We start from the raw sequence: 45,278 nt of genomic DNA, 5'->3' as shown, positions 1-45,278 counted from the left end.
ATACTCATTGTTTATAAAATCTACCGCATAGGCAGGTAAAGGTTGCATGCTTGTCCATAAAACAATGGCGACAATCATGCTAACCCATATTCGAATTTTCTTATTCATTCTGTTACTCTTTCTCCTTCGCATAAATTAACCCATTAAGGATTATATATGATTTCTCCCTTTTTTAAAATTATTATTTATATTATTTATTGTTAATTTAGATATAATCATGTAGATTTATAAAAGAGTTATAAAGATGTATATAGGAGATGGAAAAATTGTTTATTCGTTTATCGAAAGGATTACGCATAGTACTACTTGCTACTTTATTAACAGCACTATGTTTCCCAATGGGTACATTTGCCCAAGAAAATAGCTCTCTCATTCGCCCCACAGATAAAGCTTCATATACGCCTTCTTTGCCACAGCCCATAACTTCGAATTGGAAAGAAGGTTTGAAAAATCTGAGTAAGAAGCAAAATTCTAGAAAGAAACGTTCTACTGAGTCTGCTACAGATCAAAAGCCTTACACCAATCCTGTTTCTTACAATGCGTACCTACATACGGGAGAAATCCATTATTATATGTTTGAAACAACGAGTGAAGGAACGATTAACCTAACTTCTTCAGGAGAACGAAAAGCACCGAGTGCTTTTATTTCTACTTTGGATAGTAATCCAAAGACATATAAAACAGGAGATACACTCCCTGCAGGAAGTTATGCATTAGTAGTGGAAAAGGGAGAAATGCTCTACTCTATTACACTATCCCAGCTATCCTTTAGCGAAAAGCCGGATACAAACCTTCCGGAGATCAAGCTTACCAAACCAGCAATCGAAAGTCCGATTCATGAATCCTATCGACTTGCCGTGCAAGATGTACGCTTTTCGTTTGAAGGCACATCAACGAATACCACTTCATTAACCCTGAAGGAACAAGGCAAAAGCGGTTCCGTCCGTAACCTTCCTGTTGGCAATGCCTTTCAAGAAAGCTATAGCATTCAGAAAAACACACCTGCTTATAGCAACTATGAGTTCCAAGCATCTAGCCAAAGTGGGAATTCGATCACTCGTGTAGTCGAAATCGTTCGCCCAAGTCTCCTCAGAACCAATGGCTCTGATCAATATGACACAGCAATTAAAACCAGCCAAGCCTTACATCCAGATGGAGTCAAGTCAGTCATTATTACCGGACAAGATGACTATTACGATATAAAAGGCGGAGCGGTCCTATCCCACTTCGACAATGCTCCCATCTTGCTAACTCCTACTGGAAAAAATGGTTTACTGCCAGATCGAGTAAAGCAAGAGATCATTCGATTAAAGCCCGAAACAGCCTATATTCTAGGGGGTTCGGATAGAATGTCTACTCATGTGGAAAAAGCCATCCAAGATTTAGGAATTAAACCTGTTCGCATAGCTGGAGCTTATCCTGCCCAAACAAATGCGAAAATTGCTGAGTATTTCACTAACAAAATGAATGAATTAGGTACAAAACCAGATACTGCTCTTATCACCAGTAGCAATTTCGGTCCTGTAGGTACACAAGCAATGAATATATCGATTCAAAAAGGGATGCCTCTTCTCTATGCAAAAGACACAGGGCTCCACGACGACGTGAAAGACTTTCTCAAAAAATATCCACAGTATAAGAAGTTTGTGATTGTGGATGACCCTACGATTGTTGTTACAAACACAGAAAAAGAACTACGCGATCTCGCTCCTGGCAATACGGTAGAGAGAATTGGAGATGGGAAAACCCTCACACGTTATGAGTCTGGAGTTGAGTTAGCGAAAAAGTTCCAAACCGATGCTAGAACGATCGTCCTAGCAAACGGGGAGAATGACCCTGCTCAGCCACTTGGCACCATTCATATCGATGCAGTCTTAGGAGCACCACTTGCTGCCAAACATAAAGGCACATTGCTTCTCACTCCAAAAGACTCCTTCTCAACCAGTGTACTGCAGTACCTAGATGAACAACGGGGCCGTGATAAAAAGGTAGATCAGTTGTTTATCCAAGGGGGCAATGTAGTCGTTACGGAATCCTTAGTAGATAGATTACTGAAATACCTACAATAAGTATTACTAATCATTTCTTAACGCAATCACATATGACCTTATAGAAAAGAACTGCATCCGCGTCAGGTTGCAGTTCTTTTCTATTTCACATCTAGCAATAAGAGAATCATGGAGTAGGAGGCAACCTCTCTATCCTAACCTCACCATTATCTTCCGTTATAGTGACTACCATCTCAATAAATCTGCTTCACAATCAAACTCTCCACTCTTCTCGCCAACTGACCCGACTCATACTCAGCCTGAGTCACAACAAAGCGGGTCATCCGTTGATCTAAATCTAGCGCCTCTTCCATCGAAGTCATCAAATCCACAGCTTTACGGTCCACTTTTAAAATAATATCGACTTCGTGGTCGTGTGGGGTAAATACGACAACGATCTGATCGACTACATCTTGAAAACGCAACAGTGGATTAAAGCGATACTCCTGCACAAAGGGTTGTTGTGTGTAATAATGCTCAAAGTCGGCTGTGACGCCTCTTAATTCAAATCCAATCTCTTCGATTAGTTGAATCATTTGGTGCACGAGCGGGTGAGGTGTGATCTCGATCCCGTCCACGTCACCGGGATCTTTTGCCATCCGGATGTCGAGACCCGTTTTCAGATAAACAGGGCAACCGCTTGTCGTCACAGGGACATCATAAGGGAGTTGAAACTCGAATGGAATCTCTTTGGACTCACTCGGACCAATCACAAATGGCTCCGTGATCCGGAACTCGTCAAGCACATACTCTGCACTATTGCCTTCGTGATGGTACTGGACTACTAAGTAAAGATAGATATCATCTACTTTCTGCTCTACTTGTCCTCCCTGTATGTAAACAGCTCCGTTAATGAAGTCTCCCTGGCGATAGCTTGATTTCTCTAGGCGTGTATCTACCTTAGTTGCTCCGATGCCCATACTTGCTAATGTTTTTCCAAAAATCGACATAATCTATTTCTCCCTCCTATTTCTGTTACCTAGCATTTTGCGAATCTTATGTAGTGGGTCTTCTGGTACGGCTTGTCCATTCATTTGCAGAGTGGACTCTGGATTTTTATGCTCCCAGTATAACTGGCTGGTTAGCACTTTAGCTGTACGAATCATCTCGATTTCCATATGTAAGCCAATTTCGTCGTAGGTAAAAATGACAAGAAAATCGTCCACATACCCATGAAACGAGCCAATCGGTTTAAATTGAAACATTTGATAAAAAGGATGTGGTTTCACCTCAGCATCGTATTCATTGCTAATCTTATAAAGTAAAAATCCAGCCTCTTCAATTTCTCGTAAGATTTTTTGAATGATCGGCGAAGGAAAGATATGAATGCGATCCGAATCTGTTGGAGCTACGCCCAGCTTAACATCTAACATTGTTTTTAGGTAAATAGGGTAACGTCCCTCTGACATCGGAATCTCCGCCGGAATTCGAAATTGGAATGGAACTCGTTTCTTCTTTTCTGCTTCAATCATCACAGCATCGGAAAGTGGAAACTTTTTAAATATATGCGATACTTTCTTTCCACCTTTGTTATATTGGACAACTAAAGCTAGTTCAATTTTTGAGATATCTTGATCTGTATTTCCACCTCGTATGACCACTTCTCCCTTTAATATATCTCCGGGAAAAAAGCGGTTATCTGCTAAAATGGTATCCACACTAGCAGAGCCAAATCCGGCACTGGTGATCCACTTACGAAGCATCTTTGACTCTCTCCTTTATCATCAAAAAACAATTCATATGTCAATGGAATTATAACACAGCCTGCGACTTCCGTTTTCTTCTGTTTCTCGTTACAATGACAAGGAGAAGGAGAGAATATTTATGAATAAAAGAATAACGTCTACTACATTATACGAACAGGCACTTGATGTGATTGTAGGAGGAGTGAATAGCCCCTCTCGCTCTTTTAAAGCAGTAGGTGGCGGTGCTCCTGTCTTCATGAAGAAAGCAGAAGGTGCTTATTTTTACGATGAAGATGGCAATCGATATATTGATTATCTAGCGGCTTTTGGCCCTGTTATCTTAGGACATGCCCATCCAGCTGTCACACAAGCCATTCAGGAAACAGCTATCGATGGGATCCTATATGGCGCACCTACTTCCAAAGAAGTTGAATTTGCTACTATGCTTCGGGACGCGATCCCTTCCATGGAACAGATTCGCTTTGTAAATAGCGGAACAGAAGCCGTGATGACCACCATTCGCCTAACAAGGGCTTATACGGGGCGCAATAAAATCCTAAAATTTGCGGGATGTTATCATGGACACTCTGATCTGGTCCTCGTTGCCGCTGGTTCTGGCCCGTCCACACTCGGAATCCCAGATAGTGCTGGAATTCCAACTAGTATCTCGCAAGAAGTGATTACGGTGCCTTACAACGATATCCCCGCTCTGAAAGGAGCTCTTGCTAAATGGGGCGATCAGATTGCAGGCGTGTTAGTAGAACCGCTCGTTGGAAACTTTGGGATCGTACCTCCCGCCCCTCAGTTCTTAGAACAGGTAAATGAGCTTGTCCATCAAGCCGGCGGTTTAGTCATCTATGATGAAGTCATCACCGCATTCCGCTTTCACTACGGAGGAATCCAGAATTTATATGGAGTGGAGCCTGATCTAACCGCACTCGGAAAAATCATTGGCGGGGGACTTCCAATCGGAGCCTACGGTGGTCGTAGAGACATCATGGATAAAGTCGCCCCTATGGGTCCTATGTACCAGGCGGGAACGATGGCAGGTAACCCCCTCTCCATCTCCGCGGGAATTGCTTGTATTCGTGAATTAAGCAAAGAAGGCACCTATCAGCAACTAGATGAAATGGGCGCTCGGCTAGAAGAAGGGATTCGTTCTTCTGCTGATAAACATGGGGTGCAAATCATGCTAAATCGATTTGGCGGAGCACTTACCGTATACTTTACAGATCAAGAAGTATTCGATTACGACACAGCCCAAACTTCAGATAGCGAGCAGTTCGGAAAATTCTTCCGTCTCATGCTGGAACAAGGGATTTATCTAGCTGCTTCCAAATACGAGGCTTGGTTCCTAACTACAGCTCATACGGATCAAGATATTGCAGAAACCTTGAAAGCTGTCGATATCTCATTCTCAAAAATGGAGTCACACAAATGAGTCATTCAATTTATGAAGCAATCGGAGGGGCACCTACCATCCGCCAGATTGTAGAAGCCTTCTATCCGAGGGTCAAAGCACATCCTCTACTCGATCCGATTTTCCCAGAAGACCTAACCGAAACCATTGAAAACCAATATATGTTTCTTACTCAATTCTTTGGCGGTCCTGGCTTATATACGGAGAAAAAAGGACACCCCATGCTACGCGCACGGCATATGCCATTTGAAATTACTCCCGAGCGAGCAGAAGCATGGCTTGCTTGTATGAACGAGACCCTAGACGAAGTAGGGATCCACGGCCCCGTTCGCGAACAAATGTGGTCACGACTTGCCATGTCTGCCTATCACATGGTAAATTCATAAATCGGATAACTAAACCATGCAAGCCGTAAAATTCATCAAAAAACGCTATTCTTCCTGATATCTCTTCAGAAAGAATAGCGTTTTTCACTTTAGAGAAAAATTTGACAGTCATACAGAACCTGTTAATCTGTGAGCTTGATGGCTCTCAAAATGACAGTATCATAATTTCCAACCCCGGCTGAAAAGAATGTAATCGGATTTTGCAATACTCTTAATCCAATCGCTTCACCAGCGTTTACTCTTTGGAACGTAGTAGCTGTAGTTGTAGTATCTTGCCTGATTTCTGTATTCCTACCTACAGGGTTCGGTGCTAATACACCATTAATTTGCAACTGAACGAGAGAGTTTGCGATCATTGTTCCTGACACAACTGTATAGTCAATTGCATAAACCCCACCTTGCAATACTCCAAGACCCGTTGTCCCAACTAGCGTAAATTGTCCGGGCGGGATTGAATTAACTGCAAGAAATGGAAGGAAATCATTGGCAGCAACTGTCCCTGCGGTGTTGTCTCTTACTGCTCCACCCACTATATTGGCAACATTTACTCCGGTAGGTCCAGTTGGACCCGTTAGCCCTATATCTCCTGTAGACCCGGTTGCTCCAGTTACTCCATCAGTTCCAGTTGCACCCGTGGCTCCTGTGGCTCCGGTTACTCCATCGGTTCCGGTTGCTCCTGTAGCTCCGGTTACTCCATCGATTCCGGTTGCTCCTGTGGCTCCGGTTACTCCATCGGTTCCGGTTGCTCCTGTAGCTCCGGTTACTCCATCGGTTCCGGTTGCTCCTGTAGCTCCGGTCACTCCATCGATTCCCGTTGCACCCGTGGCTCCGGTTACTCCATCGGTTCCAGTGGCTCCTGTGGCTCCGGTTACTCCATCGGTTCCAGTGGCTCCTGTGGCTCCGGTTACTCCATCGGTTCCAGTTGCACCCGTGGCTCCGGTTACTCCATCGGTTCCAGTTGCACCCGTGGCTCCGGTTACTCCATCGGTTCCGGTTGCTCCTGTGGCTCCGGTTACTCCATCAATTCCGGTTGCCCCTGTGGTCCCGGTTACTCCGGCTACTCCATCGGCTCCGGTTGCCCCTGTAGGTCCAGTGGCTCCTGCCAGTCCTGTAAGTCCTGTAAGACCAAGTTCATCAATGATTGCTTTAATGATTTTCCCAATAGTCCCAGAAGCTCCCGTGGGCACATCTAATCTCACATTTGCTGAACCAGGTGTTACCGAAATCTCTAACGCATTAGATAGAAAATTGAGTGTATCTCCGAAACCAAGTGGAGCACTTCCGCTTGCTCCTGAATTCCCTAGAACCGTAAATAAGAAATCACCTGTAACAAAAGTTCCCGTCGGACCTTGGGGACCTTGAGGTCCTTGAGGCCCAGTGGCCCCAGTGACTCCAATCGCTCCCACCGGTCCTTGAGGTCCCTGAGGTCCAGTGGCTCCCGCTGGCCCTGGAGGTCCTCCTGATGACCCTGTGGTTCCCGCCGGTCCTTGAGGTCCTGTTGGTCCCCTCGTAACATCTGTTCCTAATACATTTTCCAGCTTCTCATTTAAAATCCACTCTTTCTTCCCTATTACATTGATCGTGTCTCGAACACTTTCATTAATCGTAAGTAAGTCACTAATCGTGGGTTGAAAGGTGGTTGATACTCCGGGGAGAGTCCCTAGAACGTACTGTAGCTTTTCTCCCTCGGCATTAATAATATGACTTAAGCCTAGCTCTTCTAATGCAATCGATGATAGTAGTAAATTTACTGCATCTTCTCTAGTAATGGATATGTTAGGTGAAATATTAGGTATATTCGCTTGGGACATATTCCTATCTCCTTGCTATATAGGATTAGTTAGACATCAATATAAACTATGCATGAACAACACGTCCGCCACACACACATTCCAACTCACCCATAAATAGAAAGCCCCTTTTCTAAAACAGTTACTTTTTTTCCTGTTTTGTATCATGTCTCACGGAGTCTGTTTTTGCCGTTTGGCTACTTGCTCGAAGCAAACTTCCCACATCTTCACATGCCAAACGAAAACACGAAAAAAGCCTTCTCCTCTCAATCGAAAGGAAAAGGCTTTTTCATCAACTATAGCACCTACGGCATGAAAACAAGTCCCGTTACCGATATAACCGCTACCATTACTCCAAAAGCAATAAAGAGAATGTAGTAGAAGGACCCCTTTTGATCCAAATGCATAAAGGTAAACAATTGCAAAAGAACCTGAATCACCGCAAAGCCGAGCATCAAAGGTAGTACCCAAACCACTGGTACAACATCTCTTAGTACAAGCACGAAAGCTGCGACGGTAAGCAAGATCATCGCGCCAAATGAAACGATATGCTTCATTTTGCTCTCAGGTTTGTGCTCAGGTGGTTGGGTATTAGAAGTATTTTGATCCGCCATCATTATCCCACCATTCCGAGAAGATATACCAACGTAAAGATAAACACCCATACAACGTCGATAAAGTGCCAATACAAGCTACTTACAAAGAGTTTAGGGGCTGTTTCTGTATTAATCCCCCATTTCCAAGCTTGGTACATAATCGTCGAAATCCAAATGATCCCAAAGGTTACGTGCGCACCGTGCGTTCCAACTAAAGCGTAGAAGGAAGAACCAAAGGCACTACTCATAAAGGTATGACCCTCATGGATATAGTGAATAAATTCGTAGATCTCAAGGACTAGGAAGGAGAGACCGAGCAATACGGTTACTCCTAACCAGAAAAGCATTCCTTTTTTATCTAGCTTATTCATTGCCATCATGGCGAAAACACTGGTTAAGCTACTAAATAACAAGATCGCTGTTGCCACCGCAACAAGGACCGGATCAAACAAATCAGCTCCGCTTGGACCATTTACGGTTTGATTACGAAGCGCTAGATACGTACCAAACAAACAAGCAAACAATACGGTTTCAGCACCGAGGAACATCCAGAAGCCCATTACTTTATTTTTACCTTCAAAAGTAGCTGTTTCTAGATGCACACCCGGTTTGATTTCAACTGAATCATGAGCCATTAGCTTTTCGCCTCCTTATCTAGGAGTTCTTTCGGTTTTACATAGAATCCATGATCACGGTCGAAGGAACGCATGAACATCGTTACGCCAAACGCGAGTAGCCCCATGACACCGATTTGCCAACTACGAGCGATTAAGCCCCAACCACCCACAAAGAGGGCAATCGACATCAAGAACGGAATATGAGAGCCAGATGGCATATGAATCTTACCTAGAGGCTCAGCAGGAGTCATTTCCTTATTCCCAGCTTGTTTTTCAAGCCAGAACGCATCTACACCGCGAACTTCTGGTAGTTGTGCAAAGTTATAGAAAGGAACTGGAGTTTGGGTAGCCCACTCCAACGAACGACCATCCCAAGGATCTGCAGCAGCAATCTTTTTGGAACGGAACGATTGAATCATATTCCAAGCAAAGATAATGGTTCCGATTCCCATGAGGATCGCACCAAATGTACTCACTTGGTTAATATACTCAAGCCCTACATTAGGCTCATAGGTAAACACACGACGTGGCATACCGAAGAGTCCCAAGAAATGTTGCGGGAAGAATGTTAGATGGAATCCAATAAAGAAGAGCCAGAAATGCCAGTTTCCTAGTCTCTCACTTAACATCTTACCAAACATTTTTGGCCACCAGTAGTATGCACCAGCGAGAAGAGCAAATACTGTACCACCAATTAACACATAGTGGAAGTGAGCTACTACGAAGTAGCTATCTTGATACTGGAAGTCAGCTGGAGGAGCAGCAAGCATAATCCCCGTCATACCACCAATAACGAATGTTGGAATAAAGCCAATTGCCCACTTCATGGCAACTGGGAAGGTTAGTTCCCCGCCCCACATAGTAAACAACCAGTTAAACACTTTAATACCCGTTGGAATCGCAATGAGCATCGTAGCGATAGCAAAAATGGAGTTCGATACAGGTCCAAGTCCTACTGTAAACATATGGTGAACCCATACCATGAAGCCTAAGAACCCAATTAATGATGTTGCGAACACCATTGAGTTGTAACCGAACAATTTCTTTTTAGAGAATGTCGAGAAAATATCAGACATAATCCCAAACGCAGGGAGAACTACGATATATACCTCTGGATGACCAAAGATCCAGAACAAATGCTCCCAAAGTACCGCGCTACCACCCATTACATGATCGAAGAAGTTCGCTCCGAAAAGTCGATCCATCATCAATAAGAGTAGAGCAATCGTAAGTGGAGGCATTGCAAAGATAATCAACACAGAAGTAATCAGTGATGTCCATGTAAACATTGGCATACGAAGCAGGCTCATACCCTTCGTACGCATATTTAAGATGGTGACGAGGAAGTTAATCCCACTCATCGTCGTTCCGGCACCCGCTATCTGTAAACCGAGTACATAATAATCGACCCCGGGCCCGGGACTATATTCATTCAAAGCTAACTGTACATAAGAAGTCCAACCAGCATCAGGAGCTCCACCGAATATCCATCCCATATTCGTCAAAAGCGCTCCGAAGAAGAACAACCAGAAACCCAAAGAGTTTAGAAACGGAAACGCAACGTCACGTGCACCTATTTGCAATGGCATCACTACGTTGATCAAACCAAAAATCAGTGGCATAGCCGCAAAGAAGATCATCGTTGTACCGTGCATCGTAAGTAATTCGTTAAATGTACGTCCTACAAAAGCATCATTTCCAGGAACCAATAATTGGTAGCGCATAAAGAGCGCCTCCAAACCTCCTACTACAAAGTAAAAGATCCCCGCCATAAAATACATGACACCAATTTTTTTATGGTCCACCGAGGTAAGCCAATCCCAGGCTGTTGTCTTACGCGCACGTTGGATAAGGGTATTATTATATCCCCCTGTAAAAATCGCCGCAAAGAATAGCCCAAACACAATCATGATAAGCAGTGTTCCCAAGGTAGTCCCTCCTTTGTTACCTCACAAGATAGGAGTCTTATTTGCGATTCATTAAGTATTGCGTTAGAGCATCAAGTTCTTGATCATTCAAGAAGTCAAATTTCTCCATCTTCGTACCTGGCTTAATCGATTTCGGATCTTTTAGCCAAGCTTTTAGGTTCTTTTCATCATATTTAAGAACACCCGCAATCGACTGACGGTTACCAAACTTCGTCAAATCTGGACCTTGTCTTTTTGGATCCATACCAGCATGACATTTGATACAAGAGCTATTAAAGATCTCTTCACCTTGTTTTTCTTTCGCTGTCACAACAGGTGCTGGAGGAGCAGACATCTTCGCAAGCCATTTATCAAAATCAGCTTGTTCTTCTGCTACCACTTTAAAGTCCATCAAAGCATGACTCGCTCCACAAAGTTCCGCACACTTCCCATGGTATAATCCTGCTTTTTTCGCATCAAGTGTAAGCTCGTTGACACGTCCAGGGATTACGTCCATCTTACCACCAAGGGCTGGAACCCAGAATGCATGAAGTACATCAGTACCTGTAATTTTGAAGTGAACTTTCTTTCCAACAGGTATATGTAGTTCTTGAGCTGTTTTAAATCCTTGTTTCGGATATTTAAATTCCCACCAATACTGATGACCCACAACCTCAACCACCAACACATCGTCGCCTTTTGGCACTTCAGCAAGATCGAAGGTATACTTCACAGTCGGAATTGCGAGCGCTACCAATGCCGCAATCGGAAGAACGGTCCAGATAATTTCCAACACAGTATTATGATCCTTGTACTTGGAACGATCTAGGGTTACCCCCTCACGCTTTCGAAACTTCACTAAAACATAGATAAAAATAGCCATTACAATAGCAAAAACCACTAGCATGATCGCAATACTAAAATAGATTAAGTCTAAGCTTTTTTCACCCGCTGTTCCTTTTGGATCAAGTACATTGAGTGCATCACTTGGTAGTATTTTACTTGAATCACAGCCCGCTAGTACAAGCATCGCTAGGGCAAGTACAGCTAGTATTCGCCATAAACCTTTTCGGCTCACTACATTCAACCTCACTTTCTGAAGACAGTTCCTCTCATAAATTCAGTATAACCACGAATCCTGAAAAGAACTGATTGAATAAATGCAGGGCAATCAGCCCTACTGGTTCACATCTAATAGAAGGATGTAATTCCCTTGTCAATCACCATGACTAAGAGTATGCCCATGAGATAGATGAGCGAGTAGATAAACATCATCTTAGCCCAAGCGATATCATCCTTGGCATAAAAGCCTTTAATAGAAAGGATGATGTAGACAACCCCTAATATGGTTGCTGCCGTTAAATACACCCAACCACTCGCTCCAGTAAAGAACAATAAGAGGGATGAAGGCAACAACAAGAGCGCAAAGAGTAGCATTTGGATCTTGGTCTCAGCAAACCCTTTTATCACTGGTAACATCGGAATCCCAGCAGCGCGGTATTCTTCAACTCGACGCATCGCCAGCGCAAAAAAGTGAGGTGGTTGCCACATGAACAAGACCAAGAAAAGAGCCCAAGCGGTTAAATCGATCCGCTCGGTAACAGCTACCCAACCGATCATTGGCGGCACAGCGCCTGAAACTCCACCTACTACAGTATTCCACACACTTGTACGCTTCAGCCACATTGTATAAATCATCACATATACAAAGAAACCAACAAAGCCCAAGAATGCTGAAGCGGCATTGACCAATACGCCAAGCACGATAAATCCTGCCAAACTTAAAAATATGCCATACCATAACGCAACCATCGGCTTAATTCGACCTTCAGGGACTGCCCTAGTCTCTGTGCGATTCATTTTTGGATCGATATCTCGATCATAAAAATTATTTAACACACAGCCTCCAGCAATCACCAATGCCGTTCCGAGGAGAGTCCATAGTAGGTTTAAAAAATCAAAATGCTGAAAACCAGAAGCCAGCCAAAAGCCCGTAAATGTAGCGAGCAAATTTGACTTATTAATACCTGGCTTCGTCACTTCATAGTAATCACGCCACGTTGATTTACCTACATCCATGAGAGACTGGGAAGCTAATACTCTCTCAGCAGATCTTGACATAACAAACCTCCCTCCTTGTTTACGTCCAACCAAGAAGCTGGTTGTTAACATCCTTTTTCAAGCAAATACTTTTATTCACAATCCCTGATTTACGCTTGATACCAACATCATTTTAGTTGATGATGGATGTTCGTGCAAGGGCAGAAAGATTTCCAGATAAGATAGAAAGGATTTGTTTTCTCCTGCATTTTCGTATAATAACATTCACTTGCTTCGAAGTTCCCTTAATTCGCATGGTATTCCATCCATAAACGAACCTTGTTACATAGTATGTGAATATTTTATGTCAAAATTTCATGGAATCAAAATTTGTTTTTGAATCAAGTGGCGCATCCAAGTTTTGTACGTGAAAAAGTTCACTATAAAGCCCCTCGTGTAATAAGAGTTGTTCATGTGTTCCTTTTTCCACGACTTTCCCCTGATCGATGACGACAATCTGATCCGCATGGGTAATCGTAGACAATCGATGAGCGACTACGATCGTGGTTCGGTTCTTAGCAAGTCTCTCCAGTGATTCCTGAACCAACGCCTCAGACTGCAAATCAAGAGCTGACGTAGCCTCATCCAGGATGATAATTCGAGGATCTTTCAGAAACACCCTAGCAATCGCTAATCGTTGCTTCTGTCCACCTGATAACTTTACACCTCGCTCTCCGATTTCCGTTTGATAGCCTTGAGGAAGTTGCATGATAAAATCATGGGCATTTGCGGCTTTTGCGGCCTCTATCATCTCATCCTCTGAAGCCTCAATTTTCCCCATCCGTATGTTTTCTTCAATCGTCCCACTAAAGAGGAAGTTATCTTGAAGAACGAATCCGATCTGTTTTCGCAAGCTCTCTTGCGTGTAATCACGCACGTCCCGACCATCTACTTTTATGCTACCTTTCGTCACATCAAAAAAACGAGGAATTAACGAAACGACAGAAGATTTACCCCCACCAGATGGTCCAACTAAGGCAATCATCTGACCTGCTTCCATCTCTAAGTCTATATTTTTTAAAACAGGCTCCCGTTCTTCCCCATAGGAAAATTCAACCCCATCAAAGTCAATCTTCCCTTGTATCTCTTTCACTACATATGCATCCGGACGATCCACTATGTCGTAAGACTCATCTAGAAACTCAAATACACGATCCATAGAAGCATGTGCTTGCGTGAGAGTGGTAGAGGAGTTTACTAGCCGACGCACGGGTGAATAGATCAAGCCTAGATAGCCATAAAAGGCTGTCATTGCCCCCAGCGTAAGCTCCCCTTGGATTACCTGATAAGCAGACACTGCAATCACAATAATAGGTGCTAAATCGGTAATCGTATTGACAGAAGCAAATGTTTTCGCTGTCCATCTCGTATGAGTCAACGCTTTATTGAGAAAATGACGATTCCGCTTTTGAAACTGGACTTGCTCATGTTCCTCCAGATGAAAAGCACGGATCACAGGAATCCCTTGAATCCGCTCATGGAGATGCCCTTGTAACTCGCTCAATGCTTGCGATCTCTCACGTGTGTACTTTCGTAAGTTCTGATAAAAATACTTCACACTAAAGCCATACAACGGAAAAATCGAAAGCGAGATCAAGGTCATCCACGGATCAATCCAGAGCATCATTCCTACCGCAATAAACAAGGTGGCAAAATCTAACCACACATTCATGATCCCCGTAATCACAAACTCTTTTGTCTGTTCGACATCGTTAATCACGCGTGAAATCACTTGCCCTACTTTTTGATTATTGTAATAACGTAGGGATAATCGCTGGATATGATCATACATCTGATTCCGCACATCAAATAAAATACGATTAGCGGTCCATTGCGCGAAATATTGCCTGTAATACTCCGCAGGAATGCGTACAACTGTAAATAAGAGTACAGCTCCCACCGTAATCCACCATAATTGCCGAATCTGTTCTTGCCTAACCATCCCAGATAGCAGTACATGGTCAACCACGTACTTTAACATAAGAGGCAATAACAACGGGATACCAAACTTAATGATTCCAATCCCCATTGTACCTATAATCTGCTTCCGATAGGGCTTTACAAATTGGAGATATCTGCGAACACTTCCCATATTTTCATCTCCTACATACCATCGAATCAGGTGATCCTAGTATATCAAAAACAGAGTACCTACACACAAAAAGACCGAGAACAATCAATGCTCTCGGCCTTACTTTCTTATTAGCGTGAAATTAATGACGCGCTTTTTCCAACGCTGGTAACAACTTCGCGTTTAGAATTTTGATGTAAGTACCTTTCATTCCTAAGGAACGAGACTCTACTACACCAGCAGACTCTAATTTACGAAGTGCGTTTACAATCACAGAACGGGTAATTCCCACACGATCCGCAATCTTACTTGCTACTAGTAGACCTTCTAAGCCATCTAGTTCGTTAAAGATGTGTTCTGCTGCTTCTAGCTCTGAGAAAGAAAGGGAGCTAATCGCGAGTTGAACCACTGCACGACTACGAGCTTCATCTTCCACTTTACCAGCACGTTCGCGAAGTACTTCCATTCCTACTACAGTCGCACCATACTCAGCCAAAATGAGATCATCATCTACAAAGGATTCATTAACCCGAGAAAGAACGAGAGTACCTAAACGATCTCCGCCACCGATGATTGGAACCAATGTGGTAAGACCTTCACGGAACATTTCTTTCATTTCGTAAGGGTATGCAGTGTAAGGGCTATCTACACCAATGTTTGGCATCGTATGATCTACTTCCATAAGAAGACGAGCATAGTCTGCTGGGAATTCGCGATTAGTCTGATATTTTTGCATACGCTCATTTTCAAAGTCATGGTTCGTAGCGAGACCCATCATTTTTCCTTCTGGATTTACTACATAGATGTTAGAAGAAATCACGTCGCAAAGCGCTTGTGCTACTTCATCAAAATCTACTAAGTGGTGACCTACATTTTTTTGTAAGATCTTTGAAATTCTACGTGTTTTGTCAAGCAAGTTCATGAATAAATGCCTCCTATTTTTTGCAAACCTATCATTTAAATGGACCTAATCTGCCAAAACATCAATTCTGACAAAAGAGGATTTTTTTCAACAGGATTTGATTTTCGAAAGATTGAAATGTACTTTACCTATTATGCTCTTTTTTTCCACATAGGCAAATTAATTTTTGTGAACAATCTTTGACTTTTAACCACATTTGCAATAGTTTTTAAAAATTGGTCAAAGATGAGCACTTAAGGATGGTCGCCATAAAATCCATTCCACTTTTCCCTCGATCAACTTCACAGAAACCTGTCCTACGGTGTCGTATCTGCTGTCTCGAGAAGCAAACCGGTGCCGATTATCTCCCATCACAAAAATTGTTCCTTTTTGCACTACGATCGGGCCGTAATCTCCATCTTCAATCCTAGTATCGATATAGGGTTCTGTTACAACCTGTCCATTTCGCAGAAGCTTTCCGTCTTTTATTTCAATCCGGTCAGCTGGTACCCCGATCACTCGTTTTACGAGATATCGATTTGCATCGGAGGGATCTTGAAACGTGACAACATCCCCTCGTTGCGGTGTGTGAAACAAGAATGAAAATTTGTTAACTAACAAACGATCTCCATCGTGTAAAGTCGGTTGCATGGATGTTCCGTTTACGATTGACATCGCAAGTATAAATTGGTTGACTCCAATAGCGATTGATACGCCAAACATTGCCAAGACAATCCACTTTGTTACACGATGTTGAACGAGACTGACTACATTCACTCCATCATCCCTCTCCTTTGATCAGGGAACGATACTGCCTGAACCAATATGGGGCAATTTCTGGAGCAAATGGAGCTGATCGGGTATGGATCAGATCTGTGATTTTATGTACAGCTTGTTCAATCTGTAACAGTACCTGCGAGGGGTACGCGTATCGAACTTGATTTATCTCGTACTCATCCTGATCTACAATTTGAAATCTTAAATCAGAATAGGTAATAACATCAAGGTCATAATCAATATACGTTATGACATTTTTCGTACGATCCAATATCACAGGTGAGGCGATGTTGGTGTAATAGTATCGGAGCTTATCCGAATTCCTGTACACGCAAACCGTATTAAACCATTCGTCCTTGGGAAAAATCGTAATGGCGATGCCCGCGAAGACTGCTTCGGTGCCATCCGGCTGAATGACTTCCACATCTTCGTTCGCAATCACTAATTGACGAGCATCTTCATGAAGGACAAGAGAGGTTTTCCAGATTCGGTGCAAAACATCTCGGTGCTTGTAACTTTCTACCCGCACCATGTTGCCTCGATTCTGTAAGATTTCCATTCACCTCCAGAAAAGCGTTCCTATTTCCTTTATTGCCAAAATCTGAAAGATATAAAACAAACGTTTCAGAATTTATTTTCGTGATCTGCTTTTTTGGAGTAAATGAAAATCTTTAATTCTGTTATCCTTTACCTTAACGATGTGATTATGATATATATTTTTATTCCTATTTACAATGATGTAAATATTTCCATGTAAGAAAAAATTGAGCTCTCTAACATCGAGAGCTCAAGTCACTAGCGGGTTTGCCTAACTCTTGTGAACGTTCTGTGGCTTTGAAAATTGCCTCACAAATCGCTTCCTCAAAATGAAATTTCTTCAAAGTTGTTAACCCTGCAAAAGTTGTCCCACCCTCAGAGGTAACTTCCTCGCGTAGACGAGAAGGTTCTTTTCCCGTATGAAGTAGCATCTCAGCAGCGCCAATGCAAGTTTGAATGAGTAACTGACGAGCGATATCTGCTTCAAGCCCTACGTAGACCCCTGCTTTTTGCATTGCTTCCACCATGTAGTAGAAATAAGCTGGCCCACTCCCTGCAAGTCCGGTTACAGCATCCATCTGTGGCTCCTGAACCTCTATCACGATTCCAATTGCTTCGAGAATCGTTTTAGCGGTGGAAATGTCATGTTCCTTCACATGCCTTCCAGAGCAGATCGCGGTTGCCGATCGACCTACTGCCGCTGAGGTGTTTGGCATCGTTCGTACAACGGCTACTTTTTGCGGACAAGCTGCTTCGATTTGATCTGTACTCACACCCGCGATTACGGAAAGGATCAGTTGGTTCTTCCGAAACTTAGGACCCCAATCCTGTAAGACTTGACCAGCAAATTTTGGCTTGATCGCGAGTACGATGACATCCGACTCTAAAATAGCTTGTTCATCATGAGAATGACGAGATAATTGATAGCGGTCTTCTAACTCTTGTAGCCTAACATGGTTCGAGCGATTCACCACGGCTATGTTACGCGGCTGGATCACTTTCCCCCTCGTCAATCCTGTAATCATGGCCTCTGCAATCGAACCCGCGCCGATAAATCCAACACGAAGATTCTCATATATGTCTGTCACGTTCTTTCCTCCTTATAAATAAAAAAACAAACTAAAAACAAACTAAAAACAAACTAAAAACAAATAAAAAGTATATAAAAAACAAATAAAAACCCATTCATCCATTAAGGACGAAAAGGCTTTCTTCCGCGGTGCCACCTTATTTAAACTCACTAACCATGAATTTATCTCTATTTATGCAGGTAAGTATATAAAAATGCAACCATCTCATTCCTCACTGCATAACACTGAGATAACGGTCAGCTCCGATCTGATTTCTATCATCAGCCACTACAAGGGCGGGTTCAAGCATGTTCTAGGTAGAATCTCTCAGCCGATGGATTCCACTCTCTATACTAGATTCGATAGCTTTACTATTCCTTGTCACAGCGTTTTCTTTATTTTTGTATTGTATTTCTATATTATGTAAATTAAAACCTAAAGTCAACACTTACGGAGATGGCAATTGATTCCGCTGAAATTGACGGTAGTGTTCCGCTAACTCCACTGCCGCTACTGCACATACATTGCCAGCTAGCTCTCCCGAAATCTCCTTTGCCGTACTCGTTAAGATTGCTTTTAGATCATTGGGGGTGAGATTGGGGTTCTCCTCCAAAAGCAACGCACAGATTCCCGCCACATAAGGAGTTGCCATTGAAGTACCTGACAGTCGTAAATAATGGTCATCAACACATCTATCTAGAAATTGTAACTCTAACTCAGAGCCTGGAACGTTTAATGAGATAATATCCGTACCTGGTGCATAGAGATCAGGCTTCATCCATCCATCCTTTGTAGGGCCACGACTCGAAAACATAGCTACCTCATGATAGGCAGCACCTACTGTTAAAATAAGCGGATCATGCCCTGGACTACTGATCGTCCCTGGCTTCGGACCATCATTACCTGCTGCTGTACAAACCATTATCCCATTATGCCAAGCAATTCTGGAAGCCTGTGCGAGAGGATCTTTTCGATAGGATTGAATAGCAGGAGCACCTAGTGAAAGGGATAAGATATCTAGTTGATATTCCTTCTGATTCATCACACACCATTCAATACCGCGAACGACGGTTGAAAGCTTACCTCCACCGTGTTGGTCGAGTACTTTCACTCCGACAATCTTAGCCTCTGGAGCGGCACCCATGTATATCCCCTGCGAGCTAAATCCATTTCCAGCTGCACTCCCTGCACAGTGGGTCCCATGACCATGATCATCATAGTAATCCGTCTTCCCTTGAACTAAGTCTATAAATCCCACAATTCGCGACACAGGATTTATGAGATCTGGGTGTGGAAACAATCCCGTATCTAAAATGGCAATGGTAATGCCTGTCCCCATTAAATTGCGCTCTAACTGAAGTTGCCTCACTCCAGTCGATTTCGCAGATAAATCTAATGAAGCATACACCCGTCGATCGAGATATAAGTGTTCTACCTGATGATGGACCACTAATTCTTCTAAGAGTTCCGCTGAAAATTCCCCATAGATCGAATCAATCAAAGGGATTTCTCCGAGCACACTCCCCCCGCGACTGGCACACCAATCCGCTAACGCGTATGTATCAACCGATTCCTCTTTATCTAACTGTATGATTATTGGATAAGAGACTGATATAGACTCCTTATCTAATTGCTTCTTACGGCTTAGTTGCACACGCAAATCAGGATCAAGTCGATGCGCGTATTTCTCATACCATTCTCTTTTTCTCAACTGCATCCAAGTCTCCTCACTTTCCTATCTGCATTTAATTAGATTTTTATCTAATGATTACCTGCAAAAAGGAGGAAGTGACTTTATGCATTTTGAAATTTCAGTAGGTCTCCTGTATACCAAGTCACAATCGGAAAGAGAATCGACCAAATCCAGATTGATAGATTCGGAACTCCGACATGACAAAGCAAGCTACTTAGTAAGATTCCCGTCCATAAAGCAAAATGTAGGACACGAACCGACCCTTGAAAGCGTGAATCTGTAAATAAAACGAGACAATATAGGAGTCCGCCAATCGAGAGAACAGACGGAATCACATACGTTAATAGGTGAACCAAGCTTTGCTCTAATTGACTAAGTGCATAAAAAAGACCAACATTCCCTTGCGTTTCCCCTGTAGCATGAGCAAGTGGCACAATGATTCCTTGAGCAAACAAATATAAGATCACAAGGCAAATGCCCGATAGATGAATAAACCAAGCAATCTGTCCCATCCACTTCCACTTCGGAGATACTAATTTCACATTCCATGTACATGCCATAAATAAGCCGATTACTACTAATACCCCGCTACTTACATACCAGAAGAAAAAAGACGAGCTTCTCTCTACAATAAACTGGGCAGTCGTAGCATAATCATTTTTTGTTTGTTGGAGCAATAACCACATCGAAATAGCACCGACTACAGAAAGCATCCCTGAAATACGAAAAATCAAAATTAATCCATTTCTTTTCATCTGGCCTCTCTCCTAGATTATCTATTGTATTCTTCATCTTTTCTTCTAGAAGAGCGATATATACCCATAATGAAAAAAAAGGATGTGCCTAGGCACTATCAAGCCCACACACATCCCAACAGGATCAAATATCTAATTTTATATTTTAACTATGGAGTTTGGATTTCTTATTCGGGATTATCTTCATCCGACTTTGCTCCACTGTCTTTACTTTGGCTAAACTTTTCTGGAGGCAGCGGTTGGTTCTTTCCTCTTTCTGCTCCTGGGGCCGTGTACGTATTGATTTGAATCGACCCACCGCTGATCGTAATTCGGATCACCATCGGCTTACTGTAATTATTTTTAAAACGGAAATCAGGACCACCCCATGAAACAGTTGCATCTCTGCCTGGTGGCACGTATGGAACTTCTTTACTGTGAGATTGTCTTCGGGTAATCATTACCCTTGCCTTATCTACACTATTAAACAACGTACTCGAAACCTGACAGATTCCCCCACCAATATCCTCCGAGACTTCTCCTTTGACAATGACACCCGCTTTTTTATAGCCACGAGCCACTGTACGCTCTCCAACTACTTTATTAAATGAAAACTCGTCTCCAGGAAGTAATATGATGCCATCAATTGTTTCGGATGCTTTCTTGATATTATTCGTTCGATTTTCATTCCCGGGATCAAATGTCGTCTTAAAGGTTCCTATTAATCTACCACTCGCTTTGTTAAGATCAGCAGTGGTAACTTGTGGTTCAACGGTTATAAATGGAAGCTCTTTCGTTTGATTCACCAAAGACTTGATATCAGTAAGCCACTCTTGGACTGTTTTAACATCGACCACTGAACCCGCCTTTTCAGGTGTGACGGGATCCCCTACTTTTTTCTGAGAGGCATTTTTCATAGGTACATCTACTTGCTTCTTCACATCATCTAGCCATGCTGTGAGCTTCTTCTGATCAATCTTAGCAACGTCTGTCCCATCATAACCAATGGTAAGCAAATCGAGTTCAAAATTTTTCCCTTTTGCTGTTAAGGTTATTTTCTGAGGCGGTGCTTTCACTTTCTCTTCGTTGGCACGAGGATTATTACTTGCATCTTGCGTAGCCCATAGATAGACAGCCCCTACTACAAATAGAAACGCTAAGGCACTAACAAACCACTTTTTCGTCTTTTTAGCGCTCCTCTTTTCGGGATCGAGATTTTTAGTCGATTGATCTTCTTCTTTTTTCGAACCAACCGGCTCTTCCCCATTCATCAAATGAGTACTTTGATGTAGATTTTTTAAAAAAGAATCTTCATCTTCCTCGGACTCCTTGGATTCTTCCGACTCAGAAGCTGACTCGCCAGCATCATGCTTTGCTTGCTTGATCTCTTCTATCTTCTGTTCCGTTTCTTCTGAGATAGCAAATATCTCTTCATCTTCAGAATCAGCTTCGGATTCATCATGCGCAAGCCCTTCTTGTTCTTTCAGTACTTTCTCTAACTCTGTAAAATTCCACTTAGAAGTATCCGACAGGGGGACTTCACTATTTTCCTCTAACACCAGAAAATCGGATTCATTTTGGGTAGCCTCAGAATCTCCTATATCCTCTTGGTCAAGCCTATCTGGCTCTTTTCTCTCTTTATCTTTTTCCTGCACTCAGGCTCTCCCCTTACACAACATTTTATCTAAAAATAGAATGAGTCACTTATTTGCCACCTGTATAAAGATACAAAATGATCGCGTTTTTTATTGTTTTTTCATAACTGAAATTGCTTTTCGATAAACATTAGGAAATGCTTTTTGATAGATACTATTGATATCTATCCATTCTTCGTTCTCATCACATTCAAAGGGAACCTGATCTAACTTGATCCGCTCAATCTCGATGAACCAATGACGATGGCTAAAAACATGATCTATCTTAGCTTCCACTTCTCTGCTCTGTACAGTCCATCCACGAGCGAGGAGATATTGCTCTAACTCAGCAGATGGATCCTCTTGGTCAAAAGTGGGAAGCGACCACATACCTGCTAATAATCCTTTATCTGGACGTTTGACAAGAAAAACGGAACGAACCGATTCAATCCAAGCAAACCGAACCGAAACAGGGGTAGGTGCCTTTGCCTTTTTTTTCTGTGGCAATTCATCTTGCAACCCTTGTTCATTTGCCTCACAAACAGAAGATACTGGGCAGAACAGGCATTGTGGAGACGTAGGTGTACAGATCGTAGCTCCTAGCTCCATAAGCGCTTGATTAAAATCACCTGGCGCATGCTCTGGGATCACAACTTCCCCAATCGCTTCCATTTTCTTGCGAGTGGCTGGCATCGCAATATCATCATACATAGCAAAAATTCGTGAATATACCCGCATCACATTGCCATCTACTGCTGGTACTTTCTTTTGATAGGCGATGCTTAAAATAGCGCCAGCTGTATAAGGACCAATACCTTTTAAACGAGAAATCTCTTCTACTTGATCGGGTACTTTGCCACCATATTTATCTGCTACTTCTTTCACCGCAGAATGGAGGTTCCGCACACGGGAATAATAGCCCAATCCTTCCCACATCTTCACTACATCGTCGTCACTAGCACTTGCTAAGTCTTCAATAGTAGGAAAACGCTCAATAAAGCGGTTAAAATAAGGAATAACGGTATTCACCCGAGTTTGTTGAAGCATAATTTCTGAAACCCAAACCTTATATGGATCTTGATCTTTTCGCCATGGTAAATCTCGCTGGTAACAAGCATACCAATGTAAAAGTTCGGTTTGAATCGTCGAAACAATAGTAGACTCGGGTCTCTCCATTGTATTCATGATTGATTGCATACTTGCCTCCTACAACTAATTATATAAGAAACAGACTTTTTTTCATCAAAAGTATAATAATGTAATTAAATCGTTATAATTTCAATCACATTGACGAAATGTCCACAATTTTATTTTTGACCTACCGCCTACAATATGAGAATCTAGTGAGTGGAACCACGATGGCGTAGGTCCAGTGCGAAGCTCTTGTAATTGGCTAACTGCGCCTTGGTCATCCACTTGAATCACTTCCACAACTTGTCCCACTTGAGCTTCGGATATGAGGAACTCATGACGTACGACATGTTCCACCTGGTTCTGAATCTGTGCTCGGATTTGGGCGAAGTACTGATCTCGAAACATCGAAATGGAATCTTCTTGAACCCGATATTCAACAAATACTGTAAGAAATTGACTCACTGTTACTATTCCTTTCTGCTTTCAAATACCTTTTTATGAGAAGGAGGACACTATGGATACAGGCACCCATCTTGTCATGGGATTAGGTCTTTTTGGGTTAGCGCAACTAGATCCGGTAGTAGCAAGCGACCTAGCCACAGCTCATGCTGTATTATTAGGCACAGTAGTTGGCTCGCAAACACCTGACATAGATACATTGTATCGTCTAAAGGGCAATCCTGCCTATATTCGAAATCACAGAGGTTGGACCCATTCTCTACCCATGTGGTTGATCTGGCCCACTCTGTTAACCCTCGTTCTCCATTTTGCATTTCCAGCATCGAATACAGCTCATGTATGGCTATGGTGTTTTGTTGCTGTCCTTGTACATGTTTTTATCGATTTATTTAATTCGTATGGAACACAAGCGCTCAGACCCTTTTCGAATAAATGGGTGGCGTGGGACATTATTAACATTTTTGATCCTTTCTTGTTTATATTGCATATCGTAGGATTTGTCACATGGTGGTTTTTTCCTTCTTATGCAGGATATATCTTTTCTTCTATTTATATTGTCATCGGTCTATATTTAATATGGCGAACTTGTGTGCATCATCGCTGGCTTAGATGGGTAAAGAGTCAAGTAAACGCACCAGGCTCCTATACCGTAATCCCAACTGCCCGCTGGGGTCAATGGAATTGTGTATATGAGACTCAGACGGAAGTGCGAATGGGCGAAATCCGAAGTGGTAAATTGCTCTGGACTGGACAGCTTAGCACCGAATTTGACCATCATCCAGCTACTCATCACTCGAAACAAGCAGAAGCAATCGATGCTTTTTTATCCTTTACCAGTTATGGCTACCCACAAGTTATCGAGCACTCATTTGGCTATGAAGTTCGGTGGCTCGATGTCCGATATCATCATAAGAAGCACTTTCCGTTTGTGGCGGTGGCCATCTTAGATGATCGCTATAATATCCTTCATTCATTTGTGGGCTGGATCAGCGAAGGGCAGTTAGAAAAGAAAATTTATGAGATGATGTCTACTACAGATATAAAAAATACTTAGAGGTGATACCGTGTTTCCTCCAACATCGAAAGACACGACGACTACCGCCGTCACTGGAGATATCTTAGATGGGTTCCAATCCTTTTGGGATCGAATCACATCAAATCCGATGGATAGCATCGTCTTACCGTTTATTAATATTGTGCTCGTCATGTTTCTCGCATGGTTAGTGGTCCGGGTTTTTGACAAGATTATTGATCAAGCCTTTTCACTGGGAAAAGTGGAAAATCGTACAGCTAAAACATTGGTTAAATTAATTAAATCCATCTCGCATTACGTAATTTATTTTATTGCTGCCCTAACCGTACTTGCCAAAATCGGCATAAACCTCGGTCCTGTATTGGCTGGAGCCGGAATATTAGGTCTCGCAATCGGATTTGGGGCCCAAAACTTAGTTCGTGACATCATAACAGGCTTCTTTATGATCTTTGAACGTCAATTAGAAGTGGGAGATGTCGTTCAAATTAACGGACAGATTAATGGTACAGTGGAAGAAGTTGGACTTCGCATCACTAAAATCCGGGAATACAATCAGAGGCTGCATTACCTACCAAATGGAACCATCACCCAAGTGACCAACTATAACCGAGAAAAAATGCGTGCCATTGTCCCGGTTACGGTTCCACCTGAGTCCGATTTGGATGTCGTAGATGAAGCACTACAAGAAGCTTGTATGACCATTAAAGAAGAATATAAAGATCAGATCATCTCCGATCCTGAAGTGGTGGGGATTACCAACATGGATGCAAATGGAGTACAATTCACCATTACCACCATCGCAACCCCAGAGGAATACTTTATCGTCGAGCGAGCCATGCGAAAAGAAGCTGTTTTAAGCTTACATAGACGTGGAATTACCATTGCCACCCCGCGTAGTGTGGTCGTATCAACCGATCAGATAAAAGGTACCAACCCTCAAAAAGTGAGCGCAAAAAAGGAATAGATAGCGAGATCGCCCCTGTAGGAAGCTGAGGCTATCCTACAGGGGCGATTTTTTATCTCAGTCATTTATTTATAGAATGCTTTTAGACAGAATCCCCAATGTGACTCCTACAACCACAACGAAGGCTAACCAGAGACCCATTCCTTTGACATCTCGAATCAAGATACCAACTTCATCAACAGTAGCTACACGATGTTCTTTTTTACGCTTTTTGGCCATTTTTTAGCCCCCTTTCATTATCTACCGTTCATTATAACCCTTTTTTGTGACCTTACTTATCTTTTTTTGTTGGGTGAGATAATCCCACAGATAAAAAGTAACATAGCTGGCATATGGACTCCAGTCTTTTGCAAATTCCCGGACTTCGGTTTCACTAGGTCTCGTATCGGATCCGTAGAGAAGCTGGAGGGCATTGCGCAAGCCGATATCGGCCGCTGGCAACACATTCGATCTACCGTATCCAAACATCAACAAACATTCGACTGTCCACCTGCCAATCCCGCGAAATGATATCAAACGCTTCATTATCTCTTCGTCTGTTTCTTGCTGAAGACTAGATAAGTCTAGTTTCCCTTCTACGATCGCTCGGGATAGATCAATGATATATTCCGCCTTCCGCTGAGTCAGTTGTAGCGTGGTAAGATCTTCGTAGTTTAGGTCGGCTACTCGTTCGACTGTTGGGAAGGAAGAGAACCACATATCCAGATGAGAGATTTTCTCGCCAAATTGTTCGATGAATCGATGAATGAGCGTTCCAGCAAAGGAGAGATTGAGCTGTTGGGAGATGATCGTACGAATCAAGCATTCATATAAATCAGGATCGCGGACGATGTGAAATCCCATGCGATCGGGTATGGTCGAATATAAGATCGGATTTTGTGCCATCCGTTTATAGAACGGGGTTAAATCAACTTCTAGGGACCAACGATGAGTCATGATTTCCTTTAGTTCCATTTGCTCAAACCGACTCAATTTATCGTGAGATTCGATTTCTAATTCTCCTGCTTCATTCTTACATACCCCTACCACAATCGCTCGGGAGGAAAGCCGAATCGCTCGCCATAACTTTTTGTCCTTTTCATGTTCGGTTGCTTTCTCAAACTCTTTTACTCGTTCGATTGTCTTTTCAAAGGAATACTCTTTGGGTAACGGAATAGTAAGTTTCAACTTTTCACCTTCTACTGTTTCTTAGTTTCATTCTACAACAAAGCAAAGGCTACTAGTGGTTATCCTAGTAGCCTTCTGTCAATTAGCAAGCGATTCATGCAGGGGCTTGTCTTTAACCTACAGCTCAATAATAAGCAGGTTCATTGTCCCTAGTCTGTTCTCATTAATTTACGACTTCCAATAACATTTTTTCCTTTGTACCCACCTGCTTTGCTTTTGCTGTACTTTCTACGTACAATTCGATCTCATTACCAGTAACTCTTCCCTCGGCATCTCGAGCGGTGCGGTAGCCGATAGTAGGTAGATATACTCTAGATCCTACAGGGATCACTTTTGGATCCACGCCAATGGTAACTCCACTGAGGCTGCTCTTACTTTGTATCGGAGGGGTCATGGCGACAACCGTAAACTCGCCTAGCACTTTTCCACGGTGCCACGAGGTTGTGGTTGAATTTTGTGCTGGTTTCTCTGCTTTTGGCTCACTTGGTAAGAAATTTTGTAACGGATTCACTACGACTTGTTTTCCATTCTTCATGATGCGAATCGATTGTCCCACTCGAACTCTAGAAGGATCAGCGATCTGGTTTAATTCAACGATTTTCTGTACGGATGTTCCATATTTCTTTGCTAATCGGTAAAGAGTATCTCCTTTTTGGATAGTTACCTTTACATACGAGGAAGAATTAGCTGATGATGATTCCATTTCTTTTGCTGCTACGGGTACTGGATCGAGTTGGAGAGAACCGTCATCCTTGATATGGGCACCTATGGCGAAAAGGATCACAACTAGAGTGACTAATAAGTACTTTTTCATTCATGTTCACCTTTCTTTCAATTCTAATAAACATCATGGACAGAATTTTGAAAAGTTAAACATAAATGGACAGAAAAAAAACTTTGTACTCCGTGCATCCAGAGTACAAAGTTTTCTTGTTTCACTATGATTCGTTTTTCTTGATTTTTCGAATAGAAAGCATTGCTGATACGTGTTTAACCGGATGCGATGCGGCTTTTATCTTTTCTGCTGATTCCTCATCCTCACTCCATTCAGGCCTTAAAACACACCTTCGTTCATATTGTGTATGTATCATCACGATACTTAACATAAACAGAAGACCCACCTGTGGCGAGACAATCGGGTAATCGTACATACCGTGACCGAGTAAAGCGACTGTCTGTGAGATCAACATTCCAGCCAGCCGTTTTTCCCCCTTCTGATTAGCGGCCTTTCTCCAAGCCCTTGCCCGACGGATGGTCATGAAAATCAGAGCGCTAAATAAAATGAGTCCAATTACTCCATATTCAGAAGCAATCCCCAGCACCACATTATGTGCATGATAAATAATCTTGCCGGTTATCTGCTTATATAATTGCCCAAAATGAATCGGTAATGTTCCCAAGAGCCAATTGTCCTTAAAGATTTCCCAAGAAGTACTCCATACTTGAAAGCGAACATCGATGGTACCAGCAAGGGAATCTTTTCGGGGGATAATGGATGGAAAAAACGAAACAATACTTATGAAAACAGCAAACAAACCTACTGTCCATTTCCTTTGACCTGTCATCCATACTTGAACAATCAAGCCTATTACCAATCCAATCCAAGCCCCTCTAGAGCCTGTATACGCCATCGCGGTACAAAATAAAAAGAACATCGAAAAGGCCAACGTTTTTTTCCATTTTCCCTCTAATACGGATGATGCATAGATACTTAATAGTGCAAAACAGATTAAAAGTGCGGCTGTTAAATTAGAGTTCCCTGTGGTTCCAATACTTCGGATCGACTTTTCTGATTGATATCGATTCGTGCGATAAAAGTCTAATAAGTCCCCTATCCACGTAGATTGTAGCCCTTGCCAATCCTCTAGTTGCTGCAAAAATACGATCGCGGCAACGTAAAGCCCACCAAGCCAAAATAGGAGATAGACCTTTTGCAAATCCGTCCAACTAAAATGTAATACCTTCCGTGTCCACATAGATAGCATGTAGTATGCTCCGAATGTTGCAAGTGGTACAATCCCAATTGGGAAAGTAATATCTTGGTCTTTTAGGTGATACCAGGTTGGATTGTAGCACCAGCTAATGATGGTCACTAGCATAAAACCGAGAAAAACAACCTCTGGCCAGCTTCTATACTCCCAATTTCCCCTAACGTAATAAATAGTAGCACAGCTAAGTAGTCCTAAAGCGACTGGGGGTAAAAATGGAGAGAGTAGAATGGAAAGGTACAAAAATGCAGTGAGGTTGTTAATCACATGCTGGTTCCGTTCCATATTCAAGATGTTAACTCCTTCTACTTTACAGATTCATACTGAATGGCATTAGAAAATTACAATAAAGCAAACCAAAATGTATACATAGAATGACCGAATCACATACATTATAAACTTACTCCAAGAAAATATAAGATTACCACAATCCATTAGTAGTTGAACAGCTGAAGTTTGGGGGATCTAAATCAAATATTCCTTATTATACCATACAAAAATCCAAACGCTACCAAGTCGTTGCAACCATGGATACACCTCGCTTCTACTTACCCGATATCGATTAAACTTCAACATATTTTTCCTCCCTCTTTGTATAGAGCAGACAAGTTAGAACAACCTAAGAGAACAAACCAAGGGGGAACGAACATGACAAAAAATATTAGTACAACAAATGCCATGATGCGAATTACTTGTGGATTAGTTGGATTAATCTGGAGTATTAACTATTTAAATCGCCGTCGTATAAGTCGAATGCGCCTACTTTTCATCGCAGTGATGTCGGCTATGAAGATTGCAGAAGGAATTACCCGATTCTGTCCCTGCAAAGCTCTCTATAACAAAATCCGGTCCATTGCTAGTAAGGATATGATCCTAAGCTTCTCAAACTCACACGAATGACACCTATTGTCCTCTAGTATCATCGATCTGGCCACTAATTCGGTCAGATCTTTTTTATGATTAGCTACTTGAAAACCTAGCAAACTATGTTACAATCTTAATTAGAAACAGAACACTTGTTCTCATTAAATCAACATAGGAAATTTACTTCAAATTGAAGTCTTATCTATTGCCTATATTCTGACTTTTTCGTATAATAGTTTTCAAGAACTAAAAAGGAGGTATAGAGTGAGCAAACAGATCCATTGGATGAGATTAGCTGTTTCTCTCTGGTCGTAGATAGATCTATACACCCTAATTCAATTGCCCACTCCTTCCTAGTATTCCGTCGGTTTTGGAGGCGTTTTCACATATACTACGATCCACCATTTGGAGATCACTTCTATTACAATTCTTTTTACGAAAGTCAGAATGAAACAACTTTGTAACGATGAAGAACACTAGCCCTGGATTAAGATACTGGTTACCTTCTGAAAAGATTATTTCTCGAATGATAAGAAAAAATTTTTCAGAAAAAAGAAGGCATCTGTCAGTTTACGTCGAAAAATAGGGTACAAACAGTTTCTCGTACTTGAAGGTGGCAACGTGGACTTGAGAACAAAGACATGAAATCAAAAAATATGTGATCAGGAATCTGATCCGGTTGGGGAGTGAATAGTAACATGTCTCTAAGTGAAATGGAAAAAGAAACCGTGATCCAATTTGATGAATCCACCAACCTAGCCACCGTCTATACGGCAAGTTGGACTGTCGCTCGCACTTTGAAAAAAGCCGGTTATCAGCCTATTCGAAGGACAGATGGGGCTTGGTGGTTTCAAATCCCTGTTCATGCTATGTGCATTCAAGGGGATAAAGAAACAACAACCATGTGCTAATAATCATCTGCTATAGTCAGATGCAGAAAGGGGCAAGTAAAGACCTGCCTCTTTTTTATTTTTACATAGAAAAGGCAACCTACTGAACGAATCAGTAGGTTGCCTTAGAAGGCCATTCTATCTTTTATATATGGGTTTGCGCCAGATATTGAATTGCCTTTTCCGCAATATCTTTTCGGTAGTGTGCATTCGGAAAATGAATCTGTTCCACAAGGCGATATGCTTTTTCGCGAGCAATCTGCAAGTTTTCTCCTAGAGCAGTTACTCCAAGCACCCTTCCCCCTGCTGTCACCAACTGGCTACCTTCAAACCTTGTTCCTGCATGATAAACAGATTCCCTATCATGTAACTGATTTACCATACCCGTAATGGGTACTCCACTCTGGTACGGTCCCGGATATCCACCTGCTGATAAAATGACACACACAGCCGCTTCATCTGACCATGTAACCATTTCTTCACGAAGACGCCCTTCCACTACTGCTATCATAATTTCAACCAAATCACTGGTTAGTCTCGGAAGCACCACCTGCGTTTCAGGATCCCCAAAGCGAGCATTAAACTCAATCACCTTCGGTCCTTCCGAAGTTATCATCAGACCTGCGTATAATACGCCTCGATAATCGATCCCCTCTTTTTGAAAGGCTTGTACCATCGGTTCTAAAATAGTCTGAACAGCAAGAGACAAGACCTCATTGGAGAATTGTGGCACAGGCGAGTATGTACCCATCCCACCTGTATTAGGTCCCGTATCCCCATCATAGGCTGGTTTATGATCTTGGGCTGGAACCATCGGCACAACCATTGTCCCATCTACAAATGCCATCAGGGATAGCTCCTGACCAACCAGAAACTCTTCTACTACCACTACATCCCCTGCTGATCCAAATACCTTCTGCTCCATAGCCTCGGAAATCGCTTGCTCTGCTTCTTGTAATGTAGTGGCAACCACCACTCCCTTACCCGCAGCGAGCCCATCTGCTTTAATCACAATGGGCACCCCTGTTTGACGAACATATTGCTTCGCTTCGTCCGCATCGGTAAAAGCTTGATAATGGGCCGTTGGAATATCGTGTTTTTTCATAAAGTCTTTCGCAAATCGTTTACTACCCTCGATCTGTGCAGCTTGTCCATTTGGGCCAAAGACGGATAAGCCAACTTCTTGAAACTGATCCACAATCCCATATAGCAGAGGGACTTCCGGCCCAACAATGGTTAAATCAATCTGTTGTTCCAAAGCAAATTGACGCAAACCATCTAAATCATCTACAGAGATCGGTAAGAGTGTTGCTAAGTTCGTCATCCCTGCATTGCCAGGTGCTACAAAGATTTCCTTCACTTTTGGACTTTGTGCGATCTTCCAGAGTAAAGCATGTTCCCTACCACCACTACCTATAATCAGTACGCGCATCCATTTATCCCCCTTAGAAGGTAAATCGGCATATCATCCGACCTTACCGTCCATCCAAGGATTTAGGAAAAGACCAGACTAATGCCGAAAAGTGAAATCGTAACAAGAAGACAGATAAAGGACCATTCTTCACGATAAAAGCTTCTCGTTTTCGCTTTGTAATTCTTATCTGTTGTGAGTACCCCACCCACGACTAACGCAACCGCAAAGAACAAACCTGCCCCAAACTTCAAATTACTTCCCCATACAGCCAAACCTGACTCAAACCATATATACGAAAGGACACCGATCGATAAGACAGCCGCGATCGTCCAGAACAAAGCCCATTTTAATAACGACATAAAAGGAATCCTCCTTAACGTTTTTTATTAGTATACGCAAGGAAAATACAAGTCGATACTTCATAAATCTTTGTTCTCGGAAGAAAATTAGATCTGTCTAATGTTTGAAGTGACGAACTCCAGTAAACACCATCACCATGCCCAAGCGATTTGCTGCTTCAATGGATTCTTGATCTCGAATGGAACCACCCGGCTGGATAATAGCTGTTACTCCCGCTTTTGCCGCTTCTTCAACCGTATCTGACATCGGGAAAAAGGCATCAGAGGCTAATACAGATCCATTTACAAGTTCGCCTGCTTGTCCGATCGCAATTCGGGCAGCACCTATCCGATTCATTTGCCCAGCCCCTACTCCAACCGTACGGTTATCCTTCACTAATACAATGGCATTGGATTTTACATGTTTAACCACTTTAAATCCAAACAGGAGTTGCTCCCATTCCTCCTCAGTAGGTTGGCGATCCGTTACCACTTGGCAGTCGTCCTGACTCACTTGACGAAGGTCTGCTTCTTGGACAAGGATGCCTCCGCCAACGGTAACAATCGAATTTGCTTTACTTTGAGTAATATTTCCTAACTCAAGCAGACGAAGATTCTTTTTCTCTTGAAGAATCTCCAGTGCATCTGCTTCAAAATGGGGAGCTAATATAATCTCAAGGAACAGCTTCGTCATTTGAAGCGCTACTTCCTTCGTTACAACCTGATTCGTTGCAACAATTCCACCAAAAATGGAGACCGGATCCGCTTCGTATGCTTTTTGATAAGCCTCTTCGATTGTTTCTCCAATACCTACGCCACATGGGTTCATATGCTTCACTGCAACTACGACTGGCTCTTGAAATTCATTTACGATGGCGAGGGCCGCATTCGCATCATTGATATTGTTGTAGCTAAGCTCTTTGCCATGAAGCTGTTTAGCAGAAGCAATCAGTCCGTCAATAGCGAGAGTCTCTTTATAAAACGATGCCTGCTGATGCGGATTTTCCCCATATCGCAAAGAAGACTGCTTCTGATAAGTGACCGTGAGTTGATCTGGGAATAAATTCCCCATTCGATCATTTAGATACTTGGCAATTAGAGAATCGTAAGCAGCCGTATGGGAAAACGCCTTTGCCGCTAGGTATTCTCTTGTTTGCAAAGTCGTCTCTGCATGAGTCGTAATTTCATCCGCAACACTTTGATAATCAGCTGGATCGACCACCACCGTAACAAAGCGATGGTTTTTAGCGGCTGAGCGGACCATCGATGGACCACCGATATCAATATTTTCGATTGCTTCTTCATATGAGACATTTGGCTTCGAAATGGTTTGGGCAAACGGATATAAATTGACTATTACTAGATCGATTTCTTGGATTTCATTTGCTTCCATCTGTTGCCTATGAGCAGGAAGATCTCGAACCGCAAGTAAACCCCCATGCACCTTCGGATGTAAGGTCTTTACACGACCATCCATGATTTCTGGAAAGCCTGTTATCTCTGATATTCCGATTACAGGGATTCCGGCTTCTTTCAGGAGTTGATGCGTTCCGCCCGTAGAAACGATTTCGATCTCCTTGGCCACTAGTTGCTGGGCAAGTTCTACAATTCCTGTTTTATCGGAGACACTAATAAGAGCTCGTTTGATACGATTCATGGTGGGGATCCTCCTTATGAGTGGCTTTTATTTATGTTAATTAGTTGATTGCTAAATGATTGTATCTATTTATTGAATGACGAGCGAGGATAAAAGATTGCTGACTATTTTATCGAATACCAAGGCTTGGGTGATTGGATAATCAGAGCTGGGAGAGTCTGTTGGACCACAGCTCAGATACCGATCCAGCAGGGAAGATGAGACTGTCCACTCCGCGATCCTTCGCAAGGACAGGTGCAAAAACTCGCAAAGTCACCCTATCTAACTCTACTTTCAAACTAGCTGGTCACAACAATTCTCGGAGTATATAACACTTTCCCTGTGATCACTTTCCATATCGTTTCCGGATAAACCTGATGCTCAACCGCATGAATCTTATCCGTTAACATCTCAATTGTATCCATTGAATCCACTTCCACAGCCCGCTGCACAATAATCGGTCCCGAATCTAGTCCAGCATCGACAAAATGAACCGTCACACCCGTCACCCTCACACCATACCCCCACGCCTGCTCGATTGCATGAAGCCCCGGAAACGACGGAAGTAACGATGGATGAATGTTAACCATTCTACCTTCAAAAGGTTCCAGTAAGGTACTACCTACGATTCGTAGATAACCAGCTAATACAATCCACTCCACGCCATACTTCTTTAACAACTCCAGTAACGCCTCTTCATATTTCACTTTAGTAGGGAAGCTCTTCGGAGATACAACATAACAAGGCACACCTAATCTCTTAGCTCGATCAATCGCACCTGCATCCTCACGATCAACAACTAGCAAAGAAACAGGAGTTGTCCAATGTTGATCCCTGGAATATTGGACAACAGCTTCGAAATTGCTTCCATTTCCTGAGGCAAAGATAGCAATACTCATCGGCATCCTCCACCTTCAAAACGAAGAGGATCCGTTCCCGCTTCTACCCTACCGATCAGAAAAGGAGTCTCTCCTAACTCGACTGCTTTCTGTAGCACAGAGTTAGCTTCCTCCCTCCGAACACAAAGCACCATGCCAATTCCATTGTTAAATGTACGATCCATATCTGATTGACTAATGCTCCCTAGCTGTTGAATCCACTGAAAAATCGGCGGAACCTGCCATGAATCACGATCGATCACAGCTTGTAGACCTTCCGGCAACATCCTTGGTACGTTTTCTACAATTCCACCACCTGTGATATGCGCCGCACCTTTTATCGTAAACTGCTCAATTAGAGAAAGGACCGATTTCACATAGATCCGAGTCGGAGCCAACATCGCCTCGGCTACGTTTTGTGACGATCCTAGTACACGTTCTGACCAATCAAACAAACGATCTGTTAATAAAACTTTCCTCGCTAAAGAGTAACCGTTGCTATGCAGTCCATTACTCGCTAATCCAATCAGAACATCTCCCGCTTGAATATCTGGACTTGGTAGAAGATTCTTCTTCTCCACCACCCCCACACAAAAACCCGCTACATCATATTCACCAGATGCATACATCCCCGGCATCTCAGCCGTTTCGCCGCCTATAAGGGCACAACCTGCCTGAACACATCCATCCGCAATCCCTTTTACAACTGCCTCGGCCTGCTCAGGTCGAAGCTTCCCTGTAGCAAGATAATCGAGGAAGAATAGCGGCTCGGCTCCTTGCACGACTAAATCATTCACACACATAGCTACACAATCAATTCCAATGGTGTCATGTCGATCCAGCATAAAAGCGACTTTCAACTTTGTCCCCACTCCATCTGTAGCAGAAACTAATATCGGCTCTTCATAGGCACCTAGAGCAAACAAGCCGCCAAATCCGCCCAATCCACCCATCACTTCTGGACGTGTGGTTCGGCTTACGTGCGCTTTCATTCTCTCTACTGCTTCATTTCCAGCATCAATATCGACTCCTGCCGCACGGTAGGATTCACTCATCGCTGCCCCTCCCCTACTAGTTCCTGTTCAATGACAGTTGGATAATCACCGTTAAAACAAGCTAAACAATGTCCACAATTCTTTTCTTGACTTTCTCGTCCAATTCCTCGTAGCATTCCTTCCGGGCTTAGAAATGCTAGGCTATCCGCTCCAATTGCCTGACGAATCTCTTCCAGCGAATGAGTAGACGCGATCAACTGCTCTCGATCTGCGGTATCAATTCCATAGAAACAAGGATTTTTCACAGGCGGAGAGCTAATACGTACGTGAACTTCGGTCGCACCTGCATCCCGAAGCAACTGAACGATCCGCCTGCTCGTCGTCCCTCGCACAATCGAGTCATCCACCATGACAACTCGCTTTCCTTCTACGACTTTGCGAACAGCGCTCAATTTCATCTTTACACCGCGTTCTCGCATCATCTGACTAGGTTGAATGAAAGTTCGTCCTACATAGCGATTTTTAATTAAGCCCAATTCGTATGAGATTCCAGTCGCTTCCGCAAATCCAATCGCCGCCGAAATACTCGAATCAGGTACACCTGTTACAACATCTGCTTCCACAGGAGCTTCCAACGCCATCTGTACCCCCATACGCTTCCGAGCACTGTGAACATTAATGCCTCCGATATCACTATCCGGTCTAGCAAAGTAAATGTACTCAAACGAACAGAGTGAGCGCGGGGCAGGCGGAGCAAATCGCTCCGAACGAATCCCTCGATCATCGAGAATCACCATCTCTCCAGGCTCGATCTCCCGAATATATTCCGCCCCCGTAATATCAAATGCACACGTCTCTGACGAAAACACATATGCACCTTCCACCATCCCCATGGATAAAGGACGAAGACTATGTGGATCTTGGCAAACCAGTAACTGTTCATTGGTTAAGATGAGAAGCGCATAGGCTCCTACTAGACGATTTAGTGCTTCTTTTACTGCACCTTCAATCGTTTCCTCTTTGGAACGGGCGATTAAATGAGCAATCACTTCGGTATCAGTTGTCGACTGAAAAATCGATCCCTCTGCCTCTAGCTCTGCTCGCAACCGTTCCCCATTCACTAAGTTCCCATTAGTCGCAATGGCAATTTCCCCTCTGGCATACGTAAAGACAAGAGGTTGCACATTCGCTAGCTCACTTGCACCTGTTGTGGAATAACGAACATGACCAATGGCTACTGTTCCTTTGCATCGCTCAATCGTCTCAGTAGAAAACACTTCCGTGACAAGCCCCATATCGCGATGGATGTGAAAACGATCTCCATTCGTGCTTACGATACCTGCACTCTCTTGTCCACGATGTTGCAAAGCGTGTAATCCGTAATAAGTCAGAGCGGAGGCCGTTGGATGACCCACAATACCAAACACACCACACTCTTCATTTAGTTCATCGAAGATGCTCTCATCTTGCATGGGATCGCCTCCTCATAAAGTTTCGTAATCGAAGCAAGCGAATCACTTACAACAACTTGTCCATTGTAGGAAATCGTGATAGTTGGCTCTTCTGTAACAATCCCAACTTCGTGAATCGGAACCCCTCTTTCGCGGAAAAATGAAATCACCTCTGCTCCATCTTCTGGACGTACACTCACCATGACACGTGATTGCGTCTCACTATAAAGCGCGGCGATCGTAGGCAATTCATTTTTCCAATCAACCCGAACGCCACATTTTCCGCTCATCGCCGATTCAGCAACTGCTAGAGCAAGTCCACCTTCCGCTAAATCATGGGCAGATTGAATCATCCCTTGGCGTATCGCTTCTAATAGCGCCGCTTGAAGAGTTTGTTCCGTTTCACAATCAAGTACGGGTGGACGTCCACTGATGCTACCTGTCACAAGATGTTGCAACTCACTTCCACCCAATTCAACCTTCGTATCCCCTAACAACAAGACCAAGTCGCCTGCTTGCTGAAATGCTTGCGTGGTAATATGCTCTCTCTTCTGAATCAACCCAACCATTCCAACAACCGGTGTCGGAAAAATAGGCTGTCCATTCGTCTCATTATAAAGGCTCACATTTCCCCCAATGACTGGTGTGGATAAGGCATGACAAGCCTCACTCATTCCATCAATTGCTTTCGATAACTGCCAGTACACCTCTGGTCTTTCTGGGCTACCGAAGTTTAAACAATCCGTTACACCAAGCGGCTCCGCACCGGAACAAACCACATTTCGTGCCGACTCAGCTACCGCGATCCGGCCACCTTGCTCTGGATCCAGATAAACATAGCGACCATTTCCATCCGTTGACATCGCCAATGCCTTTTCGGTCCCCCGTATAACGACAACTGCCGCATCCGACCCCGGACGAACCGCCGTACTCGTGCGTACCATATGGTCATATTGTTGGTAAACATAACGTTTACTCGCTACATTACTAGAACCTAAAATCTTGTAAAAAGCCGCTTGTGGATCTACTTCTTTCACTTGTTCATATGCATCCACTTGTCCAAATTCGGCATAATAAGCAGGCTCTTTCGCCTCTCTTTGATAAACAGGCGCATCATCCACCAACGTATTCACAGGGATATCCGTAATCAAAGCTCCTTGATGCGAAATTTGATAACGATTTCCTTTCGTCACCCGTCCAACAACAGCAGACTGCAAACCCCAACGATCACAAACTTCCTTTACCTCGTTCTCCCTACCTGCTTCGACAACAAGTAGCATACGTTCTTGAGACTCAGAGAGCATAATCTCATACGGTGTCATTCCCGATTCACGCTGTGGAACCAAGTCTAGATTCATCTCTAGCCCTACTCCACCTTTGGCAGCCATCTCCGCACTTGAGCAGGTAAGCCCTGCCGCTCCCATATCTTGAATCCCCAAAAGCATTTCTTTCTTTACCATTTCAATACAAGCTTCGAGAAGCAATTTCTCCACAAATGGATCACCCACTTGAACCGCAGAACGCTTTTCCTCTGATTCCTCATTTAGCTCCTCAGAGGCAAACGTAGCTCCATGAATCCCATCGCGTCCTGTGCTAGCCCCCACATAAATAATCGGGTTCCCTACACCTGTTGCGACCCCTTTTTGTAGCTCATGATGCTCTAGCACTCCTACACACATCGCATTGACCAGCGGATTCCCCTCGTAAGACGGATCAAATACAACTTCCCCGCCGACTGTTGGGATTCCAATACAATTGCCATAATGAGCAATCCCAGCCACAGCATGATCAAACAAGTATCGTACATGTGGCGACTCAAGATCACCAAATCGCAGAGAGTTAAGCAACGCAACTGGACGAGCCCCCATGGAGAACACATCACGGATAATCCCACCTACACCTGTTGCCGCACCTTGAAATGGCTCAACAGCAGATGGATGGTTGTGGCTCTCAATCTTAAACACAACAGCCTGATTATCCCCGATATCGATTACACCGGCTCCCTCTCCCGGGCCTTGCAAAACCCTTGGTCCAGACGTTGGAAACTTGCGAAGCAATGGTTTAGAGTTCTTATAACTACAATGTTCTGACCACATAACCGAGTAAATCCCTACCTCTGTCCAGCTAGGTAGACGACCTAGATGTCCACAGATTTGATCATACTCTTCAGGCAAAACACCCATATTGCGATACAATTCTTGATCTCGAATATTTTCTGGAGTAGGCTCATTCGCCATTGTCTTCACAGCTTGCGCAACGGTTTGAGTAGATTCATGCAGCACCTTGATTCTCCTTCCATGCTTGTAACATTGATGTAAATAGTCTCGTTCCATCGGCTGACCCCATCCAATCCACAATCGCTCGCTCAGGATGCGGCATCATGCCTAATACATTCCCATTTCGGTTCATAATGCCAGCGATTTGATCCAGAGAGCCATTTGGATTCGTTCCTGCATATCGGAAGAGTATCTGGTTATTTGCTTGTAACTCCTTAAGCGTGCTCGGATCACAAGTAAAATTACCTTGCCCATGAGCAATCGGAATTTCAATTGTTTCTCCAAGCTTATATTGATTGGTAAATGAAGTTTGATTATTTTCTACACGTAAAGTGGTAAAATCACAACGAAATTGTAGATGATCATTCTGCATCAAAGCCCCTGGAAGGAGTCCTGCTTCTTGTAAAATTTGGAATCCATTACATATTCCGATTACAAGTTTTCCTTCATTTGCAGCATTCACAACCGACTCCATGACAGGAGAATAGCGAGCCAACGCACCCGCACGCAGATAATCACCGTAAGAGAAGCCACCCGGCAGAATCACTGCATCAAATCCATCTAAATTAGAAGTCTGATGCCATACTGGTTGCACTTCTTCCCCTAACACATCTTCCACACCATTGATACAATCCCAGTCACAATTAGATCCCGGAAAGATTGGAACTGCAAATCGCACTTTCATCAACCTCCTCGATTTCAAACGTGAAATTCTCCATCACAGGGTTCGAAAGTAACTTTTCACACATGATTCGGATGTCTTCTTCTGCTTTTTGTAGATCCATCGTATCCAAAACAACCTCAAGCCTTTTGCCAATCCTCACATCTGCCACCGTTTGATAGCCCATCGTGTGCAATGAATTCTTTACAGCCACTCCTTGTGGATCGAGTACACTCTCTTTTAGCGTAATAAAAATGATCGCTTTAAGCATGTGAAGCGCCTCCTAGTCGTTGGTAGATTTCTTGATATGCCTCTAAAACATTCCCTAGATCTTGGCGAAATCGATCTTTATCTAACTTTTTCCCTGTGGTGTTATCCCAAAAGCGGCACGTATCAGGGGATATCTCATCTGCTAACAACAATGTTCCAGACAGATCGACTCCAAACTCTAATTTAAAATCAACCAACATAAGATCCTTTTTTTCTAGATATAGCTGTAAAATATCATTTATTTGAAGCGCCATTTGCCTCATATGACCGACCTGATCCGAAGTAGCCAGCTCCAACATCGCAATATGGTCATGATTCATGAGTGGATCCCCTAAATCATCGTTTTTATAATAAAATTCCACCACCGGACGACTTAACTTGGAACCTTCCACTAACCCTACGCGTTTAACCAGCGATCCAGCCGCTATATTTCGTACTACTACTTCGAGTGGAATAATCGACACTTTTTTTACCAATTGCTCATGGTCCGAGATTGTTTCAATAAAATGATGCTCCACACCATGTTTGCTAAGCAACTGAAAAAATAACTTACTAATTTGGTTGTTTAAAGCCCCTTTTCCGCTTAAATCCGCTTTTTTCTCTCCATTAAAAGCAGTCGCAGAATCCTTATACACAACCCGAAGAACTTGTGGATCATCAGTAGGAAATAGTTGTTTTGCCTTTCCCTCATACAGCAAGCTACCCGTATTCATCCAAGCTCCCCCTATCTAATAACCCTAGGCCATCACTGTTTAATTCTTCTCACTCCTAAGGCACTTTTTTCTGCTACTACACAGATTAACTAGAAATTAAGCTTGATTCATGTAATGTCACCACTCAAAAAGTAAAGCCTATTGAAAAACCAAAAACATAGGTTCAGAGGATATGGAGAGTTTGTTCGATCATAGCGATGTTATCAATCCCACTCTCCTGCCCTCGATCACCCAATAAACATTAATCGATTACAATCCCAAACCTACCCGCCTAAAAATCGTATCTACCTGCGCCAAATGGAACTGATAATCAAAGCAATCTGCGATCTCTTCCTCAGTAAGCGTTTCTCGAATCAAATCATCCTTCTCAACTAGAGGACGGAATGGTGTTTGTTCCTCCCAAGCTTGCATCGCCAATCTCTGAACACGATCATATGCATCTTCACGCTTCAAACCCTTATTAATCAAAGTGAGAAGCACACGTTGCGAATAAATCAGTCCAAAAGTACGATCCATATTCCGCTTCATATTTTCAGGGAATACCGTCAGCTCTTTTACAATCCGAGCAAAACGGTTTAGTAGGTAATCAAGCAAAATCGTTGCATCCGGTAAGATGACACGTTCTACCGAAGAGTGAGAAATATCCCGCTCATGCCATAAAGGAACATTTTCATACGCTGAAACCATATGTCCTCGAATCACACGCGCTAAACCACTCACGTTTTCACAGCCAATCGGATTACGTTTATGCGGCATCGCAGAGGATCCCTTCTGCCCTTTTTTAAACGCTTCCTCTACCTCACGCGTCTCGCTCTTCTGCAAGCCCCGGATCTCTGTTGCAAACTTATCTAGAGATGTCGCAATCAAGGCCAAAGTCGAGAGATAATGAGCATGTCGGTCGCGTTGCAATGTTTGAGTCGAGATCTCTGCTGCCTGCAAGCCCAACTTTTCACATACATACTCTTCTACAAACGGATCAATATTGGCATAGGTGCCTACCGCTCCAGACATTTTCCCTACACGTACCGATTCAATCGCTTGCACCAATCGCTCCCGATTCCGTTTCATCTCTGCATACCATAACGCCATTTTCAGACCAAACGTTGTCGGTTCAGCGTGTACACCGTGGGTACGCCCCATCATAACAGTGTATTTATGTTCAAGTGCCTTCTCTTTCAAAACATCTATGAACCGATCTACGTCAGCAAGTAGAATTTCATTTGCTTGATGTAGCAAGTACGATAATGCTGTATCCACAACATCCGTCGACGTAAGCCCATAATGTACCCACTTTGATTCTGGACCAAGCGTTTCCGCAACAGCACGAGTAAAGGCAACCACATCATGACGTGTTTCCAGTTCAATCTCAGCAATTCTCTCTACATTCACCTTCGCATTTTTACGAATAAGCTCAACATCTGCCTTGGGAATATGGCCCAACTCAACCCATGCTTCACAAGCAAGGATTTCTACTTCTAACCAAGCACGAAACTTATTCTCTTCTGTCCAAATCGCCGTCATTTCTGGCCGACTATACCGTTCAATCATGCAATCTCCTACCTTCTACCTGATTGTTAGCAATGGAAAAAATAGCTTCCCACTCTTGCCCGCTTAATGGCTCCCAAATGGGAATCTCGTTCACTAACTCTAACAAATCTTGCAGTGAAGAGTCCCCAGCAAAATTAATGTGTCCCATCTTTCGTCCCTCTTTGGCAACACTTTTCCCATACCAATGCACCTTTGCACAAGATGGTAAATTCGCCAATTGCTCAAAGAAAGCCTCTTGATGTTCTCCTAATAGATTTACCATAATTCCAGTACTTTTTCGAGCCGGTTTACGAAGCGGAAGCCCAGTTACTGCGCGTACGAACTGTTCAAACTGGCAAGGATTCATGATATCCATCGTAATATGCCCTGAATTGTGTGGTCTAGGCGCTAATTCATTTACCAAAATAGTCCCATCTGCCAGCACAAACATTTCAATAGCAAGCACTCCCACAAATCGAAGTTGACTAGCCAATTGATATGCTATTTGTTCCGCTCTCTCACGAATTCCTTCCTTGATAGGAGCTGGAGAAATCGTCATGTGTAAAATTTGATTCCGATGGATATTCATAACAGGTGGATAAACCTCTACCTCTCCTGAAACGCCTCGAGCCACAATCACCGAAATCTCTTTTACATAAGGAATAAATTTCTCAACCAATATTCCCTTTTCTATTACTTCTACTGGAGGAAACGGATCGTCTAGAGTACGAATCACCCATTGACCCTTTCCATCATATCCACCTGTCAATACTTTCAATACACACGGAAGCTGTAACTCTTCAATCGCCTCTAGTATCTGTGTTTTCGATGTCACAACCTGATAGGAGGCAATAGGGATTTGTGCATCTTGCAATACTTTCCGCTCTTGTCCTCGATGTCTCGTCCAACGAAGCAGGTTGCTTCCCTGCGGTAAAGGTTTTATAGCCTCAATCATTCGAACCATATCAGGATCTATATTTTCAAATTCATATACAACTAAATCAGACTTGTCCATAAGTCGTTCCATTGCCATTGGGGAATCATATTCTCCAACAATCTGTTCATCCGCTACTTGCCCTGCTGGAGAGTCAAGAGCTGGGTCTAATACAACGAAACGATATCCTAATCTACGTCCCTCTAGGATCATCATGCGACCTAACTGTCCACCACCTAATACTCCAATCGTCTGTCCAGGAACGATTAGTGCAGAAGAACTGCTTGATTGTCTCTCAGTGAAGCTGGACTCTTTTTTAGGAATGTGATTCAGTAGGGAATTCTCTAATTGTGTAGATTGCATTGTCATGCCAGATCACTATCCTTTATCACACGCTCACGAATCGTCTCTCGGCGTTCTTGATATCTCCGTTGTAAATCCTTATTCGTTATAGCTAATATCTGAGCTGCCAACAAGCCTGCATTACTTGCCCCAGCATCCCCAATGGCAACTGTCGCTACTGGCACACCAGCCGGCATCTGCACAATCGATAGGAGAGAATCAATCCCATTTAAAGTGGAGCTTTTAATTGGAACCCCAATCACAGGAAGAATCGTCTTAGAAGCCACCATACCTGGTAGATGAGCCGCCCCACCTGCTCCCGCGATAATGACACAAATTCCCTTTTTCGATGCTTCTTCTGCATATTGAAACATCTCATCTGGGGTACGGTGAGCGGAAACGACTTGCTTTTCATAAGGCACTTCTAACTCGTCCAAGATCTGACAGGCTTTTTGCATCGTGGACCAATCCGACGTACTTCCCATGATTACTCCAACTTTCGGGCGATTCATTTATTCATCTCTCCCTCTAATTTATATAAAAAAGACCGAAATACAGATATTTTCATGTGAAAAATCTACATTTTCGGTCTCATGTCCCGTTTAAAAGTAGACTTCCCCCATAGAAAGGAAATTTACGGTTTCCTTGTAGAGACATCCAGGCCTATTCCCAGACTTATATGAAGAAAAGTACTTTATTCTATATTCATTTTGAGATATTTCATTTGATTCATAAGCTTGATTCGTTATCAGTGTAACAAGGAGTTAAAAGTTAGTCAATAAAAAACGAACATTTATCCAATATTGATTTGAAGCGTTCGGTTTAAATGTTAAAAAGTCCAATTAAATCTAATTATTTAGATTTTTATGCGTGAAAAGAGTACAATGAGCCGTTCAATAGCTATTTGCCAATTCTATCAAGACTCATAGCTTCATCTCGGGGCATAAACCTATCCATAGATCAAAGAATGAGTATGCAAAGTAAGAAAGTCCGCTCCATGATTCTGTAGTAAAAATCACAAAGAACGCTCAAACATTAGCACAAAACGCCTATGCTAAAGGCTTACTAACATCGTAGTAGTCAGATACATTACTCCTACTCGTCTTCCATTCAAATAGATAAACCGTTCCTATAAGGGCTATATTTTGTTGGATGGGGATGGATTACTCATAATTTAGCCCAAGCATCAGCCTCTGGTGTACATATAGCTCGTCGTATTCTTCTTCATCTAAATCGATTTGACATAAAAAAGAAGCAACCAGCTTATAGTCGGTTGCTTCTTTTTTATGTATATGCCTGGCGACGTCCTACTCTTCCAGGACCCTGCGGTCCAAGTACCATCGGCGCTGGAGGGCTTAACGGTCGTGTTCGGGATGGG

At 43.0% G+C, this 45,278-nt stretch carries 42 protein-coding genes, 1 rRNA gene, 1 riboswitch and 1 other annotated feature; of the genes, 7 read left to right on the top strand and 36 right to left on the bottom strand.

All coding sequences use genetic code 11. The annotated features are described in order from the left end of the window. Positions 1 to 266: 266 nt before the first annotated feature. A complete protein-coding gene (locus tag J2Z48_RS14860) occupies positions 267 to 2,069 on the top strand; it encodes a cell wall-binding repeat-containing protein (RefSeq protein ID WP_307254794.1) in 1,803 nt (600 codons plus the stop codon). A 173-nt stretch (positions 2,070 to 2,242) separates the two neighbouring features. On the opposite strand, the gene J2Z48_RS14855 is transcribed toward J2Z48_RS14860, so the two are convergent. Both J2Z48_RS14855 and J2Z48_RS14850 read right to left on the bottom strand, forming a co-directional pair. Next, a complete protein-coding gene (locus tag J2Z48_RS14855; RefSeq protein ID WP_307254793.1) occupies positions 2,243 to 2,998 on the bottom strand; it encodes a sporulation protein in 756 nt (251 codons plus the stop codon). A gap of 3 nt (positions 2,999 to 3,001) precedes the next feature. Continuing rightward, entirely contained in the window at positions 3,002 to 3,751 is a 750-nt protein-coding gene (locus tag J2Z48_RS14850) for a sporulation protein (protein ID WP_307254792.1), read from the bottom strand. Positions 3,752 to 3,872: 121 nt separating this feature from the next. Between J2Z48_RS14850 and J2Z48_RS14845 the strand changes: the two genes are divergently transcribed. Then, complete coding sequence (locus J2Z48_RS14845) at positions 3,873 to 5,174, top strand: glutamate-1-semialdehyde 2,1-aminomutase (protein WP_307254791.1); 1,302 nt, start codon at positions 3,873 to 3,875, stop codon at positions 5,172 to 5,174. Then, entirely contained in the window at positions 5,171 to 5,539 is a 369-nt protein-coding gene (locus J2Z48_RS14840; protein WP_307254789.1) for a globin domain-containing protein, read from the top strand. The genes J2Z48_RS14845 and J2Z48_RS14840 overlap by 4 nt, the downstream gene beginning before the upstream one ends. A 122-nt stretch (positions 5,540 to 5,661) precedes the next feature. Here the strand turns inward: J2Z48_RS14840 and J2Z48_RS14835 are convergent, their stop codons facing one another. The 16 genes from J2Z48_RS14835 to J2Z48_RS14760 all read right to left on the bottom strand — a co-directional run bounded on the left by J2Z48_RS14835 (position 5,662) and on the right by J2Z48_RS14760 (position 23,562). Further along, positions 5,662 to 7,350, bottom strand: a complete 1,689-nt coding sequence (locus J2Z48_RS14835) for an alpha-helical endospore appendage domain-containing protein (protein WP_307254787.1) — start codon at positions 7,348 to 7,350, stop codon at positions 5,662 to 5,664. A 284-nt stretch (positions 7,351 to 7,634) separates the two neighbouring features. Next, positions 7,635 to 7,943, bottom strand: coding sequence for a cytochrome C oxidase subunit IV family protein (locus J2Z48_RS14830; RefSeq protein ID WP_307254785.1), 309 nt, complete (start codon positions 7,941 to 7,943; stop codon positions 7,635 to 7,637). Positions 7,944 to 7,945: 2 nt separating this feature from the next. Next, positions 7,946 to 8,560: a cytochrome (ubi)quinol oxidase subunit III gene (locus tag J2Z48_RS14825; RefSeq protein ID WP_307254783.1), complete on the bottom strand. Its 615-nt coding sequence runs from the start codon at positions 8,558 to 8,560 to the stop codon at positions 7,946 to 7,948. Then, positions 8,560 to 10,452, bottom strand: a complete 1,893-nt coding sequence (ctaD, locus tag J2Z48_RS14820; RefSeq protein ID WP_307254800.1) for a cytochrome c oxidase subunit I — start codon at positions 10,450 to 10,452, stop codon at positions 8,560 to 8,562. Before ctaD ends, J2Z48_RS14825 begins: the two co-directional genes overlap by 1 nt. Positions 10,453 to 10,507: 55 nt before the next feature. After that, positions 10,508 to 11,527 (bottom strand): cytochrome c oxidase subunit II, encoded by a 1,020-nt coding sequence (gene coxB, locus J2Z48_RS14815; RefSeq protein ID WP_307254782.1) that lies wholly within the window; start codon positions 11,525 to 11,527, stop codon positions 10,508 to 10,510. Positions 11,528 to 11,640: 113 nt separating this feature from the next. Beyond that, complete coding sequence (gene cyoE / locus J2Z48_RS14810) at positions 11,641 to 12,570, bottom strand: heme o synthase (protein WP_307254781.1); 930 nt, start codon at positions 12,568 to 12,570, stop codon at positions 11,641 to 11,643. A gap of 286 nt (positions 12,571 to 12,856) precedes the next feature. After that, on the bottom strand, positions 12,857 to 14,641 hold the full coding sequence (locus J2Z48_RS14805) for an ABC transporter ATP-binding protein (RefSeq protein ID WP_307254780.1): 1,785 nt from the start codon (positions 14,639 to 14,641) through the stop codon (positions 12,857 to 12,859). A gap of 121 nt (positions 14,642 to 14,762) precedes the next feature. Then, entirely contained in the window at positions 14,763 to 15,542 is a 780-nt protein-coding gene (gene codY, locus J2Z48_RS14800) for a GTP-sensing pleiotropic transcriptional regulator CodY (protein WP_072335743.1), read from the bottom strand. Positions 15,543 to 15,761: 219 nt separating this feature from the next. Continuing rightward, positions 15,762 to 16,298, bottom strand: coding sequence for a signal peptidase I (lepB, locus tag J2Z48_RS14795; RefSeq protein WP_307254779.1), 537 nt, complete (start codon positions 16,296 to 16,298; stop codon positions 15,762 to 15,764). Between the two features lie 4 nt (positions 16,299 to 16,302). Next, positions 16,303 to 16,857: a DUF402 domain-containing protein gene (locus J2Z48_RS14790; protein WP_307254777.1), complete on the bottom strand. Its 555-nt coding sequence runs from the start codon at positions 16,855 to 16,857 to the stop codon at positions 16,303 to 16,305. 214 nt (positions 16,858 to 17,071) lie between these two features. Then, positions 17,072 to 17,923 carry a pyrroline-5-carboxylate reductase gene (proC, locus tag J2Z48_RS14785; protein ID WP_307254775.1) on the bottom strand — a complete coding sequence of 284 codons (852 nt, stop codon included), beginning with the start codon at positions 17,921 to 17,923 and terminating at the stop codon, positions 17,072 to 17,074. Between the two features lie 103 nt (positions 17,924 to 18,026). Then, positions 18,027 to 18,299, bottom strand: a binding site (T-box leader). A 54-nt stretch (positions 18,300 to 18,353) separates the two neighbouring features. Continuing rightward, entirely contained in the window at positions 18,354 to 19,622 is a 1,269-nt protein-coding gene (locus J2Z48_RS14780; protein ID WP_307254773.1) for a S8 family peptidase, read from the bottom strand. A 77-nt stretch (positions 19,623 to 19,699) separates the two neighbouring features. Next, entirely contained in the window at positions 19,700 to 20,353 is a 654-nt protein-coding gene (locus tag J2Z48_RS14775; RefSeq protein ID WP_307254771.1) for a hypothetical protein, read from the bottom strand. A gap of 167 nt (positions 20,354 to 20,520) precedes the next feature. Then, positions 20,521 to 21,987, bottom strand: a complete 1,467-nt coding sequence (locus J2Z48_RS14770) for a VanW family protein (RefSeq protein WP_307254770.1) — start codon at positions 21,985 to 21,987, stop codon at positions 20,521 to 20,523. Positions 21,988 to 22,077: 90 nt separating this feature from the next. Next, positions 22,078 to 23,163, bottom strand: coding sequence for an A/G-specific adenine glycosylase (gene mutY / locus J2Z48_RS14765; RefSeq protein ID WP_307254768.1), 1,086 nt, complete (start codon positions 23,161 to 23,163; stop codon positions 22,078 to 22,080). Positions 23,164 to 23,244: 81 nt separating this feature from the next. Further along, positions 23,245 to 23,562, bottom strand: a complete 318-nt coding sequence (locus tag J2Z48_RS14760; RefSeq protein WP_307254765.1) for a hypothetical protein — start codon at positions 23,560 to 23,562, stop codon at positions 23,245 to 23,247. A gap of 52 nt (positions 23,563 to 23,614) precedes the next feature. Here J2Z48_RS14760 and J2Z48_RS14755 point away from each other — a divergent pair, with 52 nt between their 5' ends. Then, the gene (locus J2Z48_RS14755; RefSeq protein ID WP_307254763.1) at positions 23,615 to 24,613 is read left to right on the top strand and encodes a metal-dependent hydrolase; all 999 of its coding nucleotides are present in this window, start codon (positions 23,615 to 23,617) and stop codon (positions 24,611 to 24,613) included. A gap of 10 nt (positions 24,614 to 24,623) precedes the next feature. Continuing rightward, positions 24,624 to 25,556 (top strand): mechanosensitive ion channel family protein, encoded by a 933-nt coding sequence (locus J2Z48_RS14750; protein ID WP_307254761.1) that lies wholly within the window; start codon positions 24,624 to 24,626, stop codon positions 25,554 to 25,556. A 69-nt stretch (positions 25,557 to 25,625) separates the two neighbouring features. Here J2Z48_RS14750 and J2Z48_RS14745 read toward each other — a convergent pair whose 3' ends face one another. The 4 genes from J2Z48_RS14745 to J2Z48_RS14730 form a co-directional block, all read right to left on the bottom strand. Continuing rightward, complete coding sequence (locus J2Z48_RS14745; protein ID WP_307254760.1) at positions 25,626 to 25,775, bottom strand: hypothetical protein; 150 nt, start codon at positions 25,773 to 25,775, stop codon at positions 25,626 to 25,628. 21 nt (positions 25,776 to 25,796) lie between these two features. Further along, complete coding sequence (locus J2Z48_RS14740; protein ID WP_307254758.1) at positions 25,797 to 26,723, bottom strand: DNA-3-methyladenine glycosylase family protein; 927 nt, start codon at positions 26,721 to 26,723, stop codon at positions 25,797 to 25,799. A gap of 163 nt (positions 26,724 to 26,886) precedes the next feature. Then, entirely contained in the window at positions 26,887 to 27,537 is a 651-nt protein-coding gene (locus tag J2Z48_RS14735; RefSeq protein WP_307254757.1) for a LysM peptidoglycan-binding domain-containing protein, read from the bottom strand. Positions 27,538 to 27,661: 124 nt separating this feature from the next. Beyond that, positions 27,662 to 28,996 carry an O-antigen ligase family protein gene (locus J2Z48_RS14730; protein ID WP_307254799.1) on the bottom strand — a complete coding sequence of 445 codons (1,335 nt, stop codon included), beginning with the start codon at positions 28,994 to 28,996 and terminating at the stop codon, positions 27,662 to 27,664. 363 nt (positions 28,997 to 29,359) lie between these two features. On the opposite strand from J2Z48_RS14730, the gene J2Z48_RS14725 reads away from it, so the two are divergent. Beyond that, entirely contained in the window at positions 29,360 to 29,611 is a 252-nt protein-coding gene (locus tag J2Z48_RS14725) for a YgaP family membrane protein (protein ID WP_307254755.1), read from the top strand. Positions 29,612 to 30,273: 662 nt separating this feature from the next. After that, the gene (locus J2Z48_RS14720; protein ID WP_072335702.1) at positions 30,274 to 30,486 is read left to right on the top strand and encodes a hypothetical protein; all 213 of its coding nucleotides are present in this window, start codon (positions 30,274 to 30,276) and stop codon (positions 30,484 to 30,486) included. 124 nt (positions 30,487 to 30,610) lie between these two features. Here J2Z48_RS14720 and purD read toward each other — a convergent pair whose 3' ends face one another. The 14 genes from purD to rrf all read right to left on the bottom strand — a co-directional run. After that, entirely contained in the window at positions 30,611 to 31,897 is a 1,287-nt protein-coding gene (gene purD / locus J2Z48_RS14715; protein ID WP_307254752.1) for a phosphoribosylamine--glycine ligase, read from the bottom strand. 62 nt (positions 31,898 to 31,959) lie between these two features. After that, positions 31,960 to 32,238, bottom strand: a complete 279-nt coding sequence (locus J2Z48_RS14710) for a hypothetical protein (RefSeq protein WP_307254750.1) — start codon at positions 32,236 to 32,238, stop codon at positions 31,960 to 31,962. Between the two features lie 97 nt (positions 32,239 to 32,335). Beyond that, the gene (gene purH / locus J2Z48_RS14705; RefSeq protein ID WP_307254747.1) at positions 32,336 to 33,874 is read right to left on the bottom strand and encodes a bifunctional phosphoribosylaminoimidazolecarboxamide formyltransferase/IMP cyclohydrolase; all 1,539 of its coding nucleotides are present in this window, start codon (positions 33,872 to 33,874) and stop codon (positions 32,336 to 32,338) included. 278 nt (positions 33,875 to 34,152) lie between these two features. After that, positions 34,153 to 34,752, bottom strand: coding sequence for a phosphoribosylglycinamide formyltransferase (gene purN / locus J2Z48_RS14700; RefSeq protein WP_307254745.1), 600 nt, complete (start codon positions 34,750 to 34,752; stop codon positions 34,153 to 34,155). After that, positions 34,749 to 35,786 carry a phosphoribosylformylglycinamidine cyclo-ligase gene (gene purM, locus J2Z48_RS14695; RefSeq protein ID WP_307254743.1) on the bottom strand — a complete coding sequence of 346 codons (1,038 nt, stop codon included), beginning with the start codon at positions 35,784 to 35,786 and terminating at the stop codon, positions 34,749 to 34,751. The genes purN and purM overlap by 4 nt, the downstream gene beginning before the upstream one ends. Further along, positions 35,783 to 37,198: an amidophosphoribosyltransferase gene (gene purF, locus J2Z48_RS14690; RefSeq protein ID WP_307254741.1), complete on the bottom strand. Its 1,416-nt coding sequence runs from the start codon at positions 37,196 to 37,198 to the stop codon at positions 35,783 to 35,785. The genes purM and purF overlap by 4 nt, the downstream gene beginning before the upstream one ends. Continuing rightward, a complete protein-coding gene (gene purL / locus J2Z48_RS14685) occupies positions 37,168 to 39,414 on the bottom strand; it encodes a phosphoribosylformylglycinamidine synthase subunit PurL (protein WP_307254797.1) in 2,247 nt (748 codons plus the stop codon). Before purL ends, purF begins: the two co-directional genes overlap by 31 nt. Before the next feature lie 34 nt (positions 39,415 to 39,448). Beyond that, positions 39,449 to 40,132, bottom strand: coding sequence for a phosphoribosylformylglycinamidine synthase subunit PurQ (gene purQ / locus J2Z48_RS14680; RefSeq protein WP_307254795.1), 684 nt, complete (start codon positions 40,130 to 40,132; stop codon positions 39,449 to 39,451). Further along, positions 40,098 to 40,385: a phosphoribosylformylglycinamidine synthase subunit PurS gene (gene purS / locus J2Z48_RS14675; protein ID WP_307254739.1), complete on the bottom strand. Its 288-nt coding sequence runs from the start codon at positions 40,383 to 40,385 to the stop codon at positions 40,098 to 40,100. Before purS ends, purQ begins: the two co-directional genes overlap by 35 nt. Next, entirely contained in the window at positions 40,378 to 41,097 is a 720-nt protein-coding gene (purC, locus tag J2Z48_RS14670; RefSeq protein WP_307254738.1) for a phosphoribosylaminoimidazolesuccinocarboxamide synthase, read from the bottom strand. Before purC ends, purS begins: the two co-directional genes overlap by 8 nt. Before the next feature lie 249 nt (positions 41,098 to 41,346). After that, positions 41,347 to 42,645 (bottom strand): adenylosuccinate lyase, encoded by a 1,299-nt coding sequence (gene purB, locus J2Z48_RS14665; RefSeq protein WP_307254737.1) that lies wholly within the window; start codon positions 42,643 to 42,645, stop codon positions 41,347 to 41,349. Further along, entirely contained in the window at positions 42,638 to 43,927 is a 1,290-nt protein-coding gene (gene purK, locus J2Z48_RS14660; RefSeq protein ID WP_307254735.1) for a 5-(carboxyamino)imidazole ribonucleotide synthase, read from the bottom strand. Before purK ends, purB begins: the two co-directional genes overlap by 8 nt. Beyond that, entirely contained in the window at positions 43,924 to 44,412 is a 489-nt protein-coding gene (gene purE, locus J2Z48_RS14655) for a 5-(carboxyamino)imidazole ribonucleotide mutase (protein WP_307254733.1), read from the bottom strand. Before purE ends, purK begins: the two co-directional genes overlap by 4 nt. Positions 44,413 to 44,502: 90 nt before the next feature. Continuing rightward, positions 44,503 to 44,603, bottom strand: a riboswitch (purine riboswitch). A 591-nt stretch (positions 44,604 to 45,194) separates the two neighbouring features. Continuing rightward, positions 45,195 to 45,278: ribosomal RNA gene (gene rrf / locus J2Z48_RS14650) — 5S ribosomal RNA — on the bottom strand; the annotation flags it as partial.

Origin of the sequence: Croceifilum oryzae, from assembly GCF_030814315.1 — a bacterium.
Classification (GTDB): Bacteria; Bacillota; Bacilli; order Thermoactinomycetales; family Thermoactinomycetaceae; genus Baia; species Baia oryzae.
Note: the sequence above shows the minus strand (reverse complement) of the source record. Positions and strands in the feature narration are given on the sequence as shown.

Excerpts from the sequence above, each read along its gene's own strand:
- J2Z48_RS14855 (WP_307254793.1), bottom strand. The coding sequence starts at position 2,998 with ATGTCGATTTTTGGAAAAACATTAGCAAGTATGGGCATCGGAGCAACT.
- J2Z48_RS14850 (WP_307254792.1), bottom strand. The coding sequence starts at position 3,751 with ATGCTTCGTAAGTGGATCACCAGTGCCGGATTTGGCTCTGCTAGTGTG.
- J2Z48_RS14845 (WP_307254791.1), top strand. The coding sequence starts at position 3,873 with ATGAATAAAAGAATAACGTCTACTACATTATACGAACAGGCACTTGAT.
- J2Z48_RS14840 (WP_307254789.1), top strand. The coding sequence starts at position 5,171 with ATGAGTCATTCAATTTATGAAGCAATCGGAGGGGCACCTACCATCCGC.
- J2Z48_RS14835 (WP_307254787.1), bottom strand. The coding sequence starts at position 7,350 with ATGTCCCAAGCGAATATACCTAATATTTCACCTAACATATCCATTACT.
- J2Z48_RS14830 (WP_307254785.1), bottom strand. The coding sequence starts at position 7,943 with ATGGCGGATCAAAATACTTCTAATACCCAACCACCTGAGCACAAACCT.
- J2Z48_RS14825 (WP_307254783.1), bottom strand. The coding sequence starts at position 8,560 with ATGGCTCATGATTCAGTTGAAATCAAACCGGGTGTGCATCTAGAAACA.
- ctaD (WP_307254800.1), bottom strand. The coding sequence starts at position 10,452 with ATGATTGTGTTTGGGCTATTCTTTGCGGCGATTTTTACAGGGGGATAT.
- cyoE (WP_307254781.1), bottom strand. The coding sequence starts at position 12,570 with ATGTCAAGATCTGCTGAGAGAGTATTAGCTTCCCAGTCTCTCATGGAT.
- J2Z48_RS14805 (WP_307254780.1), bottom strand. The coding sequence starts at position 14,641 with ATGGGAAGTGTTCGCAGATATCTCCAATTTGTAAAGCCCTATCGGAAG.
- codY (WP_072335743.1), bottom strand. The coding sequence starts at position 15,542 with ATGAACTTGCTTGACAAAACACGTAGAATTTCAAAGATCTTACAAAAA.
- J2Z48_RS14790 (WP_307254777.1), bottom strand. The coding sequence starts at position 16,857 with ATGGAAATCTTACAGAATCGAGGCAACATGGTGCGGGTAGAAAGTTAC.
- J2Z48_RS14780 (WP_307254773.1), bottom strand. The coding sequence starts at position 19,622 with ATGCAGTTGAGAAAAAGAGAATGGTATGAGAAATACGCGCATCGACTT.
- J2Z48_RS14775 (WP_307254771.1), bottom strand. The coding sequence starts at position 20,353 with ATGAAAAGAAATGGATTAATTTTGATTTTTCGTATTTCAGGGATGCTT.
- mutY (WP_307254768.1), bottom strand. The coding sequence starts at position 23,163 with ATGCAATCAATCATGAATACAATGGAGAGACCCGAGTCTACTATTGTT.
- J2Z48_RS14755 (WP_307254763.1), top strand. The coding sequence starts at position 23,615 with ATGGATACAGGCACCCATCTTGTCATGGGATTAGGTCTTTTTGGGTTA.
- J2Z48_RS14745 (WP_307254760.1), bottom strand. The coding sequence starts at position 25,775 with ATGGCCAAAAAGCGTAAAAAAGAACATCGTGTAGCTACTGTTGATGAA.
- J2Z48_RS14735 (WP_307254757.1), bottom strand. The coding sequence starts at position 27,537 with ATGAAAAAGTACTTATTAGTCACTCTAGTTGTGATCCTTTTCGCCATA.
- J2Z48_RS14730 (WP_307254799.1), bottom strand. The coding sequence starts at position 28,996 with ATGGAACGGAACCAGCATGTGATTAACAACCTCACTGCATTTTTGTAC.
- J2Z48_RS14725 (WP_307254755.1), top strand. The coding sequence starts at position 29,360 with ATGACAAAAAATATTAGTACAACAAATGCCATGATGCGAATTACTTGT.
- J2Z48_RS14720 (WP_072335702.1), top strand. The coding sequence starts at position 30,274 with ATGTCTCTAAGTGAAATGGAAAAAGAAACCGTGATCCAATTTGATGAA.
- purD (WP_307254752.1), bottom strand. The coding sequence starts at position 31,897 with ATGCGCGTACTGATTATAGGTAGTGGTGGTAGGGAACATGCTTTACTC.
- J2Z48_RS14710 (WP_307254750.1), bottom strand. The coding sequence starts at position 32,238 with ATGTCGTTATTAAAATGGGCTTTGTTCTGGACGATCGCGGCTGTCTTA.
- purH (WP_307254747.1), bottom strand. The coding sequence starts at position 33,874 with ATGAATCGTATCAAACGAGCTCTTATTAGTGTCTCCGATAAAACAGGA.
- purN (WP_307254745.1), bottom strand. The coding sequence starts at position 34,752 with ATGAGTATTGCTATCTTTGCCTCAGGAAATGGAAGCAATTTCGAAGCT.
- purM (WP_307254743.1), bottom strand. The coding sequence starts at position 35,786 with ATGAGTGAATCCTACCGTGCGGCAGGAGTCGATATTGATGCTGGAAAT.
- purF (WP_307254741.1), bottom strand. The coding sequence starts at position 37,198 with ATGCAAGATGAGAGCATCTTCGATGAACTAAATGAAGAGTGTGGTGTG.
- purL (WP_307254797.1), bottom strand. The coding sequence starts at position 39,414 with ATGGCGAATGAGCCTACTCCAGAAAATATTCGAGATCAAGAATTGTAT.
- purS (WP_307254739.1), bottom strand. The coding sequence starts at position 40,385 with ATGCTTAAAGCGATCATTTTTATTACGCTAAAAGAGAGTGTACTCGAT.
- purC (WP_307254738.1), bottom strand. The coding sequence starts at position 41,097 with ATGAATACGGGTAGCTTGCTGTATGAGGGAAAGGCAAAACAACTATTT.
- purB (WP_307254737.1), bottom strand. The coding sequence starts at position 42,645 with ATGATTGAACGGTATAGTCGGCCAGAAATGACGGCGATTTGGACAGAA.
- purK (WP_307254735.1), bottom strand. The coding sequence starts at position 43,927 with ATGACAATGCAATCTACACAATTAGAGAATTCCCTACTGAATCACATT.
- purE (WP_307254733.1), bottom strand. The coding sequence starts at position 44,412 with ATGAATCGCCCGAAAGTTGGAGTAATCATGGGAAGTACGTCGGATTGG.